Below are 57671 nucleotides of genomic sequence, written 5' to 3' on the forward strand. Positions count from 1 at the left end.
CCAGCACCGACTGCACGGTGCGGAAACCGAGCACCGCGAGGGACACGACGGCGACGACGCGGCCCGTGGTGCCCTCGGTGACGGCGTCGATCAGCAGCCCCAGCAGCAGCGGACCCGCCAGGCCGGCGATCGCCGAACCCACGTAGAGCGCGATCACCACGCCGAGACCGCGCCGGTGGTGCCGGATCAGGCGCGTGGCCTCGGCCCGCACCGCCCGCGGGCTCGCCACGGGGAGGGTACTCGTACTACTCACTGCGGATCACCACGTTCCGGTAGGCGGGATTCTCGGCCATCAGGTCCTGGTGGCTGCCGGAGGCGGTCACGCGCCCGTCCTCCATCAGCACCACCCGGTCCATCACCCGCAGGACCAGGGGGCTGGCGGTGACGACGACGGTGGTGCGCCCCTCGCGACGACGGGCCCCCGCGAGGCGGTCGGCGATGCGCTGCTCGGTGTGCGCGTCCACCGCGCTGGTCGGTTCGATCAGCACCAGGTTCTCGGCGTCGGTGAGGTACGCGCGGGCGAGCACCAGGCGTTGACGCTGACCGCCGGAGAAGCCGCGGCCGCGTTCGGTGACCTCGTGGTCGAGCCCGTCCTCGAGGCCGTCCAGGATGTCCAGGGCGCTCGTGGCCTCGAGCGCCGCGAGGATCGCGGCGTCGTCGTGCCGGGACCGGGGGTCCAGCTGGCGGCGGGGGGAGCCGCCGAACAGCTGCGGGCTCGCCTCGCTGACCACGATGCGCGAGCGGATGGCGGCGAGCGGCGCGTGCCGGAGCTCGGCGGAACCCCCGCGGGCCGCCCCCCCGGCGGGGCGGCGTCCCCGGGCGGCCCGGGCGCGGGGCCGCCCCCGCCGATTCCGCCGGTTCACGCGAGACGACGGCGGTGAGCAGTCCCGGTTCCACGACGAGGCCCGGGCGCGCGTCCATCAGCGCCGATCCGGCGGATGGGGCGGCCACGGGCGTGCTGCTCTCGGTGACCCCGGGCTCCACGGACAGCACGGCGATGATCTTCCGCGCGCCGACGTGGGCGCGGATGAAGCGGGCCACGGAATCGGCGGCCGTGCGGATCGGGGTCATGAGGAAGATGGAGAACCCGAACAGGGCCACGAGGTCGCCGGGACTGATCTCGCCGGAGAGCACGAGGATGGCACCCACCCAGGTGAACACCACGCTGAAGGCTCCGGCGACGAACACCTGGGACGCCTCGAGATCGGCCAGTGACCGGGCCACGCGGATGCCCGAGTCCCGGGTCTCCGCGGACTTGGCACGGTAGCGGTCCACGAAGATGTGCTCACCGCCGATGCCGCGCAGCACACGCAGCCCGGCCACGGTGTCCGCACCCACCGCCGTCATCCGCCCGGACGCCTCGCGCTGCTCGCGCTGGCGCGCCTGCAGGGGACGCACCACGAACAGCAGGAGCGCGCAGCACGCCGGGACGCCGAGGAGCACCACGAGACCCAGCAGGGACGAGGTCCGCCAGATCAGTGCGGTGACCACGAGCCACGCGGCCACGGCGCCCGCGAGCCGGGTGAGCACCTCGTAGACCTCCCCGAGCCGGAACGCGTCCGAGGCGGCCGTGGACACCACCTCGCCCGTGGAGAGCGCGGAGGGCAGGGCGTCACCGGTGCGGCTGATCTTGTGCCCCACGATCCGCACCGAGCGGAAGGCGCCCTGCATCCAGTTGCTGACCCCGGCACGGTGCGCGGCGACGTCGGACACGGCCTGCACCCCCATGAGGCCCAGCAGTGCCGCCGCCCACCAGGCGATGGCGCGGACGTTCCCGGCGATCACGCCGTCGTCGATCGCCCGCCCGAGGACGAAGGGCATCACCGCCTGGGACGCCATCCAGAGGGTGCCGAAGAACATGCCGGCGGCGAGTGTGGCCTTCTGCTGCCGGCCGAGCCAGAGCAGATAGCGGGTGGGGGAGCGCAGATCCGGGGAACCGGTCACGGGATAGGGGAAGGGACGCACGAGCACCAAGCCTAGACGTGATCCCGGCCGAGTCATAGAGGTTTGCCAATCGCTTTTCCACGTCCTGTCCCGGTCCTCCGCCGTCGGCGTAGCCATTCGTTGTTCTACAGAGGCACGAAGTACCGTTGAGGGGTGTTGAAGACCGCCCTGAAGCCTCGCTGGATCCTCATGCTGATCCTCGCCATGGCGATCGCCGCGGTCTTCGTGCTCCTGAGCCAGTGGCAGTTCTCGTCCTCGCGGGATGCGCCCCCTCCCGCCCCCAGCGACACCGAGGCGGTCCGTCCGCTCACGGACGTGCTGGAGCCGCAAACCCCGCTCTTCGCCTCCGTGGCGGACCAGATGGTCTCCTTCGACGCCGAGTTCGTACCCGGCACGCGGGTGCTCGTCCAGGACCGCCTGCTCGACGACCGCGACGGCCTCTGGGTGGTGCAGGCCGCTGACGTCGCGGCATCCGGACCGGACGGCGGCAGCGTGATCCCCGTGGTGCTCGGGTGGGTGCCGGACGCCGGGCAGCTCAGCGCCGTCCCGGAGCAGCAGGGTGCTGCCACGGTGGAGGGGCGGCTCATCCCGCCCGAAGCTCCCCGGGTCCAGCAGCCCGTCGAGGGGGAGATCCCCGCGATGTCCACGGCCGAGCTCACCAATCTGTGGGACCTGCCCTCCTACGCGGCGTTCGTGGTGGCCACGGACATCGCAGCCGACGACGGCGCCGCGATCGCCTTCACCGCCGGCATGGAGCAGGTGGTGGTGGGACCACAGCCGCAGGAGACGCCCGTCAACTGGCTCAACATCTTTTACGCGATCGAATGGGTGGTCTTCGCCGGCTTCGCCTTCTTCCTCTGGTGGCGCCTCGTCGCGGACGATCACCGCCGCACCCTCGAGGACGAGGCGGACGCGGCGGAGGACGACGACGGGACCGGTGCCGCCGATCCCATGACCACCCGTCCGCCGACCACCGAGGCGACCACGACCGTCCCCGTCGGGGCGTCCGCCGCCCCGCGACCAGCCGAGAACGAAAGCCGTACCCACCGTGACTCAGCCGACCGTCGATCCCACCTCCGGCACCCCCCGGACCGCCGCCACCCCCCGGACCGCCGCCACCGCGAACGGTCGCACCCCGACCGCGGGCGGGACCCCACGCAAGGGCAAGCCCAGGCGGCGGTTCGGTGGAACGCACGCGCAGATCCGTTCGGCCCTCTCCTTCTACAAGGTCCTCGCGTACATCACCGGCGTGATGCTGCTGCTCGTGGTGGTGGAGATGGTGGCCAAGTACGGCTACGGCACCGAGATCGTGGCCGGTGGCGGGGCTGCACTGCAGTTCCTCCCCGAGACGGTCGCGGAGACGGCCGGGGGCTTCAACCTCTCCACGGCGGTGCTGATCGCCCACGGCTGGCTCTACGTGGTGTACCTGATCGCCGATTTCCGGCTCTGGCAGATCATGCGCTGGCCCTTCGGGCGCTTCGTCCTGATCGCACTCGGCGGAGTGGTGCCGCTGCTCTCCTTCTTCGTCGAGAAGCGCGTGCACCGCCAGGCCGAGCAGGAGCTCGCGGCGCATCCCGAGGCCGCACCCCGCTACTGACCGGCATCGTGCACGGCACCGTACGCAGTGTGCGGGGCGGGTTCCGTGCAGACTATTGTTGACGCGTGACTACCCCAGAGAACGGCTCCGAACACCGTCCTGTGCTCGTCGTGGACTACGGAGCGCAGTACGCCCAGCTGATCGCCCGCCGCGTACGCGAGGCGGACGTCTACTCGGAGATCGTGCCGCACACGCTCAGTGCGCAGGAGATCCTCGCGAAGAACCCGCAGGCCATCATCCTCTCCGGCGGACCCTCGAGCGTCTACGCCGAGGGAGCACCCACGGTGGAGCCCGCCCTGTTCGACGCCGGTGTGCCCGTGCTCGGCATCTGCTACGGCTTCCAGGCCATGGCCTCCGCGCTCGGCGGCACCGTGGCGAAGACCGGGCTGCGTGAGTACGGCGCCACGGACGTGCGGTCCGACGGCGAGTCACGGTCCATCCTGGACGGCGTCCCCGGCGAGCAGAACGCCTGGATGAGCCACGGCGACAGCGTGCAGGCCGCGCCCGAGGGCTTCGAGGTGCTCGCCAGCACGGCCGGCGCCCCGGTGGCTGCCTTCGCCCATGAGGGCAGGAGCCTCTACGGCGTGCAGTGGCACCCCGAGGTCAAGCACTCCCGGCACGGTCAGCGGGTCATCGAGAACTTCCTGTTCAAGGGGGCGCGAATCGACCCCAACTGGAGCACGCGCGACATCCTCGAGGAACAGGTGGGGAGGATCCGCGAGCAGATCGGCGACGCACGCGTGATCTGCGGACTCTCCGGCGGCGTGGACTCCGCCGTCGCCGCGGCGCTCGTGCAGCGTGCGGTGGGGGACCAGCTCACCTGCGTCTTCGTGGACCACGGGCTCCTCCGCGAGGGCGAGGCCGAGCAGGTGGAACGGGACTTCGTCGCGGCCACCGGCGTGAAGCTGTACGTGGCCAACGAGCAGAAGCGCTTCCTGGACGCGCTCGCGGGTGTGTCCGACCCGGAGACCAAGCGCAAGATCATCGGCCGGGAGTTCATCCGGGCCTTCGAGGAGGCCGAGCGCGCGATCGTCCGCGAGGCGGCCGCGGACGGCGAGCCCATCCGCTTCCTGGTCCAGGGCACGCTCTACCCCGACGTCGTCGAGTCCGGTGGCGGCGAGGGCGCCGCGAACATCAAGAGCCACCACAACGTGGGCGGACTACCGGAGGACCTCCAGTTCGAACTCGTGGAACCGCTGCGCGCCCTGTTCAAGGACGAGGTGCGGGCGGTCGGTGCCCAGCTGGGGCTGCCGGCCGAGATCGTGGGGCGCCAGCCCTTCCCCGGGCCGGGTCTCGGGATCAGGATCGTCGGTGAGGTCACCCACGAGCGTCTCGAACTGCTGCGGAAGGCGGACGCCATCGCGCGCGCCGAGCTCACCGCGGCGGGGCTGGACAACGAGGTGTGGCAGATGCCGGTGGTGCTCCTCGCCGATGTGCGGAGCGTCGGTGTGCAGGGCGACGGTCGCACGTACGGCCACCCCATCGTGTTGCGCCCGGTCTCCAGCGAGGACGCGATGACGGCGGACTGGTCACGTCTGCCGTACGATCTCCTGGCCCGGATCTCGAACCGGATCACCAACGAGGTGGACGGCGTCAACCGTGTGGTGCTCGACGTCACGAGCAAGCCGCCGGGCACCATCGAATGGGAGTAGCCGCATCCGGGAGGGGGACCACCCCACCCGGGTCCGGCCCGGGCCGCGTTGCTATCCGCGGGGCCCGTTCGCTAGTCGGATAGCTTGGAAGACATGCCAATCTGGTCGAGATCAGCACGTGACAATGCAGGGAAGAAGGCTGTGGTGCCGGAGCAGGATCCTCGGGACGAGGCAGAGGCACCGGCGGACCGACCCCAGGACGCCGCGGGCGCGCCGGAGCAGCCGGAACCCGTGATACCCGGACCGTTGCCACAGGAGCCCTCCGACGACGGCGCCTCGCCGGGATCCGTGCAGCAGGAGCCGGGTGAGGAGCAGCCGGTGCAGTCCGAGGGCGATCCGGAGACCGCCGTCCCGCCTGCCGCCGACCCAGGTGCGGGCGACCGGTCTGCCGCGGACCCGGAGGTCACCGACCGGTCCGCCGCCGACCCGGGTGCCGCCGACCCGGGTGCCGCCGACCCGTCGGCGCAGGACCTCGCGTCCTGGCTCGATGCCCTGGGTCCGCAGGTCAGCGGTGACACGCTCCTGCACTTCCGTCCGTCCGCGGGCACCAGCATCGACCTGACGCAGGCCCACCCCTCCGGTCTGGCGCAGATGATGGCGGGACGCCGCACCCGGCTCTCCACGCTGCTGCGCGACCCCGTCCAGTACAGCGCGGCCAAGGCCGCCGCGCGTGCCCTGCGCGCCAAGATCTTCGAACTCGGCACCGAGCGCGGGATCGACGTCGGATACCTCGCCGCGGGTACGGCGAGCTGGCGGGTCCAGGACGCCTCGGGCCGCTCCGAGACGCTGAACGCCCCCGTGCTCCTCACCGCGGTGTCCCTCACGGTGCATGCCTCGCAGGACGACTACGAACTGCAGATCACGGAGCAGGCCCGGATGAACCCGGCCCTGGTCCGCCACCTGCGTGACTGGCAGGGGCTCGACCTCGACCCGCAGGCCGTCGCCCGTCTGGCCTACGGCACGGCGCGCTTTGACCCGCACCCCGTGCTGGAGCGCGTGCGCCTGCTGAGCGAGGGTGTGCGCGGCATGTCCGTGGAGCACCGGATCCTCGTGGCAACCTTCGCCGACCTCGCCGGGGTCAAGGGTGATCCTGCGCTGCAGGCTGACCACCCGGTCCTCGCCGCGCTGCTGGGTGCCGCGAGGGGTGACGACGACGCCGCCTCGGCCCTGGCGTCCGCGGAACAGGGCCTGGGCTTCCCGCACCCGGACGAGCGCGATCCCGCGGAGGAGCTGCTGGTCCTCGATGCCGACCGCGCGCAGCAGGACGTCCTCGACCTCGCCTCGGCCGGGGTGAGCCTGGTGGTGGCCACCCCACCCGGGACGGGGCAGACGCAGACCGCACTCAACGTGGCCGTGCGTGCCGCGGCCGCAGGACGCCGTGTGGTGGTGGCCGCCGAGCGCCGCGGGACCCTCAACGAGTTCGTCCAGGACCTCGACGGCGTGGACCTCGGCTCCCTCGTGCTGCAGCTCGGGAGCCGGTCCGGGCCGGCGCAGCTCCGCGAGGCCGTGATCCGCGCCCTGGTCCGGAACGAGAAGGCGGTGGAACCGCAGCTCGAGAAGCTCCACGACACGCTGACCGGCAACCGGTACCAGCTCCTGGAGCACGTGCGGAGTCTGCACGACGTCCGCAGCCGGTGGGGGTGCTCCCCCTACCAGGCGATGCAGTCCCTCGCGGGACTCACCGCGCTCGACCCCGCGCCGTCCACGACGGTCCGGTTGAAGCGCAGTGTGCTCGACTCGATCGCCGATCGGCGCGAACTCACCGAGCGGCTCCGGCGTACCGCGGACCTGGGGAGTTTCACCGAGGCCTCCACGTGGAGCCCCTGGTACGGGGCCCAGCTGCTCAACCGGAAGGAGACCGAGCACGCGCACACGCTGACGGAGCAGCTCTCCACGGAGATCCCGGCACTCCGGGGCGAGGTGCGGGGCGTCGCCGAGCACGCGGAGATCGCCCTCGGCGGCACCTTCCGGGAATGGGGGGAGCAGCTCGAACTCCTCGTGGCCGTGCGCGGGAGCCTCGACAAGTTCACGGCGGACATCTTCGACCGCCCCGTCACCGATCTCATCTCGGCCACCGCCCCGTCCTCCTGGCGGAAGGAACGGGACATCGAGATGAGTTCCATGACGAGATCCAGGCTGCGGCGCGTGGCCAAGGAGTACATCCGGCCCGGCGTGCACATCGCCGATCTCCACACCTCCCTGCTCGAGGTGCAGCAGCAGCGCACCCGCTGGAGCCAGTACGCACTCACGGAGCGGCACCCGTCCGTCCCCACGGGTCTCGCGGAGATCCGCACCTCCTACCGTGACGTGGAGATCCGGCTGGACGAGCTGACCGGTCTCCTGCGCACCACGCGCAGGCATCCGGATCTCGGCGCGCTGCCCCTCGACGACCTCGAGGCCCTCCTGACGGATCTCGCCGCGGACAGGGAGACCCTGGAGACCCTGCCGGAGCGCACCCTGCTGATGGACGAGATGCGTGAGCAGGGACTCGGCGAGCTCCTGGACGACCTCGCGGCCCGTGAGATCACGGCGGAGCGCGTGGGCGACGAACTGGAACTCGCCTGGTGGCAGTCCGCGCTCGAGGCCATGATCAGCGGCGACGACTACCTCGCGATGTCCGACGGCGACAGTCTCCGCACGCTCGAGTCGGAGTTCCGTGCCGCCGACGACGCGCACATCGCCTCCGGCCCCGCCCGCATCCGGTGGGCCCTGGCCGAGCAGTGGCGCGCCGCGGTGGACAGTCACCCCGAGGACGCGGAACTGCTCCGCGAGGAGTTGAGAGCGGGCTCCCTGACGCTCGGGACCTTCTCCCGGCTGCACCCCGCGCTGACCTCCGCGTTGCTGCCCGTCTGGGCGGTCAGCCCGCTCACCGTCCGCGGGACCGTCCCGGACCACCAGCGGTTCGACACCGCGGTGATCCTCGACGGCGAGTCGATGTCGCTGCAGAGCGCGGTGCCGTGCATCGCCCGGTCCACGCAGGTGATCGTGTTCGGCGACGACCGCCTGGCGGCGCCCACCCGTTTCAGCATCGAGGTGCAGTCGGCCGACCGCGCCTCCACCCTGGAGGCCCCGCCGAGCGCCTTCGACTCGCTGCGCCGGATCCTCCCGGTACGCGGTCTCACGGAGATCTACCGGGCAGTGGACCGCAGCCTCGACACCTACCTGGGCGACTCGTTCTACGACGGCAAGCTCTCCCGCCTCCCGCAGGCCTCCGAGGTGACCGGGGAGGGCCGAGGTCTCGTGGTGGAGTACCTGCCGAACGGCACCGGGATGCCCAGTTCGGAGCACGAGGGTGTGGAGAGCGTGGACGTCGAGGTCAAGCGCGTGGTCGAACTGGTCTTCGAGCACATCCGACGACGCCCCGGGTCTTCCCTCGCGGTGGTCACGGCGAGTGCACGGCATGCAGCGCGGGTGGGTGAGGCCATCCGGGTGCAGCTGGGACAGTTCCCGTGGGCGTCGGAGTTCTTCACCCCGGGGCGTGAGGCGTTCCGTGTGGTGCCGGTGGAGCGGGCCGGTGGGCTGGTGAGGGATCACATCGTGTTCTCCCTCGGGTTCGGGCGGACCCCCCACGGACGCACCCTGCACACGTTCGGGCCGCTGTCCGGTAGCGACGGGCGGCGTGCCTTCGTGATGGCGATGACCCGCGCACGGAGCCGGCTCCACATCGTGACCTGCGTACAGCCCTCGGACCTGGAGCCCGAGCGACTCACCGCCGGGGCCGCGGACTTCTTCGAACTGGTCCGGCGTGAGCTGGAGGAGGGCGCACCGGCCGAGGTACCCGTCCCCTCCGGGAACGAGGACCCGTTGGTGGCGGATCTCGTGGACCGTCTGCGCGAGCTCGGGGCCGAGGTGCAGGACCACTATGCAGGTGTCCTGGACATCGTCGCCGCGAAACCCGTGGGCCGGCGGGCCGACGGTATGCCGGCAACCGGCACGCACCGCCCTGCCCCGCTGGCCGTCGAGTCCGACGGCACCGCGCGCTACGGGGCGATGTCCGTCCGCGAGCGGAGCCGCCTCCGCCCCCAGGTGCTCGAGCGCATGGGCTGGCACTACTCGCCGCTGTGGACCATCGAGGTGTTCACCGATCCCGACGGATGTGCTGAGCGCGCCGCGGCCGTAATCGGACTGCCGGGGCGGGGGGCGCAGGAACAGCGGGGCTGAGCGGGCGGGGTCACGGCGGGGGCGGCCGGGAAGCCTCCGGTGGGGCGGACCCCGGGGGGCGAGCCCCCGGAGGGGACACCCCGCGCCGGACGGGTTCCGGGCGGTCCGGCGGTTCCCGTGCTGGCGGGGGGGGACGAGCCCCGGGCCCGGGGGGGTCGGCCGAACGACCCCGCCGCCGGGCCCCCCGGCAGCGCCCGCCCCACTGGGGCTGACGCTTCGACGCAGCCGGTGCGCTGACGCTCCGACGCAGACTGTGCGACGCAGACTGTGCGGTGCAGACGGTGCGGTGCAGCCGGTGCGCGTGACCGGTCCGCCGGCATCGGCGCGGAGGGAATCGGTCCGGAGGGATCCGCCCGGCACGACCGTCCGTCCGGATCCAGCCCCTGACGTCGCCGTCGGGCCGCGAGCGGTATGGGGGGCGACGGCTGAGCGCGGCGTGGTCCGTCATCGGCCGCTCGTGAGGATGAGGTGGACGTCCCCCGCGCTGGACGCCCCGGCGAGGGCGGCCGCCTCCTCCGGGCCGGCGGCCACCACCACGAGCCCGGCCTCCTCACCGCCACCGCCCCACATCCCGGACGTGGTGCCCGTGCCGCCCGGTGCGGTCCAGAGGACCGGCGCGGCGCGGGCCAGGACCGTGGAGTCCGCCGCGACGTCGTAGCCGTTGCCGGTCCGGAGGATCACGTCCACGAGCTGACCCGGGGCGAGGAGCCCGACGGTGCTCGGATCGGCGGGGCGGAGGGGCACGGCCCCCGTACCCGGGGCGGCCCCGGCCAGCAGCCCCGCTCCCCCCAGGGCGGGGGCCGGGACCGGGAAGCCCCGCGGAAGCGGTACGGCGAGCTGCTGCCCCACCAGCTCGTCCGTCCCCTGGAATCCCTGACCGGCCACGGCGTCCACCGGAAGATCGACGAGGGAGAGATCCGCCGCGGAGAGCACCGTGCCCACGGCGAGGTCGCGGGAGGCACTGATCACGGGCGTGGTGGGCGAACCGTCCCCGACGAGTGCCTCCACCGAGACCCCGGCCGCAGCACTGAGCAGCAGGCAGGTGATCAGGCGTTTGCGGCGGTGCAGCATCCGGCGGAGGCGGTGGCCCAGCGGCGCACCCTGGGAACGGTTTCTCGGGTCCATGCCCACACCCTAGGAAGCGTGCACTGCCCGATGGTCCTGCTGCTCGGTCATGTGGACAACCCGGTGCACCGCGGCTCCGCCGACAGGGATTCCCGCGGGCCGGGAGGCCTCCGTGCCGGAGCTCCCGCGAACCGGGAGGCCGCGGACCGGGATCCGATGACGAGGGGGAGCGGGATCCGATGACGGGCGGAGCGCCAGGTCAGGAGGCGGTGGACCCGCTGCTGGTCGAGGAGGTGGCCGGGGCCGGGGCGGACGATGACGACTCCGCGGGCTTGGCGGAGGCCGCCGGGGAGGACTCCTTGGCCGACTCCGAGGTCGATCCGGACGCAGAACCCGACGTGGATCCTGCTTCGGAGCTCGTCGAGGTCGCGCGGGAGTCGTTGCGGTAGAAACCTGACCCCTTGAACACCACGCCCACGCTGTTGAACTTCTTCCGCAGCGTGCCACCGCACTCGGGGCACACCGTCAGGGAGTCGTCGGAGAACGCCTGCTGGATGTCGAAGGCGTGGCCGCAGTCCTTGCAGGCATAGGCGTACATGGGCATGGAGATCCTCCTGGAAGGGTGTCGTGATTCCGGATGGCCTGCGTGGTTGCCCTCGTTCTGGCACTCTCCGGGGTCGAGTGCCAGTCTACACCGGGTGCGCGATGCTCCGGTGCCGCGAGGGAACCCCTGCTACCCGGGCTGGGCGGAGGGACGCACCTCGAGAAGACCGTCGGGGGTGAACACGCCGTTCATCGGCTGGTCCCACGAGTCCGCGGGAACCTCCCCTGCGGGGAGCAGCTCGGAGCGGTACACCACCGCGTAACGGGGCACGGCGTCGGGAGCATCACGCGGGTGCTGCGCGAGGAAGCGGTCGTAGTACCCGCCGCCCTGTCCCAGGCGGTTGCCCGCAGGGTCCGTGCCCAGTGCCGGCACCAGCACGACGACCACGTGGGCCAGCTCGGAGAAGGCATGGCGGGCGCCGGACGGCTCGTCCACGGGGGCATATGCCGAGCGCTCCAGGGGGACCCCGGGAGTCCAGAAGACCCAGCTGAGCCGATGCTCCGGCTCACACACGGGCAGGACGATCCGGAAGCCGAGTTCATGGAGCTCCCCGAGGAGCGGTTCCGTGGCGGGCCCGGGCGGGGGCCCGAGGAAGGCGGGGACGACCGGGGGGGATCCGGCGCCGCGTCCTCCGTGGCATGGCCCGCCCCGTCCCCGCCCCCGGGCCGGGCCGGGGGGGGACGGAGGTGACCGCTCCCCGGGGGGGGCAGGGCATCCGACTGCTCCGGCCGCCCCGGCGGCGGGGGGGGTGCGGGGCCCCGCCGCAGTGCGGCGCGCAGTCGTGTCCTGGCAGGAGGTGGAGGAGGCGACATCACATCACCATTGTGCGCAACGTCGCGGCCCGGAGGTCCGTCTTATGTAGTGTGGTGCCCATGAATCTGCAATCACGCGTGACCAAGGCCGTCATCCCCGCGGCCGGTCTGGGGACCCGCTTCCTGCCCGCCACCAAGGCCATGCCCAAGGAGATGCTGCCGGTCGTGGACAAGCCGGCCATCCAGTACGTGGTCCAGGAGGCCGTGGATGCAGGACTGTCCGACGTCCTGATGATCACCGGGCGCAACAAGCGGGCGCTCGAGGACCACTTCGACCGCGTGCCGTTCATCGAGCAGACCCTCGAGGCCAAGGGCGATCACGACAAGCTCGCCGCCGTCCGGCGCCCCTCGGAGCTCGGCGACATCCACTACCTCCGTCAGGGCGACCCCAAGGGGCTCGGCCACGCGGTGCTCCGCGCCAAGCTGCACGTGGGCGACGAGCCGTTCGCGGTGCTCCTCGGCGACGACCTGATCGACGAGCGCGATCCGCTGCTGCGCACCATGATCGAGGTGCAGGCCAGGACCGGTGGTTCCGTGATCGGTCTCATCGAGGTGGACCCGGCGCAGATCAGCTCCTACGGCTGCGCCGACATCACCGAGGTCGACGGTGAGGACCACGTCCGCGTGAACTCCCTCGTCGAGAAGCCGTCCGTCGAGGACGCACCCTCGAACCTGGCCCTGATCGGCCGTTACGTGCTCCACCCCCGGGTGTTCGAGGTCCTGGAGACCACGAAGCCGGGCCGCGGCGACGAGATCCAGCTGACCGACGCCCTGCAGACCCTCGCCGCCGCCGAGGGGGAGGGCGCGGGCGTGTACGGCGTCGTGTTCCGCGGCCGCCGCTACGACACCGGTGACAAGCTGAGCTACCTGAAGGCCGTGGTGACGCTGGCCTCGGAGCGCGAGGACCTCGGGCCGGACCTCCGGGCATGGATCAAGGACTTCAGCAAAGATCTCGCGGACTAGCACGTCATGTGGTCGGCGACCAGCTGGCCCGTGACCCTCAGGGCCGGTTCGCTGGCCCTGAGGCCCATCCGGCACAGGGACAAGTCAGAGTGGACGGCGGTACGGCACCGCAACGTCCGCTGGCTCGCGCCCTGGGAGGCGTCGAACCCGGATCCTGAGGGTTTCCTGCCCACCTTCCACCAGATGGTGCGCTCGCTGTCCGGCCAGGCACGCGCCGGCTCCGCGCTGCCCTTCGTCATCGTGGAACGGCAGGCGGGCGGCCGGGAGCGGCTCGTGGGACAGCTGACGGTCTCGAGCATCACCTGGGGGTCGGCGATGACCGCCACGCTCGGCTACTGGGTGGACGCCGAGCGCGCCGGACGCGGGATCGCCCCCACCGCCGTCGCGCTGGCCACCGACCACTGCTTCCGCGAGCTCGGCCTGCACCGGATGGAGATCAACATCCGGCCGGAGAACCGGCCGAGCCTGCGCGTGGTGGAGAAGCTGCATTTCCGCGACGAGGGGCTCCGGCCCCGGTACCTGCACATCGCCGGGGAGTGGGCCGACCACCGCAGTTTCGCGTTGACGGCTGAGGAGGTCCCCCGCGGTCTGCTGGAGCCGTGGTTGGAGGGATCCTCCCGTCGTCGGAGCTGAACCGCCGTACGGATGCCCGCTGGGGCATACTGGTGACCGACACACCGCGGGCAATGCATCCCGAGCGCCTGATGTGCTCCTACGGTGCTGGAGGCGGGTTCCGTGGCAGCAGCCCGGACCCGGCCGGGGCGACGGGCCGGCCGCAGGGTCCCGGTGGTGATCCTGCGGGCGGTACCCGTGGAGCACGACGACCAGCAGCAGGGCCCGGACCCGGGGGGAACAGAATGAGGACGACAGCGTCGGAGGAGAACCCGGCCCGGGTCGCCGCGGAGCCGGTGGAGGCATACGCGACGGGGCGTTCCCTGCCGTGGGGGTGGTCGATGCCGTCCGAGCCACGCCGGGGACGCATCGCCCTCGCACTCCTCGGCGCGGTGGTCCTCTGCGCCGCCGTGGTCACGGCGATCCTCGGGATGCTCGGGATCGTCTCCCCGCTGGTCCCTCTCCTGTGCCTGGTCGTGGTCGGTGCCGCCGTCGGGGGTCTACGGATGCTCGCGATCCGTGACCGGCACGCCCGCGCCGCGCGGGCTTTCGCGGAGGCCATGGCCCCGATGACCCTCCCCGCGCCACGACCCGCCGTCGCGGAGCCGCCGGCCCCCGCCGTGCCACGGCGACCCACGGTGCTGTTCGACGCCGAGAACGCCGCACCGCGGCAGGCCAGTCCCATGGCGCTGCGCACCGCAGCGCTCGCCGGCACCCCCGGCTCCTCCGCGGCGGACGTCAACCGTGCAGAGGACGCGCCGTCCGCGGTTCGGCCGGCGCAGGCCGGGGCCGCCCCCGACGCCGCCCCGGTCCCGCCCGCCTCCTGGGCCCCCGTGGGGGTCCCCCGCCCCCCCTACGTGGGGGCGGCGAAGGCCGAACGCCCGGCGCCTGCCCGCTGGAGCGGCCGGAGGTCCCGCGGGCGTCGCCCAGGCCGCCCAACAAGACCGCCGAGGCCGCGGCCCGCCGCGCGGGGTCGGAGGATCAGCGCGCGGCGATCAGCGACGTCCCGCGGCCCCGGATCGATCTCGACAACGTCCTGCAGCGCCGCCGCGCCTAGGGTTCCACCCGTGCGAGCACGAGCGGGCTGGCCCGCGCAGGGGCCGAGGACCGGGAGCTACGCGGTGGTGACGCGCGTGTCCATGCGGAGGACGGCGGTCCCGTCGGCATCGTCCAGGGTCAGTGAGACCTCGACCCCCACCCCGCGCAGGGACGTCAGGTGCGTGCCACCGCAGGGGATCTCGGCGCGCTGCCCGGGGAGGTCGCAGATCCAGCGGCGGCGGTCGGTGAGCGCCGGTCCGTCCGCCTCGATGCCGATCGCGGCGCCCGTAGCCGTCCACCCGGCCAGGGTCGCGTTGACCGTGGCGGCCACGGCACCGGTGTCCAGCCCGTCCACCGTGAACCCCTTCCGGCGCAGGGACTTCCCCAGCCGGTAGTGGTCCTCCGAGCCGAACTCGCCGATGGTGGTGGTGTCGATCGCGAGGGCGTCGAAGTTCGGGGAGCCGAGTGCGTCGGGGGCCACCTCCTTCTTCCAGCGGTCCGCGAGCGCCCGGTTCAGGGCGAGGGAGGCGAGGTGGCAGCCGGTGTGGCCTGCGGAGACCGCGGCGCGGTGCCGGGCGTCCACGCGCGTGACGACGTCGTCGCCCTCCCGGAGAGCGGTGCCCTCGAGCACGTGCGCGACGACGAACGCCCAGCCCTCCGTACCCTTGCGCACCGGCACATCGGCGCCGAGGTGCAGGACGGCGCCGTCGGTGGCCCCCACCACGCAGTCCACCACCGGTGACGAGGAGGTCCCGGAGACCAGCTCGCCGCGGTCGGCGCCCTGGTCGGGCCAGGCGGAGTCCACGGCGTGGAACGCCGTGGTGTCGAGGAGGACGGCGCTCCGGCCGTCGGCGAGGTGCTCCACGTGGAGCACCGTCCCGGGGGTCTCCACCGTCCCCCGGGGGTAGGTCACGGAGGTGTCGGTGCTCGGCAGTGTCATGGTGCTCCTCGGGGGTCAGGTGTCGGCGGGCCGCTGCGCCAGGCGTTCGAGCAGCGGTTCGGTGCGGTAGGGGATGTGCTCGTGCAGGGCGAGGACGGTCTCGGTGCGGATGACGCCCTTGATCCGCAGGACCGAGCGCAGTGCCGACTGCAGGTGGTGCGTGTCCGTGGCCGCGACCCGGCACCAGACGTCGCCCCGGCCCGAGATCTCGTGGACCTCCAGGACCTGGTGCAGGGTGCGCAGCCCCGCGATCACGCCGTCGAGCTCCCGGTGGGCCACCTCGATGGTGACGAAGGCGACGACGTCGTACCCGAGCGCCTCGAGGTCGAGCTCGCGCCCGTTGCGGCGCAGGGTCCCGGCGCGCAGCAGGCGGCGGATCCGGGTCTGCGCGGTGTTGCGGGCGATGCCGAGGAGTTCGCTGAGCTCGCTCACCTGGGCGCGGGGATCCCGGACGAGTTCCAGGAGGAGGCGGAGGTCCAGGGAGTCCAGACTGCTCACAAAGATCACTCTCCATCAGTCGGTGCAGCTCGTGTTGCGCGCGGTGCTCAAACCGGTGGACGAATGTGTCGCACGGCGGTCAACCGGCTTCATCCTATAGTCAGCCGTCACCGGCGTGCCGGGACACCGAACAGGAGGAGCGCCATGAGTGTGATCGACGAGATCCGCATGAGACCCGCCCCCGTGGCCCCCCGGAGCTGGGACGCCTCCCTGGCGGTCCGGCTCGCCCTCGCGGTGACGGTGATCTCCACGCTCCTGGTCGGGGCCAACCTGGCCACCCCGATCTACCCGCTGATCCAGGTCGATCTCGAGCTGTCCCCGTTCGCGGTGACGGTGGCGTTCGCCTCCTACGTGGTGGCGCTGATCGGGGGGCTCCTGCTCGCCGGGCACTGGTCGGACCACATCGGGCGCCGTGCGGCGCTCGTGCTGGCCGTGCTGGCCGGCTTGGCAGGGACCACCTGCTTCGCCCCGGCACCCTCGCTGCCCGTGCGGGCGGCCGGACGGACGCGCCGGGGCGCCGCGGCGGCCCTCGCCCCCGGGGCGGGCGCCGCCGCGCCCCGCGCCCTCCTGCCCCCCCGCCCCGAGTGGGCCTCCCGGTTCCCCCTCCGCGCCTCCGCCGGGGGAGTGGCCGCCGGTCCGGTGATCGGCGGGCTGCTCTCCCTGCTGCCGAACCCCACACGCACGCCGTTCCTCGTGTACCTCGTGGTGCTCGCGGCTCTGCTGGTGCCGCTCGTCCTGCTGCGGGCGCGGCCGGCCCCCACGCCCGCCCCCCCCCCGAACCCGCCCCCCGTCCCCAGGCCACGGCGGCCCGCGGTCCCGCGGGCTGCGCGCAGCTCCTTCCGCATGGCCGCCACGGTGGGGTTCCTCAGCTTCGCGGTGTTCGGCTTCACGCTCAGCCTCGCCCCCACCTGGTTCGCGGGGATCGCCGGGACCACCTCGCGCCCGCTCGTCGGCGTGCTCGCGGCCCTCGTGCTGGGGTCCTCGGCGGCGAGTCAGCTGCTCTCGCCGCGCGGCAGGTTCGGGGCGCCGGCGGGGCGCGCGGGGGTGGCGCCCGGCGTCGGCCTCCTGCCTCTCGCGGAGGTCACCGCGAGTCTCCCGCTGCTGGTGGTCGCCTGCCTCCTGGCAGGAGCCGGGCAGGGCATGGCCTTCCGCGTGGTGTTCAACGAGGTCTCGCTCAAGGTGGCTCCGGCGCTGCACGCCCAGACGGTGAGCGCCGTGTACGTGATCACCTATCTCGGCAGCGCCGTCCCGGTCCTCGGTCTCGGTGCGGCAGCGGGGATCTGGGGCCTGGACACCTCGGTCACGGTGTTCGCCCTGCTCGTCTCCGCAGCGTGCGCCGCCCTCGCCGTCGGCTCGCTCGTGCAGCGCTCCCGACGTCGCACCCGGTAGCACCTGCAGGCCCGGAGCGTCCTGCGGTCGTGTCCGGCGGCCCTCACGGTTAGACTCGGACATTCCGACAGCTTGAACTGACTGCCGGGCGTCCCGCCCGGCAGGTATCCAGACGGCAAGCCGGTGCCGCACCGCGAGAGCGTGCGCTCCGCGGGTGCAGCCCGGCCGAGAAGCTCCTGCCACGAAAGGCACAGCTGCCATGACCCACCCCGAGCAGGTTTCCAGCCCGTACGCGATCGAGTTCCGCAACGTCTCCAAGAGCTACGACGGCGGCCGCCCGGCGGTCGAGAACCTCACCATGGACGTGGAGCGCGGGAAGATCACGGTCTTCGTGGGACCGTCCGGCTGCGGGAAGACCACGTCGCTGCGGATGATCAACCGCATGGTGGAACCCACCTCCGGGCAGATCCTCCTCGACGGCCGCGACGTGACCGGGCGGAAGGCCAGCGAGCTGCGCCGCTCCATGGGCTACGTGATGCAGTCCTCCGGGCTCCTGCCGCACCGTACCGTCCTGGACAACATCGCCACGGTACCGAGGCTCAACGGGGTGAAGAAGGCCGAGGCCCGGGCACGTGCCCGGCAGCTCCTCGAGGTGGTGGGCCTGGCCCCGGCCCTGGGGAACCGCTACCCCGCGCAGCTCTCCGGCGGGCAGCAGCAGCGCGTCGGTGTGGCGCGGGCGCTCGCCGCGGACCCGCCCGTGCTCCTCATGGACGAGCCGTTCAGTGCGGTGGACCCCGTGGTCCGCGCGGAGCTCCAGGAGGAGCTGCTGCGCCTGCAGCGGGACCTCGCCAAGACCATCGTGTTCGTCACCCACGACATCGACGAGGCGACGGTGCTCGGGGACAAGGTGGCGGTGTTCGCCGTCGGCGGCCGGCTGGCGCAGTTCGCCGCACCCGAGGAACTCCTCCGCGCACCCGTGGACGATTTCGTGGCGGCTTTCGTGGGCCGCGACCGCGGCTTCCGCCACCTGTCCTTCCAGGACGGCAAGGACATCCCGGTCCACCCCGTCGAGACCATCGAGCTCGACCGGCTGGACGATCCCACGGTCTCGGTGCGCTCACCGTGGACCCTCCTGGTGGACGCCGAGGGGCGTCCGCACGGCTGGGTGCCCAGGGCCACCCGCAGCAGCATCACGAGCAAGGCGGAGGCCGTGCCGGGAGGTTCGCTGTACACGCGGGGGGACACGCTGCGGCGGGCCCTGGACGCCGCGCTGTCCTCGCCGTCGGGCCTGGGCGTGACCGTGGACGACGACGGCCGGGTGCTCGGCGTGGTGCAGGCCGCGGAGGTCTTCGAGCTCATCGAGGCCGCCCGGCTGGACCGCGGGCGTGCCGACCACGACACGGCGGTCTGACGTGGACTGGTTCCTCGCCAACCTCGACTTCGTCTGGCTGCACACGCGCCTGCACCTGTTCCAGGCGATCGTGCCGCTTCTCCTCGGAGTGGTCGTCGCGATCCCGCTCGCGCAGCTCGCGCGGCTGAACCGCGTACTGGGCTCGGTGCTGCTCACCGGCTCCTCGATCCTCTACACGATCCCGTCGCTGGCGATGTTCGTGTTCCTCCCGGTGGTGCTCGGCACCTCCGTGATCGATCCCGTCAACGTGATCGTGGCGCTCACCGTCTACGCCGTGTCCCTCCTGGTGAGATCCACGCTGGACGCTCTCACCTCGATCGACGACGGCGTCCGCCAGGCCGCGGTGGCCCTCGGCTACCGGCCCCTGCGGCGCTTCCTCACGGTGGATCTGCCGCTGTCCATCCCCGTGCTCATCGCCGGGCTCCGCGTGGTCTCGGTCACCAACATCTCGCTGGTCAGCGTGGGTGCGCTGATCGGTGTGCCCAGTCTCGGCACCCTGTTCACGGACGGTCTCTTCCGCTCGTTCCCCACCGAGATCGCCGTCGGCATCACCATCATCCTGCTGCTGGCCCTGGTCATGGACCTGCTCCTGGTCCTCGCCGAGCGCCTCCTGACCCCGTGGACCCGGAAGGCACCGGCCCGCGGCAGGCGGACGCGCGGCGCGGTGGCCCTCGACGCGAAGGTGGCGGGCAGCTGATGAACTACTCCAGCAACAACCTCTTCGTCCAGATGTTCGAGTGGCTCACGGCCCCGCAGAACTGGGAAGGCTCCCGCGGCATCCCCACCCGGGTGCTCGAGCACCTCGGGTACACGGGCCTCACGCTGCTGATCGCGCTGGTCATCGCCGTGCCGATCGGCCTGTACGTGGGGCATACCGGACGCGGGCGCGTGGTGGTGGTCTCCGGCATCGGGATCCTCCGGGCGCTGCCCACGCTCGGCATGGTGTTCCTCTTCGTGCTGCTCTCGGGCCTCGGTCTGATGCCGCCCATCTGGGCATTGGTGCTGCTCGCCGTCCCCCCGCTGCTGAGCGGGGTCTACGCCGGGATCTCCTCGGTCAATCGCACGGTGGTGGACGCAGCGCGGAGCATGGGCATGAGCGAGCTCCAGATCGTCTTCCGGGTCGAGATCCCCAACGGCCTGCCGGTGATCCTGGGCGGGGTCCGGGCCGCTACGCTGCAGGTCATCGCGACCGCCGCCGTCGTCGCCTTCATCAACCTCGGCGGGCTCGGGGTGTTCCTCGTCGAAGGGACCCAGCTCGCCGACTACGGGCGGCTCTTCGGCGGCGCCGTGGTGATCACCGTCCTCGCGATCGTGGTCGACCTGCTCATGGGGCTCCTGCAGCGGGTCGCCGTCTCCCCGGGGCTGGGCACACCCCGCCGCGGGGCCAAAGGATCTGGCCGGCAGAAGGCCGTCGCCAGTGCACAAGGAGGAACAACATGAAGAACCTGTCAGCACCACGCGCCCGTCGGCGCGCCTTGATGGGACTGGCTGGCGGCCTGACGGCCGCGCTGGCGTTGACTGCCTGCGGTGCCAACAGCGACCCCACGGACACCTCGGGATCGAACGACGACGCGGCCGGATCGAGCGGATCCCTCACCATCGGATCGGCCGATTTCCCCGAGAGCCAGATCATCGCCGAGATCTACGCCGGTGCCCTGAACGCCGCGGGTGTGGAGGCCACCACCCGGCCGAACATCGGCTCCCGCGAGATCTACTACGGGGCCATGGAGGACGGCTCGATCGACCTCATCCCCGACTACAGCGGCAACCTGCTGCTGTTCGTGGACAGCAGCGCTCCCGAGGCGTCCGCCGAGGACATCATCGGGGCACTGCCGGAGGCGCTGACCGAGCGCTCCCCGGACGTGAACCTGGGGATCCTCGAACCGGCGTCGGCGGAGAGCAAGGACGCCCTCGTGGTCACGGCCGCGACCGCGGAGCGGTACGACCTCACCTCCATCGCGGACCTCGCCGAGGTCTGCGACGAGATCACCATCGGTGCGCCGAGCACGTTCCAGGAGCGCGCCTACGGCCTGCCCGGGCTCGAGGACAAGTACGGGTGCGTACCCGGCGGCTTCGAGGCCCTCAACGACGGCGGTGGGGACATCACCCTGCAGGCGCTGCTGAACGACGACGTGCAGGCCGCGGACATCTACACCACCACGCCCTCCATCGACGACAACGATCTGCTGGTGCTGGAGGACCCGGAGAACAACTTCATCGCCCAGCAGGTGGTGCCGCTGATCAACCTGGACACCGTCGGCGAGGATGCTCGGGAGGTCCTCGACCGGGTGTCCGCCGAGCTGACCACCGACGACCTCCTGGCACTGAACCGCGAGGTGAGCGGCGAGGAGAAGCGGAACCCCTCCGACGCCGCCGCGGACTGGCTGGCGGACAAGGGGCTCGTGGGCTGACACGGCCGCCTGAGCGCAGTACCCGGTGAGGGCCCGGGAGGAGGCAGTTCATGCCGCCCTCCGGGCCCTCACCTGTGACATCCTGATCCAATGGCCACGTACAAGCAGTCGGAGAAGCTCCGCAACGTCCTCTACGACATCCGGGGACCGCTCCTGGAGCACGCCATGACCATGGAGGCCCAGGGCCACCGGATCCTGAAGCTCAACATCGGCAACCCGGCACCCTTCGGCTTCGAGGCGCCGGACGCCATCCTCGTGGACATGATCCGCAACCTGCCGAAGGCCCAGGGCTACAGCGACTCCCGCGGGATCTACTCGGCGCGGACGGCCGTGGTGCAGTACTACCAGGGCCGCGGCATCACCTCGATCGACGTGGACGACGTCTACCTCGGCAACGGGGTGAGCGAGCTGATCACCCTGTCCATGCAGGCCCTGCTCGACACCGGCGACGAGATCCTGATCCCCACCCCCGACTACCCGCTGTGGACGGCGTCCGTGGCGCTCGCAGGCGGGACGCCGGTGCACTACCTCTGCGACGAGGAGAACCACTGGTGGCCGGACCTCGAGGACCTGGCCGCCAAGATCACCCCGCGCACCAAGGGGATCGTGCTCATCAACCCCAACAACCCCACCGGTGCCGTGTACCCGCGCGCCGTCCTCGAGGGCATGGTGCGCCTGGCGCAGGAGAACGGGCTGATCATCTTCGCCGACGAGATCTACGAGAAGATCCTGTACGACGACGCCGTGCACGTCAACGCGGCAGCCGTGGCCGGCGACGACGTCCTGTGCCTGACCTTCAGCGGTCTGTCCAAGGCCTACCGGATCGCCGGGTTCCGAAGCGGCTGGATGGCCATCTCGGGCCCGAAGCGGGATGCCGCCAACTACATCGAGGGCATCAACCTCCTGGCCAACATGCGCCTGTGCGCCAACGTGCCGGCCCAGCACGCCATCCAGACGGCCCTCGGCGGCTACCAGAGCATCAACGACCTGATCCTGCCCGGCGGACGCCTGAAGCAGCAGCGCGACAGGGCGGCCGAGCTGCTCAACGCGATCGACGGGGTGAGCTGCGAGGTGGCGCAGGGGGCGCTCTACCTCTTCCCGAAGCTGGATCCCGAGGTGTACCCGATCGAGGACGACGAGAAGTTCGCCCTCGATCTGCTCAAGCAGCAGAAGATCCTGATCTCCCACGGCAGCGCCTTCAACTGGGTGAACACCGACCACTTCCGGATGGTTACCCTGCCGAGCGTGGAGGTCATCGAGGACGCCATGGAACGTCTCGCCGACTTCCTCTCCACCTACCAGCCCTGACCGGCAGCCACGAAAGGCATCATGGCCAAGAAGAAGAAGCCCACCGATCTCCGCGATCTCCTGAGGTCCACGCCGGAGCTCTCCCTGGCAGGCATCGACCCGCGGTCCACCCCGGGGTTCGACGGCGGCAAGAAGAAGGGTGCTGCGGCCCTGGCGGACGGGGCCGGCAGGCTCGAGACACTCCAGGAGCAGCTCTTCGCCGAGAGCCGGTTCGGAGGCGAATCGGCCGTGCTCCTCGTCCTGCAGGGCATGGACACCTCCGGCAAGGGCGGGATCGTCCGGCACGTGATCGGGGTGGTGGATCCCCAGGGCATCCACCACCACGCGTTCAAGTCGCCCACCCCGGAGGAGCTCAGGCACTCCTTCCTCTGGCGGGTGCGGCGCCAGCTGCCGGGCCACGGGATGATCGGCGTGTTCGACCGCTCCCACTACGAGGACGTCCTCATCCACCGTGTGCGTGGACTCTCCCCCGCCGAGGAGATCGAGAAGCGGTACGCGGCCATCCGGAAGTTCGAGGACGGCATCGCGGCCTCCGGCACCCGGGTGCTGAAGGTGATGCTGCACATCAGCAAGCAGGAACAGGAGAGCCGGCTCGCCAAGCGGCTGCGGCGCGAGGACAAGTACTGGAAGTACAGCCCCGTGGACGTCGACGAGCGCGCCTACTGGGACCAGTACCAGGAGGCCTACGGTCTGGCGATCGGGCGCACGGACACCGACGACGCCCCATGGTACGTGGTACCGGCGGATCGCAAGTGGTACGCACGGCTCGCCGTGCAGCGCCTGCTCACCGCTACCCTCGAGGACATGGACCTCGCGTGGCCGGCGCCGGCGTTCGATGTCAAGGCCGAGAAGAAGCGGCTCGCGGCCTCCTGACCAGCACCGTCCGGATCGCTGGTGCCGGTGATCTGCGATCCGAAGGGTAGCAACCGTGAGCGAGCAGCGCAGACGGGATCTGGGGGAGACCGACGCCCCTGTCGAGGACGAGCTGAAGGAATCCTTCGACGCGACGATCACGGAGGGTGCCGAGCGGCTGCAGCGGACCTTCCGGAACATCCTCGTCACCGGGGTGTTCGGCGGGTTCGAGATCGGCCTCGGGGTGATGGCCTACCTGGCCGTGCTGCACGAGACCGACAACCACCTGCTCGCCGGGATCGCCTTCAGCGTGGGTCTGGTGGCCCTGCTCCTGGCCCACAGCGAGCTGTTCACGGAGAACTTCCTCATGCCGGTCGCAGCCCTGGTGGCCCGGGAGGGCACCGGATGGCAGCTGGTGAAGCTGTGGGGCGGCACCCTCGTGGCGAATCTCGTAGCCGGGTGGATGTTCGTGTGGATCGTGATGCAGGCGTTCCCGCAGTGGACCGGGATCGTGGACGAGGGTGCCCGCCACTTCGTCGACGCACCGTTCTCCCTCCAGACCGTGGCGCTCGCGGTCCTCGGTGGCAGCACCATCACGCTCATGAGCCGCATGCAGCAGGGCACCACGAACGAGGTGGCCAAGATCGTCGCCACGGTGATCGGCGGTTTCCTGCTGGCGGGTCTGCAGCTCTTCCCCTCGGTCCTCGACTCGCTGCTGATCTTCGCCGCGATCCACTCCGGGTCCGACGTCACCTACGGGCAGTGGCTCGGCTGGTTCGGGTACACCCTGCTGTTCAACGTGCTCGGCGGGCTCGTGCTCGTCACTCTCCTGCGGCTCGTCCGGACCAAGGAGCTCCTCGAGGAGCGCCGTGCGGCCGGGACCATCGCGTCGGACCCGGACCCGGACCCGGAGGACTGAGGCGAAGCCGGTGGACTCGCGGCCCGCGCGGACCGGACTCGATCATTCCCGTACGCTGCCGGAGCGTTCGACCCTGCCACCGCCTCCCGGCTACGGTGGGAGCGGCGACCGGGCCGGCCGGTCACCTCGACGAGGGGGATGATGAACGGTGGGAACACCTTGATGAGTGTCGGAACCTGGACGAGTGTGTTCCTGCTGATCGGGCTCCTGGGACTGGTGCTGTTCGTCGCGGCACTCGTGAGCATCGCGCGGACCCCGCAGTCCTCGTCCCTGGGTCAACCGCTGTGGATCCTCATCGTGCTCGCCTTCCCCGTGATCGGACCCGTCCTGTGGTTCCTCGTGGGCAAAGGCACCGCCTCCGGCGGGACCCTGCAGCGGCCGGAGAGCTGAGGCCTCGACCGCGCGCCGGGCCGCCGTCGGCTGCTCCCGGTGGGTCGACCCCTCCGGGTCAGGAACTCTCGGCCTTGTCCCGGGCAGCCGTCAGGCGGGCCTTCGCGCCCTCGAGCCACACCTCGCAGCGGTCCGCGAGCGCCTCACCTCGTTCCCAGAGGGCGAGCGAGGTCTCGAGGCTGACGCCGCCCGCCTCGAGCCGGCCCACCACGGAGACGAGTTCCTCCCGCGCCTGCTCGTAGGACAGCGTGTCCACCTCGGCCTGCGAGGGAGTGCTCTCGGTGTTGTCGGTCATGGGTCGATCCTTTCCGAAGATGTCGTGGTGATCAGGGGGCACTGTGCCGTGGGGGTGGTGGGCGCCGTCATGCCGGTGCACCGCCGTCGTGGTCCCCGTCCGCCACGGCCCCGAACTGCCCGCCCGCGACCCGGATCCGTAGGGCCGCGCCGCCGTGTGCTTCTCCCGGCTCCCTGACCACCGTGCCGTCGATCAGCTGGACCACGGCGTACCCACGGTCCAGGGTCCGCTGCGGGGAGAGGGACCGGACCCGCTCGCGCAGGTGGTGGACCACGTCCGCGTCGCGCTCCACCACCGCCGTCGTGCTCCTCAGGGACCGGCTCCGCAACCGCTCGAGATCGGCCTCGCGGACCTCGATCATGCCCTCCGGTCTCGCGAGCGACGGCCGGGAGCGCAGATTGGTGAGGCTCTCGCTCTCCCGGTGCACCAGGACCCTGATGGAGCGTTCGAGCGAGCCGCGGGCGTACCGGATCCGTTCCAGTTCCTCGGAGACATCGGGCACCACCCGCTTCGCGGCGTCGGTGGGGGTGGAGGCCCGGAGGTCGGCCACCTCGTCCAGGAGCGGGCGGTCCGCCTCGTGGCCGATCGCGCTGACCACGGGGGTACCGGCGGCGGCGACGGCGCGCACCAGGGTCTCGTCGCTGAAGGGGAGGAGGTCCTCGAGCGCGCCACCACCGCGCGCGATGACGATGACGTCGATCTCGGGATCGCGGTCCAGCTCGGCGAGTGCCGCGGTGACCTGTGCCACGCTGTTCACGCCCTGGACCGCCACCTCGCGTACCTCGAACTCCACCGCGGGCCAGCGGAGCGCGGCGTTGCGCATCACGTCCTTCATGGCGTCCGAGTCCCGCCCGGTGATGAGCCCGATCCGGTGGGGGAGGAGCGGGAGGCGCTTCTTGCGGGCGGGGGAGAACAGTCCTTCGCCGGCCAGGACCTGGCGGAGGCGTTCGATCCGCGCCAGCAGGTCACCGATGCCCACCGGGCGGATGTCGCTGGTCTGCATGGACAGGCGACCGGTCTTCAACCAGAAGTCGGGCTTGAGCCGTGCCACCACACGGGACCCGCGTTCCAGGGGGGACGAGGCGCGATCCAGCACACTGCTGAACACGGACAGGGACAGCGACACCTCGGAGTCGACGTCGCGCAAGGTGATGAAGCACATGCCGGCGCGGCGGTTGAGCTCGATCACCTGACCCTCCACCCATGCCGCCGGCGCGCGGTCGATGTGCGCCTTGAGCTTCTGGGACAGCAGGTGCAGCGGCCAGGGGGAGTCCGGTGAGGTCTCGGCCGCGGTCTCCGGGACGGTGGAACCGGATCGCTCGACGGCAGCGGGTACTCCGTGCTCCGCCTCGCTGGTCATGGTTCTCCTGTTCCGCCGGGAGGTGGCCCTCCCGCTGATCCGATCGTGCCGAATGGTCGATGACTCCCATCTCTACCACCTACGGACCTGCAACCGCTGCCGGAGGCGCCCCTGTGTGCATCCTGCGAGGACAGCGGGTCCTGCGCGCCGGGGATGGGTTCCACGGCATAATCGGGTGCTACCTCACAGTAAAGGACTCCATGCGGACCCTCGTCTCAGCCCTCCTGGCCCTCCTGTCGCTCGTCGCCGTGGCCGTCGGTCTCGCGTCCCTGTGGGTCGAGCAGAACCTGGTGGACGAGTCCGGGTTCGTGGCCCTCGCCGCCCCACTGGGCGACGACCCGGCGTTCCAGGGGGCCCTGGTGGACTCGCTGGTGCAGGACGTCACCTCCGACACGGGTCTGCCCGAGCAGTTCACGGCGTTCGTGGAACCGCTCGTCCGGGACGCCGCCACCGCGGTCACCGGTTCGGCAGGCTACCCCGGCGCCTGGGACCGGACCCTCCGGCTGTCCCACGACCTCACCTTCGCGCAGGCACCCGATCCGTCGGAGCCGGCACCGGCCGTGCTGTCCCTCGACCTCGCGCCGGTGATCGACCTGGTGACCGAGAACATCTCCTCCGGGCTGGGCCTCGAGGTCCCCGTCCCCGGGAGTACCACGATCGAGGTGGGGTCCGTCCCGCGCGGGGGTACGTTCAGCGCCGTCGCCGAGGCGGTGCAGGGATGGCCGCTCCACCTCGCCGGCGCCGGGATCCTGGCCGTCCTGGCGCTGCTCGTCGCCCGACGTCGTGGTATCACGCTCGCGCTGCTGGGCCTCGGTGTGGTGCTGATCGGAGTTGCGGGATCCCTGCTGGCGGGCATTCTCCCGGGGATCGCCGTCGCCGCCCCCGGCGTCGACGGCGTCGCCGAGGTGTTCGTCCGTGGGCTGGCCGAGCAGGCCGGCACGGACCTCGCCGCGTCCAGCATCCCCGTGGTGGTCGGAGGGCTCCTCGCGACCGTGCTCGGCATCGTGGTGCAGCTCGTCCTGGGGCGACGGCGTCGGGGATAGCCCACAGCGGAACGGGCGCCGATGCACGGAGCCGTGCCGGGCCGACCGGATAGGATCGGGGCATGACCAGTACCACCGTCCAGGTCCCCATGCCCACGATCCCGCGCAGGCGCCGTTCACCGGAGGACGTCCTCGCGGCCGCCCCCGTCCTCGGGGAGAAGAAGGTGCTGCTGGCCGCCCCGCGGGGGTACTGCGCCGGTGTGGACCGTGCCGTGATCGCCGTCGAGAAGGCGCTCGAGCACTACGGTCCGCCCGTGTACGTGCGCAAGCAGATCGTGCACAACCTGCACGTGGTGTCCACGCTCGAGGAGAAGGGTGCCGTCTTCGTCGACGAGACGGACGAGGTGCCCGAGGGGGCGCTCGTGGTGTTCTCCGCCCACGGGGTCTCACCCGCCGTCGTGCAGTCCGCCGAGGACCGCGGCCTGCGGACCATCGACGCCACCTGCCCCCTGGTCACCAAGGTGCACAAGGAGGCCCAGCGCTTCGCCCGCGACGACTTCGACATCCTCCTCATTGGGCACGAGGGCCATGAGGAGGTCGAGGGCACCGCCGGCGAGGCGCCCGAGCACATCCAGATCGTCAACGGCCCCGAGGACGTGGACAAGGTGCAGGTCCGCGACCCCGAGCGGTTGATCTGGCTCTCGCAGACCACCCTGAGCGTGGACGAGACCATGCTGACCGTGAACCTGCTCAAGGAACGGTTCCCCACGCTGCAGGACCCGCCGAGCGACGACATCTGCTATGCCACCTCCAACCGGCAGGCGGCGATCAAGAAGATCTCGCCCGAGACGGAACTCGTGATCGTGGTGGGCTCCGCCAACTCCTCGAACTCCGTGCGGCTGGTGGAGGTGGCCCTGGAGTACGGGGCGAAGAAGGCCTACCGCGTGGACTTCGCCAACGAGGTGGACGAGTCCTGGTTCGAGGGCGTCTCGACCATCGGCATCTCCTCCGGCGCCTCCGTGCCCGAGAACCTGGTGCAGGACGTCCTGCGGTTGCTGGCCGAGTACGGCTACGGGCAGGTCGAGGAAGTGGTGACCGCTCAGGAGGACATCATCTTCTCGCTGCCCAAGGAGATCCGTTCCGCGCTCAAGGCCATGGACGATCCCGCCAAGGGCCGTGGCGGGCGTGGCCCCCGTCCCGATCGTTCCTCGCTGAACTGAGTCCGGTCCCCGGAGGGACACCCCTGTGCCCGGGTGGTCGACGGCCCGGTAGACTCGTCTCCCGTGGCTCTTACTATCGGCATCGTCGGACTGCCCAACGTCGGCAAATCAACACTCTTCAACGCACTGACGCGGAATAACGTCCTGGCGGCGAACTACCCGTTCGCGACCATCGAGCCGAACGTGGGCGTGGTCAACCTGCCGGACCCGCGCCTGGCACGCCTCGCCGAGGTCTTCGGCTCCGCGCGGCTCCTTCCCGCCACGGTGTCCTTCGTGGACATCGCGGGCATCGTGAAGGGTGCGTCCGAGGGGGAGGGGCTCGGCAACCAGTTCCTCGCTAACATCCGTGAGGCCGAGGCGATCGCCCAGGTGATCCGCGTGTTCGACGACCCCGACGTGATCCACGTGGACGGCAAGGTGGACCCGCGCTCCGACATGGAGACCATCAACACGGAGCTGATCCTCGCCGACCTGCAGACGCTGGAGAAGGCGATCCCGCGTGTCGAGAAGGAAGTGAAGATCAAGAAGCGCGAGGCCGCGCAGCTCGCCGCGATGCAGGCGGCGCAGACCGTCCTGGAGCGCGGCGACACCGTCTTCTCGTCCATCGCGAAGGACAAGCTGGAGATGGAGCACCTCCGCGAGCTCAGCCTGCTCACCGCCAAGCCGTTCATCTACGTGTTCAACGTGGACGACGCCGTGCTCGGCAGCCCGGACCGCCAGCAGGAGCTCCGCGACCTCGTGGCTCCCGCCGACGCCATCTTCCTCGACGCGAAGCTCGAGGCCGACCTCGTGGAGCTCGACGAGGCCGAGGCCCGCGAGATGCTCGAGATGAGCGGCCAGGAGGAGTCCGGGCTGGACCAGCTGGCGCGCGTCGGCTTCCACACCCTCGGCCTGCAGACCTACCTGACGGCGGGTCCGAAGGAGAGCCGGGCCTGGACCATCAAGAAGGGGGCGACGGCGCCCGAGGCGGCCGGCGTCATCCACTCCGACTTCCAGCGCGGCTTCATCAAGGCCGAGGTGGTCTCCTTCGAGGACATCGTGGACGCCGGCTCCATGAGCGAGGCCAAGTCCCGCGGCAAGGTCCGCATCGAGGGCAAGGAGTACGTCATGTCCGACGGCGACGTGGTGGAGTTCCGCTTCAACGTCTAGTCCGACATGCCTGACATGCGTCGTCCGGACAACCGGGAAATCGGTAGCACTCCGGCTCCGGGGGATCTCTGAGCAGCCGGCTCGATAGGGCACCGACATGAGACTCGGGGTGCCCCGCCCGGGTGGATCCTCCTGGGTTGGGCACCTCGTGTGCCGGCAAAGAGAATCGTCATGGTTCGGTTTCGGGCTTTCACCGAGAGGGCGTGTGATTCCGGCTCGTCTGCCTCGACGAAGAGCACCGTTGACTGTCACGACGACTCACTGGCCGGTCTGTTGTGTTCATGGATGCAGGTCGAGCCCCTGGACCGAGTGACGTGGAGAACCCGGATCGAACTGGTGAACGCGATGTTCGACCACCCAGGGATCTGGCACACGGTGAACGCTGTCATAGCCAGCTCGGTTGGCTCAGTCCTGTGGGGCGCGATCGCCACCGCATCATCACCGTTGTATGTGCATCCGAGACATACGAACCATGTAAAGCCCAGGTCGCATCACAGACCTGGTAGGACTCGGGACACACCGTCTCCAAGAACAACATCAGGGCAGCTCGCTCCGACGTCCGGGAGGACACCGGAGGTCGACAATGACAGGTCAGGGCGGGGCCGCCCTGACCTGTCACTGTCAGTTCCTCGTGCTACGGGCGTGAGCGAGGATCACGCGCGGGCATCCGTGCGGCGGCGGTGCGCTTCGATCGCGATCTTCTCATCCTTGTTGATGATGACGAAGAACACGACTGTGATCACGACGAAGACGAGCAGCATGACGAAGGTGACGTCCCAGCCGAAGTTCTGGACCACCAGACCGATTCCGGAGGACGCGAGTGTTGCCCCGAGGACGTAGCCGAACAAACCGGTGAACCCGGCTGCGGTGCCGGCGACCCGACGCGGGGAGAGGTCGAGTGCCTGGAGGCCGATGAGCATCACGGGACCGTAGATCAGCCCGCCGATGAAGGTCACCGCCACGAGCGAGACCCACAGGGGTGCCGACGCCGGCGTGAGCCAGTAGACGGCCACGGCGATGCCGACGGCCACCATGAAGGTGATACCCGTGAGCGACCGGTTGCCCCGGAAGATCTTGTCCGATGCCCACCCGCACAGCAGTGTTCCGACGATCCCTGCGAGCTCGAACAGGGAGAAGCCGGCGATGCCGCCGGCCAGTGATGCCCCACGGACCTGGGAGAGGTAGATCGGTGTCCAGGTCAGCACGCCGTACCGCAGGGCGTAGACGAAGACGTTGGCCAGTGCGAGCAGGACCATCGTCCGGTTCCGGATCACGTGCTTGCGGACCACGGCCCACATGCCCAGCTCGGCGTCACCGGCGGCATCCTCGACCTTGGCGGGATCGTCGCGGTACTCCTCGATCGTCGGCAATCCCTGGGACTCGGGTGTGTCGCGGACGAGGAAGAAGGCGACGACCGCCACCACGATCGCCACGAGCGCGGGCAGCCAGAAGGCCGCCGTCCAGTCGTTGCCCGTGAGGGAGAGGCCGATGGCCGCGAGTACTCCGACGGCGAATCCGCCGACATTGTGGGCGACGTTCCAGATGGAGGTCTTGATGCCGCGTTCGTTGGTCGAGAACCAGTGGACGAGGACCCGGCCGCAGGGCGGCCAGCCCATGCCCTGGACCCAGCCGTTAATGAACATGACGATCGCGAACAGTGCGAGGGATGCCGAGACTGCGGGGACGAAGGCGACCACGAGGTTGGCAACAGCTGAGAGGAGCAGCCCGATCGGCAGGAAGTACCGTGCATTGGATCGGTCGGACACCGTTGCGGAGAGGAACTTGGAGAACCCGTAGGCGATCAGCGCGGCATTGGCGATGATCCCGATGCCCAGCTCGTCCAGCCGGCCTTCGTCGATGAGCAGCGATCCCACGAGCGGGATGTTGTTGCGGATCAGGTAGTACCCGGCGTACCCGATGAAGATGCCGAGGAACACCTGGAGGCGGAGCCTCGGGTAGCGTTTCGCGACGGTCGTGTCGTCCAGGCGTTCGGTGGGCGGGGGTGCGGCGAGGAACCTCATGAGTCCCTTGTCGGCCCGGGTGCCGCTGGTGGTGGAGTGAGGCATGATTCCTGTCTTTCGGTGATGCTGCGCGGGTGGTGCAGGTGCAGGTGCAGGTGCGGGAAGGTGCGGGGTGGTCAATCCTCGGCCGGGAGCAGCCAGGCCCTGTCCTGTTCGAAGGACACCCGGACGAACGTGCCGGACTCCAGAATGTCCCCTGGGACCGGGTCGTAGATCACGGCCGTGACATTGCCTCCCACGGTCTCGATCTCGTACTCGACCCAGGCTCCGTAGAACACGGACTTGAGGACACGCCCGTTGTTACCGGACACCTCGCGGGCATCCGGGAGCGGCGACAGGGCGACGGACTCGGGCCGGACCATCAGACAGACCTGGCTGTCGGCGCCGATCCCCTCATGGGCGGGGACGGTGTAGGTGGCGCCGAGGGCGCGGACCGTGGCGCGGGCGCCGTCGGTGTCCCGGGTCAACTGCTCGATCGAGGTGTCGAGGAAGTTCGCGCGGCCGATGAAGTCGGCCACGAACACCGACGCCGGCTTCCGGTACACGGTCTCCGGTGTGGCCACCTGCTCGATGCGGCCCTGGCGCATCACGACGATCCGGTCCGAGAGGCTCATCGCCTCGTCCTGGTCGTGCGTGACGTAGACGCTGGTGATCCCGAGCTTGTGCTGGAGGGCACGGATCTCCGTGCGCATCTGCACTCGGAGCTTGGCATCGAGGTTGGACAGCGGTTCGTCGAAGAGCAGGACCTTGGGCTTCATCACCATGGCGCGGGCCAGTGCCACCCGCTGCTGCTGACCGCCGGAGAGCTGGTTGGGGGCACGGTCCGCGAGTTTCGTCAGGCTCATGGAGGCCAGGGCGAACGCCACCTCCTCCTGGACCCGCTTCTTCGGCAGCTTCTGCAGGCGCAAGCCGTAGGCGACGTTGTCGAAGACGCTCATGTGCGGGAACAGGGCGTAGGACTGGAACACCATCGCCATGGGCCGTTTGTCCGGGGTGAGTGCCACCATGTCCTCGCCGTCGAGGGTCAGGGATCCGTGGGAGGGCGTCTCGAAGCCCGCGATCATGCGCAGGGTGGTGGTTTTCCCGCATCCTGACGGGCCCAGGAGGGTGAGGAACTCCCCCGGACGGATGTCGAGGTCGATGCCGGCGACCGCCGGTTCGGCGCTGATGCCGCCGGGGTACTGCTTGACGAGGTTGTCGAGGTGCAGGCTGCCCGAGGGGTTCGTGCCGGGGGCGGTCTCGCTCGGAGTGCTGAGGATCGTTGCCATGATTTTTCTCCGGGTTCTGCGGGAGGTGGAGGAGTCAGTTGACGCGCGTGGGAGCTCGGCGGTCCCGGATCAGGAGGTTCATCAGTCCGATCACCCCGAGCACGATCGCGATGAGGATGGTGCAGTAGGCGAAGGCGTTGCCGAACCGGCCGGAATCGACCTCGGACAGGATCTGCGAGGTCATGATCTTCGTCTGCGGCGTGGTGATGAAGATGATCGGGGAGAGGGTGGTCATGGCCCGGGCGAAGGCGTAGGTCAGACCCGAGAGCAGGGCGGGGCGGATCAGCGGGAGGGTGATGCTGCGGAAGGTGCGCAGCCCGGACGCCCCCAGCGAGGTGGACGCCTCGTCGATCGCGGGGTCGATCTGCTGGAGCGCGGCGATGCCCGAGCGCTGCCCGGACGGCATGGAGCGGATGACGTAGACCATGACGATGGCCAGGGCGCCGCCGAAGATGGCACCGCCCCCGGCCAGGGCCGGAAGCAGCTGGATGTTGCCGATGATGAAGGGCTTGTTGAAGGCCAGTGCGTACCCGATGCCGAGCACGGTACCCGGCACGGCGAGACCCAGCATGCCCAGGAAGTCCAGGGCGCCGCGGCCCCGGCGTACCTTCCGGACCACCAGCCACGCCAGGATCATTCCGAGGACGCCGGCCACCGGGGTGGCGATCAGCGCGAGGATGGTGGTGGTGAACATGGCGTCCGATCCGATGCCCGAGAGCACGTACCGGTAGTTCGCGAGCGTGAACGTGTTGTTCACGCCGAGGATGGCGGTGAAGGCTCCCACGAAGACGGTGACGTAGATGGCCACGATCAAGGTCGCGATCGCGAGGACCACCGTGAGCAGGGGGATCCGGGCCAGGGGCGAGCGCAGCAGCGTGACGTTGCCTGACGGCTTTCCGGTCACCGACACCACACTGCGCCGTTCGGCCCAGTACCGCTGCACGAGGAAGACGAGGAGCCCGGGAAGCAGGAGCACCAGGGAGTATGCCGCACCGCTCGCGACGTCGTACTCGCCCGTGATGGCGATGTAGGCGCGGGAGGAGAGCACGGTGAAGTCGCCGCCGATCACGAGGGGGTTCGCGAGGTCCGCGATCGCTTCGACGAAGAGCAGCAGGAAGCAGCTCGCGAATCCCGGGACGAGCATGGGGACGGTGACACTGCGGAAGATCTTCCAGCGGTCGGCGCCGAGGCTGGACGCCGCCTCGTCCGTGGCGGGGTCCAGGCTGCGGAGCATGCCGAGGAGGTTCATGTACGCCACGGGGAAGAAGGACAGGGACAGCACCAGCGTCAGCCCGGTGAGCCCGTAGATGTTGTAGTCCAGGCCCAGCATCTTGTTGGTGACGAGCCCGCTCCGCCCGAAGAGGGTGATGACGGCCGTGGCCACCGCGAAGGGCGGCGAGACGATGGGCAGGAGCGCGATCAGGTGGAGCAGCTTCTTGCCCCGGAAGTCGAGTCTCGCCTGCGCGTAGGCGAAGGCGAAACCGATCGCCGTGCCGACTGCGCCTACGAGCACACCCAGCACCACGGTGTTCAGCAGCACAGCCCGGTTGGCCGGCGACGTCGCGATGTTCCGCAGCGTCTCGAGGCCCTCCGCGCCGAACGCCTGGGTCAGGATGCGCACCAGCGGGTAGCCGATGAGGATCGCGAGGATGAGGACGACGGCGGTGATCACCAGCTTGGTCACGGCGTCCATCCTCGCCCCGCCCTGGCGGGATCCCTTGCGGGGGGGTGCGGCGGCCGGCAGGGCGGCGGCGGGGGGCGTGTCGAGGCTCACGGGGAACTCCTTCGGCCGGGGAGGGCGGCGGCCGGCGGGGGGGGATGCCGGCTACTCGCGCGGCTGGGCCGCGATCTCCTCGTCGAAGCGCGTGGTGAGCTCCTTCTTGGCGGCGGCCGCGGCCTCGAAGTCGTAGTCCACGAGGTTGGTCGTATCGAGGTCGATCATGCGGTCGTCCTGTACCGAGTCGGGATTGGTCAGCACCTGGTAGGAACCCACCGTCGGGCCGATGTCCTGGGCCTCGGGGGTGAGCGACCAGTCGACGTAGGCCTGGGCCGCCGCGAGGTTGTCGGTGCCCTTGACGATCCCCACGCCGCCCACCTCGTAGCCGGTGCCCTCCTCGGGCAGGGAGACCTCGAGGTCGTTCATGCCCGCTTCCTTGTACTTGACGCAGTCGTGCGTGAACACCAGGCCCACCGCCACCTCGCCCCGCCCCGCGGCCTGGCCCGGCGCGGTACCGCTCTTGGAGTACTGCAGCACGTTGTTGTGGAGCTTGCGCATGTAGTCGAACGCGGCGTCCTCGTCGCCCCCGGCCAGGGTCACCTGCGTCCACAAGGTGGTGAATGCGGTACCCGAGGTCGAGGGGTGCGCCGTCGACACCTGGCCCTTGAGCTCGGGGACCAGCAGGTCCGACCACGCCGTCGGTACGTCGACGCCGAGACCGTCGAGCTTCGCCTGATTGGAGCAGAAGCCGAGGGCCCCGACGTAGACACCCGTCCAGTAGTCGTCCTCGTCCCGGTACTTCTCGGGGATCTGCGCCGCGTTCGGGGACTCGTACCGCTCCAGCAGGCCTGCATCGGCGGCGGTACCGTAGCCGTCGGCGGGACCGCCGTGCCACACGTCGAACTCGGGTGAGTCCTTGGCCGCCTCGAGGCGGGCGACCGTCTCGCCGGAGGACAGGCGGACGAAATCGGTCCGGACGCCGGTCTTCTCGGTGAAGGCGGTGGTCATGGCCTGGCACCAGTCCTCCATGGCTCCACAGGCCACGGTGAGGGTGCCGCCGAGTTCACCGTCCGTCGATGTCTGCTGGGTGTCGTCGACCACGCAGCCGGAGAGGCCGAGCGTGATGGTGCCGAGGAGGGCCGCGGTGAGCGCTGCGGTGCGCTTCATGGGCTTGCCTTTCGTGGGGGGAAGCGTCGTCGCTGCCCGTCGGCCACCCGGATACCGGGTAGAGGATTCATCCCACCGTATCGATCGGTCGTGGGCCTGAACGGTGACGACGGTCACGCTCGGTCACAGCCCTGTGACCTTCACGTCCCGGACGCACCCCGGTCCCGCCCGGGACGAGGCAGCTCGTAGCCCACCCCCCGGACGGCCCGGACGGCCCGCGGCATCCCCTCGCCGTGCAGGGCCTTCCGCACGCGGTACAGCGCTGTCTTCAGCATCTCGCGGCCACCTGGGCCCTCGTCGATCTGCCATCCGGACAGGAGGAGGTCGCGGAAGGTGACGGGTTGGCCCTGCGCGCTCGCGAGGCGTCGCAGGAGCCTCAGTTCCAGGGCGGAGAGATGCAGGTAGCGGCCGTGGACGGTCGCGGTGTCCTGACCGATGCGCAGCGGTCCGTGCACCAGTTCCACGTGCGAGGGTGTGACGGCGGTACGGCGGACGATCGCCTCGGCTCGCAGGGCGAGCTCGCGCGGGTGGAAGGGTTTGGTCACGTAGTCGTCCGCCCCCGCCTCGAGTCCGGCAATCCTGTCCTGCACGCCGCTCTTGGCCGTGAGCAGGAGGACGGGGACTGCACCCGTCTCCCGGATGCGCCGGCACAGGGAGAGACCCGAGGACTGTGGGAGCATCACGTCCAGTACCACGAGGTCGAACCGGCGGTCCCGGAAGAGGGTCCACGCCGACTCGGCGTCCCTGGCGGAGACACTCGCGAACCCCTGGGTCTCGAGGGCGAAGGTCACGATGTCCAGCATCTGCGGTTCGTCGTCCACCACCAGGGCGAGATGCGGATACTCCATCAGGCGCCTACCGCCGTCGACCGGGGGAGCACCATGCCCGGTGTGCGCTCCGGCAGGCTGAACAGCATGGTGGTCCCGCGTCCGGGCGTACTGTCGACGAACACGTCACCTCCGTGCATCTGGACGATCTGCCGGGTGATCACCAGCCCGAGTCCCGTGCCGTCCTGCAGTGGCCTGCCGCTGGAGAACCGGGTGAACAGTTCCCTGCGCTGGGTCTCCGGCATGCCGTCGCCGTCGTCGTTCACGGAGATGAGCACCTGGTCGTCGGCGTTGACGATCCGTACGGTGATGAGGCTGGCATTGGCCGCGTGGGCCACCGCGTTGTTGATGAGGTTGGTCATGGCCTGCCGGATCAGGGCGCTGTCGGCCCAGGCCCTCGGCGGTGCTCCGGGGCAGTCGAGGGCGAACTGGACGGGGTGCAGCTGGCGTAGCTCACTGATCACCGTGGAGGCCAGTACGCGCAGGTTGACCCGGTGGAGGTGGAGTTCGAACATCCCGGCGTCGATCCGCGCCTGGGTCAGCAGATCCTCCGCGAGGGCGATCACCGCGTGGCAGTTGCCGCTGATGGTCGTGACGAAGCGGGCCTGGCTGTCGGTCAGCGGTCCGGGGGAACGCTCTCCGAGGAGGTCGGCTGCGCCTCGGATCAGGGCGAGGGGGGTGCGGATCTCGTGGCTCACCACGGAGATCTGGTCCGCATTGCGCTGCGCGATGCTGCGCAGGCGGCTGATCTCGGCGCGGTCCGAGAGCCAGGACCGCACGATCAGGAACAGCGCGATGATGGAGCCGATGGCCAGGGTGTCGAACGTGAGGGCGGCGAGGGTGTCACCGGCCGGGACGATGCTGCTGAGGAGGAACAATCCAGCCAGAAGGGCGAAGAAGAGGGCCGCGCCGATCCGGACCACGCGCGGCAGGGGCATGCGGCTGGCCAGGAACAGGCCGAGCATCGCTCCCGCGGCCGAGCAGTAGTAGAGCCAGTTCACCTAAGCAGTGTAGATGTCACGGAACCCATCGATTCTGGCGCATGGGTCTGTTGTCAGGATGGGACACGCTGCAGGCTGACCTGCCTTCACGAAGCAGGATCGAGACAGCACTGTCGATCGTGGCCGGTTCCGGCCTTGCTGCGGTCGACTCCTCTTGGGGGATACGGATCACGAAGCAGGGCGAACAGCTCCGGCGGTCCGTGGAAGGTTCCGAGTGGATACGGCTGATGCCGAGTGCGATCAGCGACCTGCCAGCAGGACATGAGTCGAAGTGCACGCCGCTGAGTCTGCCCGAGTCGGTCTATGCCCCGGCGCGTGAGGACTACGTGAACCTGGGTAGTCGCAGGGCTGAAGCAAGATCGCGACATCGCTGGTGGTAGCCCACCCCTTGTCGGCGCTCCCGTCGGTGACGCGGCCGGGCGAGGGTCGCCGGACGCTGAGGCCGAGGACGGTGTCGGGGTCGTGGATCGTCTGTGATGTTGTCCGATGACGGAATGCGGTGGAGTTCCGCTTTAACGTCTAGCGTTATTGACGCTTGTCGTTATACATTGATTTGGTGATCAGGTCGTTCGGCAGCAAGGACACCGAACGAATCTGGCATGAGCAGTACGTCAAGCGTGTAGACCGGACGGTGCAACGGGCGACCCTGCGGAAGCTCGAGTTGATCCATGCGGCGAAGGATGTCGAGGACCTGCGGATTCCCCCGGGGAATCGGCTGGAGCGACTCGCCGGCGATCGTCGTGGTCAGCACAGCATCAGGGTGAACGCCCAGTGGCGTCTCTGCTTCGTCTGGAGAGATGGAGGTGTGGAAGATGTCGAACTCGTCGACTACCACTGAGAACGACCTGATCGAGCCGATCCATCCTGGGGAGATCCTCATGGAGGACTTCATCGAGGCCTTCGGGATAACACAGAACAAGCTCGCAGTTTCGATCGGAGTGCCGCCGCGGCGCATCAACGAGATCGTGCACGGCAAGCGCGGCATCACGGCCGATACAGCGATCCGCCTCGCCCGGTACTTCGGCACGTCCGAGGAGCTGTGGATGAATCTGCAGTCCAACTACGAGCTTCGACTTGAGCGCCGAGTGCTGAGTAAGAAGGTTGCCGCGATCACGCCCCTGGAGGTGGCGTGAACGTCAGAGCATCTGTGGTCGTCCATCGCGGCGAGGCCGGCGGATGATTCAGTAAGGGTCCGGAGCGTCGAGGTTTCCAGGTGTGTTCTGTGTCATGAGTCCGTGTGCTTGGTAACCATCAACCCTACTAGCTGTAGTTCCCCCCTGTCCGCCGGGCGGGTTCGATCCGGACAAGGGCATGGTGTCGTTACCTGCCTTGTCGAGGTGGACGATCGGGTGCGCAACGAAGGTCCCGGAGCTCGATTGTCCCGACCGTGGACGGGAATGTCAGGATGGCCATATGGATCTGAGCTACTTCTGGAACGGGTGGTCCCCGCTCTGGCACACCTTGCTCATCGGCTCTGTCGGCTACCTGACCTTGGTCTTCCTGCTGCGTGGGACGGGGCCGCGCACGATGGCGAAGATGACCCCGTTGGACTTCGTCATCGCGGTGAGCCTCGGCTCGGTGTTCGGCCGCGTCGTCACTGCGGTGGAAGTGAGTCTCGCCCAGGCGGTCCTGGCATTGATCCTGCTGGTGGCGGTCCAATGGGCGCTGGCCACCGCTCGCTCCCGGTGGAACTCCGCCCGCCGGATCCTCGACTCGCCCCCGGTTCGGCTCTACTACGACGGTGAGGTCCGGCTGAAGGCGTTGCGTCGGCACCGGCTCACCGAAGTCGACATCCACACCGCCGCCCGCCAGTCCGGGCACGGCTCGCTGGCTGACGTCCAGGCGGTGATCCTGCACCAGGACGGCTCGGTCGGTGTCATCGGACAGGGTTCGATGGGAGACGGCTCCAGTGTGCTGCCGTTCGTCGAGCGCGCCATCGTTGAGCTCCAGCGCATAGTCACACACCCGCTCCTGGCGCAGTCGCTGCTCGACACGCGGGGCGCGGGCCACTGTCGCCTTGGACGTCACCGACTCCGCGGGAAAAGCGCGGCTGTCCCGGTCCAGAGGTGACCCTGATTGGTTTCTTCTCCGTGTAGTGCGTAAGGTCGATGATGCGCCGCGGGGTGGAGCAGTTCGGTAGCTCGCTGGGCTCATAACCCAGAGGTCACAGGTTCAAATCCTGTCCCCGCAACAAGAGGGCACCTACTCACGATCATGCTGAGTAGGTGCCCGAACTGCATCAGGCCGTGTTCACGGTGCCACACGGTGATGGGTCTGCTGCACCGACAGGTTGCAGTTCGGCCTGTCCCGTGGTTCCCGCTCTGGGGCAGGGAACGTGGAACCTGGGCGATTCTCCTTCCAGCCGGAATGCTGAGATCGAAGCGCTGCGTACGGGTATCGATCTTGGTCTGACTGTGATCGATACCGCCGAGATGTACGGTGATGGACACAGTGAGGTCCTTGTCGGAGAAGCCATCAGGGGCAGGCGCGATGAGGTTTTCCTGGTGAGCAAGGTCCTACCCTCGAACGCGTCCGCGGCAGGCACGATCAAGGCCTGTCATGCAAGCCTGGACTGTCTGGGCACTGACTGCTTGGACCTGTATCTCCTGCACTGGCGGGGGAGATTCCCGTTCGAGGAGACCGTCGCAGCGTTCGATTCCCTCGTCGAAGAGGGCTCGATCCGTGCGCGGGTATGAGCAACCTCGACACCGACGAGCTGCAGAGTCTACCTGAGGGGTGCCAGACCGATCAGGTGCTGTACAACCTGACCCGTCGCGGTCCGGAGTTCGACCTGATGCCATGGTCCGCGTCAACGAAGATGCCCGTGATGGCCTCTTCGCCCGTCGAGCAGGGACGACTACTCGGCAACCCGGATCTGACACAGATCGCACGTGAGCTCGGCGCGACGCCCGCGCAGGTCGCTCTGGCGTGGACGATGCGCACCGGCAGCGTGCTCGCGATCCCGAAGGCCTCGACCGCCGAGCATGTGCTCGAGAATGCCGCCGCCCGCGACCTCCACCTCCGCGACACCGATCTCGAACGCCTCGATCGGGCGTTCCCGCCGCCGACGCACCCGGAGCCCCTCGAAATGCTGTGATACACCTCAGCGTCGGGATCACCGCCGGCCCGCCTGCCCGCCTGCCCGTTGTTGTTGCGTCCGATGTTCTCAGCTCGGGACGCTGGGTGCGGCTGTTCGAATTACCCGGTGATTCCGGACCCGGCGACGGCGAGCCCGACCAAGCAGTCGGCGGCTGTTCGAGCAGATGAGAATTCCGTGGCTGGATCGTGTCAGCTCATCTCGCCTGTCACCACAGCACGCGTGACAGCACGAGAAGAGGCCGCCTGGTAGCCTGCAGCATGAGAACCACGAGCCGGAGGATGTACGACGCCGTGGTGCTGGCTGCTGCGGTCACGGGGATCGCCTTCTTCTGGCTCCTGGCCCAGGGGTCCGTCAGTCAGAGCCTCGTCGCCGTGGTCATACCACTTTGCTTCGGCGTCATCGTCGTCACCATCCTGACCGCGGTCCTTCACCACCAGCGTCGGCAGCCCTGACGACGTCGGGCTCCGACCTTTCACCACGTAGCGGTTCCGAGGGCAGGGCGTGTGCGTAGTAGTTCCCCGACCTGGCCGACGTGGAGACCGGCTGCACTGCGGCAGTCTGATCACACTATCGAGAAGGGCGAGCTCGGATGCTCAGCAACGAGTTGTCCCCCGGACCACCAGAGTGCTCGGGCTGGTGAGTTGCTGCGGCGCGACGTCGCGGTCCTCGATGCGTTGGTCGATCAGCCGTACGGCGTGCTCGACCATCCAGTCGTGACCCGGATCGATGGTCGTCAGTCCAGGGGGGACGTGCTCGCCGAAGGACAGGTTGTCGAAGCCGACGAGTTGCAGGTCTTCCGGGATCCGACGTCCAGCATCGCGTGCGCCGGCCATCGCGCCGAAGGCGACCTGGTCGGTGACGGCGAAGATGCCGTCCACGTCCGGGCTCCTCAGCAGGCGTTCCCGTACCAGTTCCCGGGCACAGGCGACCTCGAGCTCGGGCAGACGTAGTACGCCGTCCGGACTGGGCGTCAGGCCGGCATCGGTGTGCGCTCTCTCCCAGCCCTTCGTCCGGATGGCCTGCATCGACTGTTGGTCCTCGTGGCTCCCGCCGACGATCAGGACATTCCGGGCTCCGCATCCGAGAAGATGAACCGTCGCCAGGCGAGCACCGGCTTCGTTGTCGAGGCGGACGTGGTCGAAACGTACGGGCATGCCCTGTTCCCCGAGCAACACGACGGGCACGGAGGTCCGGAGGTTGTCCACGTCCTCGTACCGAAGGCCCACGACGTTCAGGAGTACGGCGTCGTAGGTCGCGAGCCGTGCGTGGGACAGAGCAGCCAGTTCCCCTTCCGCACTGGCGCCACTCTGCTCGACACTCAGGTGGCGTCCTGTCTCGGCGAGGGCGGTGGCGAGTCGTGCGGCCAGTTCACCGAAGTAGGGATGATCGAAACGGGGCACGATCAGGCCGATGTTCCCCGTCAGGCCCTTCCGTAGCCGTCGGGCAGTGAGGTTGACCTCGTATCCCAGGCGCTCCACCGCCTCCATGACACGCACCCGCGTCTGTGCTCCCGCTCCCGGCTGGCCGTTGATGACGTTGGACACCGTCATCAGTGAGACGCCGGACGCTTGTGCGACATCGCGCATGGTGATGGTCATGAATCTCCTCGTGGACGCCTGAGATCATCTTGGAGCACAGAGTTCGCGACGATCAAGGGGTCTGCGTCCGGATCGTTATCCTTCTTCGTTTCTCGGGTCTTGACCACATCTGTTTCCTGCAGTTAGCCTCGTCCACACACGAACTGTAACGATATAGTCCGAACGTGCGAGATGCAGTCGGATCCATCGCCAGCGCCGTATTTCATGCGAATAAAGGAGTTCACCATGAAGTCTCGTGCCCTACGCGTCCTCGCCCTCGCGGCCGGCGCCTCGCTCACCTTCGCCGTCGCAGGATGTGGATCCGGAGGCGCGGATGACGGAACCACCACCGTCTCGTTCCTCTCCTGGACCGGGCAGGAACAGATGGAACCCATGATCGAGGCCTTCCAGGAGGCCAACCCGGATGTGAGGATCGAGGCCTCGTACGCGCCGCCGGTGGCCGAGTACATCCAGACCCTGCAGACCCGAGTGCTCTCGGGGACGGCGCCCGACGTCTTCGTCGTCGCCGCCGAGAACAAGACCAACCTGATCCAGTCCGGGGCGGTCGTCGACCTCACGGGTGAACCGTTCATGGAGGGTGTGCAGTCGTTCAACCTGGACACCTACGGCAGTGACGGGGCGCAGTACGGACTGTCGCTGTCCTCCTGGGCAGCGGGGTACGCATACAACGAGGACATGCTCGCCGAGGTCGGTTACGACGGCATCCCCGAGACGTGGGACGAGTTCCTGACGATGCTGCAGAAGCTCAAGGACGCCGGTCACACGCCGTTCCTCGAGAGCGTGGACCAGATGCCGACGACGGTCTCGGCGATGCTCGGAGCGCAGACCGCCCAGATGGACCCGGCCATGGACGAGCTCATCTTCTCCGGCGAGTCCACCTTCGCCGAGCAGTGGACGCCGATCCTCGAGGACTACAACCAGCTCTACACCGAGGACCTCGTGTCCTCCGACGTCGTCGCCCTCGACGGTGACCAGGTGCGCGACGAGTTCGCCAATGAGCGCGTGGCCGTCATCAACGCAGGACCGTGGATCATCAACGCGGTGGAGGAGGCCAACCCGGACCTCAACTGGTCCTTCGCCCAGGTACCCGGTCGTGACGGCGGCATGCCGTTCCAGGCCGGAGCCGCTGCCCCCGGGTACGCGATCAGCGCCAACGCGGACGAGGAGACGCAGGCGGCAGCCAAGACGTTCCTCACCTGGCTCGCATCGGAGGACGGTGTCCAGATGTTCCACGAGGCCACGAACGACGTGACGGTCACCGACAACTTCCAGCCCGAGGTCAACCCGGTCTTCGAGCCGCTGGTCGAGCCGATCCGTGAGGGAGAGCTCTACCTCCCCATGATCTCCTGGCAGCGGGACGAGGATCGACTGAACATCGAGGTGGTTGCGCAGATCCAACGGATGATCCAGGGTGCGGTCTCGCCCGAACAGGTCGCCTCCGCCCTCGATTCGCAGCTCTCCGGCTCCTGAACTCCGGCCCGGGTGTGGTGGGACTGCCCTGGCCCACCACACCCGCAACGAGGTAAATCATGCTGACACTTGTCTCGCGCAACTCTCCCGCAGCCCCCTCCGGCAACCGACGCCGTCGTTCGATCGAAGGAGGCTGGAAGCAGATCACCATCAACCGGGCCTTCCTGTTGCCTGCGGTGGTCGTCTTCGTCTTCCTGTTCATCATCCCGCTGGCCCAGGGCTTCTACTGGAGCCTCACCGATTTCACGGGCTACAACCCGGAGGCCAATTTCATCGGCATGGCCAACTATGCCGAGATCCTCCGTGATCCCTCGATGCTCTCGGCCCTGGCCTTCACGGTGCTCTTCGCCGTCGGGACGACCGTGATCGTCACCTGCCTGGCGATCCCGCTCGCCGTGCAGTTGAACAAGGTGTTCCTGGGCCGCAACTTCGTCCGCTCGCTCTGGTTCTTCCCCGCCGTGCCCAGTATGGCGATCCTCGGACTGGTGTGGAGCTACATCCTCTCGCCGTTGCCGTCGGGGGTCCTCAACACCACGCTGAACAACTGGTTCGGGATCGACGCCGTGTCCTGGCTCTCCGACAACTCGCTGGCGCGGATGTCGGTCATCCTCGTCGGTGTCTGGGCGCAGGTGGGCTGGCATGCCGTGCTCTACGTCGCCTACCTCCAGGCGATCCCCACCGAGTACTACGAAGTGGCGAAGATCGACGGCGCCAGCGCCCGTCAGCAGTTCTTCAGCATCACCCTGCCCCTGCTGACCCCGGCGATGGTCATCAGCTCCTTCCTGCTGCTCACCGGCGGCCTCAAGGTGTTCGAGCTCCCCTACACCCTCACCAACGGGGGCCCGGGCTTCGCGACGAACACGATCACGCAGGCGCTCATCACCTCCGGCGTCAGCCAGGGCCGCTACGGACTGGCATCGGCGCTCGCCGTGATGTTCACGATCGTCGTCGCGATCGTGGGATTCAGCCAGCTGAAGGTGACCACCATGATCAGTAGGAGGTTCTCGTGAAGGCTCCACTGTGGCGACGCGGCACGCTCAGCGTCGGGATGCTCGCGCTCGCCCTCATCATCGGCGTCCCGCTCTACTACATCGTCATCAACACCTTCAAGACCCAGGCGGACATGGTCGCGTCTCCGCTCGGGTTCCCCACCGAGTGGTCCTTCGAGAACTGGACGCAGGTCCTCACCAACCCGACCATCTACCAGGCCTTCGGCAACACCCTCTATGTCACCGTGCTGGGAGTGCTGCTGCAGGTGTTCATCGGGGCGATGGCCGCCTACGCCATGCTCATCGCCCACGGCCGGCTCACCAAGATCCTCGCCGCCGTCCTCCTGCTCGGATTCATGATCCCCGGGCAGTCGACCCTCATCCCGCTCTACCGCACGCTCGTGGGACTCAGCCTGGTCAACAACCTCAACGGACTCGTGCTCATGTATCTCGGGGGCTCCATCTTCTGCTTCTTCCTCATCCAGGGCTACATGCGAACGATCCCCTACGAGATCATCGAGGCCGCCCGGGTGGACGGCGCCGGTACCTTCCAGGTGTTCTGGGGCATCATCCTGCCGCTGATCAAGCCCATCCTCATCACGGTCAGCGTCTTCCAGACCATGTGGGTCTGGAACGATTTCCTCCTGCCGACGGTCTTCATCTCCTCGCCGCAGAAACAGACGATCGTGCTGCAGGTCTACCGCGCGGTATCGGAGTTCTCGACCGACTGGCCTGCCTTCATGACCGTCACCGTCGTCGCCCTGGTACCCATGGTGATCTTCTTCATCTTCACCCAACGCCACATCGTCAACGGACTGCTGGCAGGAAGTGTCAAGGGATGACCACCACCACCGAGAAGGACCCCACCATGACTCCCCGCACCGATCTCCTCACCGCCGTGATCAACCTGGACCTCCCGGGGCCACGCATCTCCCGCCACATCTACGGCCACTTCGCCGAGCACCTCGGACGGTGCATCTACGGAGGGTTCTACGTCGGCGAGGACTCGAGCATCCCGAACGAGGGAGGGATCCGGCTCGACGTCGTCGAGGCGCTGCGTGCCCTCAAGATCCCCAACCTCCGGTGGCCCGGCGGATGCTTCGCCGACGAGTACCACTGGCGCGACGGCATCGGGCCGCGCGACGAACGCCCCCGCATGGTCAACTCGCACTGGGGCGACATCGTCGAGGACAACTCGTTCGGTACGCACGAGTTCATGCAGCTGTGCGAACTGCTCGGAGCCGACCCCTACGTCAGCGGAAACGTGGGGTCGGGCACGGTGCAGGAGATGAGCGAGTGGGTGGAGTACCTCACACGGGCCGACGAATCGCCGATGGCCACCCTGAGGCGCTCGAACGGCCGCGACGAACCCTGGGACCTGCCGTTCTTCGGCCTCGGCAACGAAGCCTGGGGCTGCGGCGGCAACATGACCGCGCCCGGGTACGCGCACCTCGCCCGGCAGTACGCCACCTACGTGCGCAACCACGGTGACCGTCCCGTCTACAAGATCGCGGCCGGGGCCAATGTGGAGGACTACCGCTGGACCGAGACGCTGATGAAGGCGCTCGCCGACCTGGGGGGAGCCGGTGCCACACAGCACCAGCACTTCCAGGCCCTGTCGCTGCACTACTACACCTACAACCAGTCGTGGGAGGACAAGGGCGATGCGACCAGCTTCGACACCGAGGCGTACTACACCACGATGAAACGGGCCCGGCGGATGGAAGAGCTCATCCGCAACCACGCCGCGGTGATGGACAGCTACGATCCGGAGCGCACGATCGGCCTCGTCGTGGACGAGTGGGGTACCTGGTGGAACGTGGAGGAGGGCACCAACCCGGGCTTCCTGTACCAACAGAACACCCTGCGCGATGCCCTGGTGGCCTCCGTGCACTTCGACATCTTCCATCGTTTCGCCGACCGCGTGGTTATGGCGAACATCGCCCAGACCGTCAACGTGCTGCAGGCCATGATCCTCACGGATCCGGACTCCGGAGCGCTCGTGCTCACCCCGAGCTACCACGTCTTCGAGATGAACTCCGGACACCACGACGCCGACTCGTTGTCGGTGGGCATCAAGGGGACCGTGCCGACCCGCGACGTCGAGGGCAGCGCACTGCCGCTGTTCTCCGCATCGGCGTCCGTCACCGGCGACACCGCCCTGGTGTCGCTCTCCAACCTGGACGAGAGCACGGCACGCACGGTGGTGCTCGATCTGCGCGGCCGCACCGTGACGGGAAGCTCTGCACGGGTCCTGAATGCCCCGACGCTGCAGACGCACAACACTCCGGAGAATCCGGACGCGGTTGCACCAGTGGCGCACACCGGGATCCGGGACCATGCGCACGGCCTCGAGGTGGACCTTCCCGCGCACTCCTACGTGACGGTCCAGCTGCACCTCGGCTCGGCTGGATGAAGGTTCCAGACACTCCGACCTGAGACGGGCTCACGCGCGATCAAGCCGTGCCGCCTCGCATGGAAGTTCTGGGGGCCTGGACCTCCTACCGCTCCGCTCCCCACCGGGTCGGTGCGGTAGGAGTCCGGCGGCGGTCCTGGTTCTACTCCTCCATGGGGAGGGATCGGTTCACGCCGGCGCCCAGCCCAGCGCCGGCCCCAGATGCGTGGCGATGTCCGTGAGGATCTGCACGTAGTCCTCGTGCTCGAAGCTGAAGGGAAGGGCGAACGCCACCTCGTCCACCTCCCGGAACCCTGCGTGCGCGTACAGCTGCTCCGCGATCTCCTCGCTGGTGCCGATGAGATCCGGGGCGAACAGCATGCCCCGCGGTCCCTGCCGTGATGTCGTCCGCGGTGTGCGCTCGTCGACGTACCGTCGGTACTTCTCCCGCTGCTCCGTCGTCGCAGAATCGGTGGGGATCACCACCAGCCCCTGCGAGACCCGGGCCTGGTCGGGGGTCCTCCCGTTCGCCGCGGCAGCGGCGCGGTAGGCGCGGATCTGAGCCTGCTGCACCCGGTCGAACACCGGCTCCTCCTCCGCCTCGGGGAAGATCACGCTGCTGGAGAGCAGATTGAAGCCGTGCTCACCGGCCCAGAGAGCCGACTTCATGCTCCCCGCCCCGTACCAGAGGCGCTGCCGCAACCCGGGGGAGTGCGGCTCCACCCGGTTCGAGAACTCCTCCACCACGCCCTGCTTCCCGGACAGCTCGCGGACCGGATCCCCGGCCACCAGACGGGCGAACCGCTCCAGCCGTGCGTAACCGAAGTCCTCGACGTCGGCCGAGTCCGGGTACAGCTCGCCCTGCACCGTCCCGTAGTGCATCGGTTCGCCGACGCTCAGGCCGGGATTGACGCGTCCGCCCGCGAGGAGATCCACGGTGGCGAGATCCTCGGCCAGGCGCAGGGGGTTCTCCCATCCGAGGGGCGTCACGGCGGTGCCGATGGCGATGCGCGAGGTGCGTTGGCTCGCGGCGGCCATCATCGCGACCGGGGAGGAGATCCCGAACTGCAGGTGGCGGTGACGCAGCCAGGCGCTGTCGAACCCGAGGCGTTCACCGAGCTCGATGATCCGCAGGGTCGATTCGTGTCCGGCGGCCGGGTCCGCCGGATCGAACACGCCGATGGTGAGGAAGCCGAGCATGGCGAGAGGCTGCGTCGAATCGGGCATCGGGATCCTTGGTGGGAAGGGGCTACGGATGGTCGCCAGGACAGGGCCGGAACACGGAGGTGAACAGCCGGATCACCACATCCGGCTGTTGGTCTCCGCCACGAAACCGCGGCCGTCGGAGAACCAGTGGATCGTGGGGCTCCTGCGTGCCGTCGGTGTGGTGAGTTCCGCGAAGAGGTCGGCGTTGAACCTGTTGTACAGCTCGGGGGAACTGAGCACGGTGTCCTCGGTGATCACGAAGACCGGCCCCTTGAGGCCCTTGCTCTGGATGGAGAGGTGCACTTCCGCATGCTGGTCGAGCCGGGCTCGTAGGGCGCCGATCGCGGCCTGGACATTCGCGTCGTCGTCCCAGACCGCGGCATGGCGGTCCACGAAAAGCCAGGCCATGGTGCTCCTCGTCGTCAGGATGGAATACGTACTCGTACGCCCAGCAAAGCACCGCGCACCGACACCCATCAAGCGTTCCCGCCCGGCTCGCCTACACGTTGCGGTGCACGAGCGCCGGAGGGTATCCATGAACACAAGGTTGCAGCTGGATAACAACCCCTTTATCGGTCGCGGATGGATACCTGTTGGTAACAAATTGCACCTAGGCTCGTGGCTACGTGAGCGACGTCACCGCTCCGGTCCCGTGCCGGCCGTCACGCACCACCGTGTGGAGCCGGAACACCATCAAGGAAAAGGAGACGGAATGCGTTTCGGACGTACTTCCAAGGCTGTGGGAGTGGCTGCAGCCGCAGCTCTCGCACTGAGCGCCTGTGCTGCCAACACCGGCACCGAGACACCCAGCGAGACTCCTGAGGGGGAGGCCTCGGGTGGCAGCATCCGCGTCGTGGAGGTCAACGCCTTCAGCTCGTTCAACTCGAACAGCTCCACGGGCAACGTGGACATCAACGGCAAGATCGCCTACGCCACGCACTCCGGTTTCGTGTACCTCAACAATGACCTCGAGATCGTGGAGAACGAGGACTTCGGCACCATGGAGGTGCTCTCCGAGGACCCGCTCAGCGTGCGCTACACGGTCAACGAGGGGGTCAACTGGTCCGACGGCGAACCAGTCGACGGCGGAGACCTACTGCTCACCTGGGCCTACTCCTCCGGTTTCTTCGACGACTCCAACAACGAGGAAGGCGACGCCGCGACCGGTACCACCTACTTCGACTACGCAGGTGACACCAGCGGTCTCGGTCTGACCGAGCGCCCCGAGATCGGCGAGGACGGGCGTTCCATCACGCTCAACTACTCGGAGCCTTACGCGGACTACCAGATCGCCTTCGGTCTCCTGAGCGACGGCGGTATCGCCACCCCCGCGCACGTCCTCGCGGAGAAGGCGGGGATCGGCGACGAGGACGCGCTGATCGAAGCCATCCAGAGTGCTCCGGAAGGCGACCTGGAGAACCCTACCGAGCGACCTGACATCCAGGCCCTCGCGGACTTCTGGAACACCGGCTTCGACACGAAGTCACTGCCGTCCGATCAGTCGCTGTACCTGTCCAACGGCCCGTTCATCGCCTCGGCGGTCACCCCCGAACAGTCCATGACACTGGTGCGCAACGAGGACTACACCTGGGGACCCACTCCGCAGGCGGACGAGGTCATCGTCCGCTACATCGGTGAGGCGCCGGGGCAGATCCAGGCCCTGCAGAACGGCGAGGTGGACATCATCGCGCCGCAGGCCTCCGCCGACACCGTGGAGCAGCTCGAGGGCCTCGAGGGCATCACCGTGCAGCGCGGCAACCAGCTCTCCTACGACCACCTCGACCTCAACTACAGCGGCGTCTTCGAGGACGAGAACGTCCGGGAGGCCTTCATGAAGGTGATCCCCCGCGAGCAGCTCGTGGACACCATCATCCGCAAGCTGAACCCCGAGGCGGAGCCGCTCGACTCGCAGCTGTTCCTCCAGGACGCGGCCGCGTACGAGGAAAGCGCCTCGAACAACGGGTCCGACGCCTACGCGGAGGTGGACATCGAGGGAGCACGCGAGCTGCTCGACGGTGCCACCCCGGAGGTCCGCATCATGTACAACCGGGACAACCCCAACCGGTTGAACAGTTACACGCTGATCGCCGAATCCGCCCGCGAGGCCGGTTTCAACGTCGTCGACGGCGGCCTCGGTGCCTCCGACTGGGGAGCTGCACTCGGAGGCGGAACCTACGACGCGGCGATCTACGGATGGATCCAGACGGGCGCGGGTGTGTCGGGCGTCCCGCAGATCTTCAAGACCGGCAGCGGATCCAACTTCAACGGGTTCTCGAGCCCGGAGGCCGACGAGCTGATGGACGAGTTGATCGTGACCACGGATCCTGACGAGCAGAATGCCCTGCAGGTGCAGATCGACAAGTTGATCTGGGACTCCAAGTACGGTCTGCCCCTCTTCCAGGTCCCCGGCATCGAGGCGTACAGCGATGCGGTGACCGGCATCGAGTACATGCCGAACCAGACGGGTGTCTGGTGGAACGTCTGGGACTGGGAAGTGGTCCAGTAGTACACCCAGGCGTACACACCGCACGGCTGCCGCCTCGGCGGTAGGAAAGGCGCCGGGATCGGGGGACTGACCCGTCCCGGCGCCTTTTCTCGTGCCCTGCGTCTCCTGCCCCGACGAGCACCCTCCTCCCTCCCGGAGCTCAGGGAGTCATTGGGAAAGGCCACATTCCGCTGTGCAAAGCCCTGCACTACACTTTCGCGATAGCACGGGAACGCCTTCCCGACACCACTAGCGAGGCTCGAGATCCAATGCTGACCTACATCGTCCGACGTCTCGTGACGGCCGTCCTCATCCTCTTCGGAGCATCCTTCGTCGTCTACCAGCTGACGGCCCTCTCCGGGGATCCGCTTGAGGACCTCCGCGGCAGCAACGCCCCCAACCGCGACCAGCTCATCCAGCAGAGGATCGATCTGCTGGACCTGGACACCCCGGCGCCGCTGCGCTACTTCGGGTGGCTGGCGGGCGCGGCGAAGTGCCTCGTCCCGTTCGCGGCCACCTGCGACCTCGGACAGAGCATCCAGGGCGAGCCCGTGGCGACCGCCCTGGTCCGTGCGATGGGCAACACCATCACGCTCGTGACGGCGGCCACCTTCCTCGCGATCGTCATCGGGGTGTCCCTGGGCATCATCACCGCCCTGCGCCAGTACAGCGGCCTGGACTACGGCGTGACCTTCATGTCCTTCCTCTTCTTCTCCCTGCCGATCTTCTGGCTCGCCGTGCTGCTCAAGGAGTTCGGGGCGATCGGGTTCAACAACTTCCTGGCCGATCCGCAGATATCGGGCTCCACCATCCTCGTGGTCGCCATCGCGAGCGGACTGATCTGGTCGCTGTTCGCCAGCCGGCCCTGGGCTCGGAAGGGGATCGCCTTCGTCCTGGGCGCCGTGGTGGCCGCGGCCCTCCTGTTCGTGCTCGGTGCGGTGGACTGGTTCTCGACCCCCGGTCTCGGCCCTGTGGTGCTCCTCGTCACCGGGGTCGGCGCGGCCTTCGGGATCGTGCTGCTCACGGCAGGGCTGCGGAACCGTAAGGCCCTGCTCTCCGCGCTGATCATGGTGGCACTCGGCCTGGTGGCCTACTACGTGGTCAACCCGTTCCTCAACGGCGCGACCGTCTGGCTGATCGTGGGGCTCGCGATCGCCACCGTGCTGGTGGGCCTCGCCGTCGGTTACGTCATGGGCGGGTACGACCGCGGTCAGAGCATGCGTGCTGCGGCGTCGACCGGTCTGCTCATGGGGCTGCTGATCGTCGTGGACCGCTTCATGGTCACCTGGCCGTCCTACGTGGACAACCCCCGCATCCGTGGAAGGCCCATTGCCACGGTCGGCGCGGAGACCCCCGGCCTCGACGGCGGTTTCTGGATCAACGGCCTCGACACCTTCACGCACCTCCTGCTCCCCACGCTGGCCCTCCTCCTCGCCTCCCTCGCCGGCTACAGCCGCTACTCCCGGGCGTCGATGCTGGAGATCATGAACATGGACTACATCCGCACCGCCCGGGCCAAGGGCCTCAGCGAGCGCACGGTGATCATGCGGCACGCGTTCCGCAACGCGCTCATCCCGCTCGCCACCCTCGTGGCCTTCGACATCGGCGCGCTGATCGGCGGAGCGATCATCACCGAGCAGGTCTTCGCCTTCGCGGGGATGGGCCAGCTGTTCGTCCAGGCGCTGCAGCGGGTGGACCCGGATCCCATCATGGGCTTCTTCCTGGTGGCCGGCATCCTCGCGCTGGTGTTCAACCTCCTGGCCGACATCGTGTACTCCTTCCTCGATCCTCGCGTAAGGGTGAAAGCATGAGCACTCAGACCCCCTCCGACCTCCCGCGCGGCGAAGCCGCGACGGTCACCGGGCCCACGCACCCGACTCCCGAGGCGGAGGCGAAGGGGCTCTCCCAGGGGCAGATCGTCCGGAAGAAGTTCCTCGGGAACACCGCGGCCATCGTCAGCCTGATCGTCTTCGCCGCCGTCGTGGTCCTCTCCTTCACCTCCGTGGGGTTCGCGGGAATCCCCGGCTGGTGGAAGTACAACCACACGCAGTTCGTGGCCCTGCTCGACGGCGGCGCGCCCACGGTCACCGGTCCGTTCAGCTGGGGGGAGCACCCGTTCGGGCAGGACTCGATCGGCCGTGACTACTTCGCGATGACCATGCGCGGTACGCAGAACTCGATCATCATCATGGTGATCATCGGCACGCTCGCCGGGCTGGTCGGCGTGGTAGTCGGAGCCTGCTCGGGGTACTTCCGCGGCTGGACCGAAGCCGTGCTGATGCGTTTCACCGACGTCATCATCATCATCCCCGTGGTCCTCGCAGCAGCGACCCTCGGCCAGGCGGTCAACCGCTTCGTCGGATCCGGTGCCCAGATCTGGCTGCTCGGCATCTTCCTCGGCTTGGTGCTGTGGACGGGGCTCGCGCGGCTGGTGCGTGGCGAGTTCCTCACCCTGCGGGAGCGCGAGTTCGTCGACGCGGCGAAGATCGCCGGTGCCTCGAACGCGCGAATCATCTTCAAGCACATCCTGCCCAACGCGGTGGGGGTGATCATCGTCAACACCACGCTGCTGATGTCCTCCGCGATCCTGCTCGAGACGGCACTCAGCTACATCGGCTTCGGGGTCAAGGCACCGGACGTCTCGCTCGGCCTCATCATCAGCCAGAACCAGGAGGCCTTCCAGACCAGGCCCTGGCTGTTCTGGTTCCCGGGCCTGTTCATCGTGCTGATCTGCCTCTGCATCAACTTCATCGGCGACGGCCTCCGTGATGCCTTCGACCCGCGGCAGAAGAAGTTCAATGCGGCACGCGCCAGGAACGCGGCGAAGCCGGTCTCCGCGTGAGCTGCACCCTAGGCGCTGCCCGCCAGGGTGACGATGCTCGCCGCCACCAGGACCACCGCTGCGACCAGCGGTGCCACGTTGGGGCGTCGTCGTACACGGCCGGGGGCATCGACGTCCACCGCGCCGCGCTCCACGAGCTCCTGCCAGCGGCTGCGCACCAGGTACGCCGCGGAGCCCGAATCGGTGTTGCGGAGGTCTCCCGGCCGGACCGATCCGCCGACGCCGTAACTGGTGGACGGCAGGTCGGTAAGGTGCTCGGGTCTGCCGGCATGTGTTCCCCAGACACCGGGTGCCGGTGCGGCCCACGCGGTGTAGGAGCCTCCGGGCGTCACCAGCTTCAGCGCGTACCTGGTGTCGATGTCGATCAGCGACGCCCAGGGCACGTGGACGGTGGAGACCGGGTTGCGCAGGATCACCGACTCCGGGGTGAGCAGCACCGCCGGGTACCAGAAGAGCCACCAGCCCAGGTAGGCCACACCCACCAGCGGCCATCCGGTGAGGAGCCCGGACGGACCCTCGGACAGCACCACGGACATCAGCCCGCCGCCGGTGACCAGCACCGCGACGGCCGTGAACCAGATGCTGGTGCGTGGTTTGAACACCGTGGGACCGGGCGCTCCCTGCGAACTCTCCATGGCTCCATGGTTCCAGCAGCACACCCCGATGCAGCAATCCAGGAGCGTCGCCGGCCCCGCGGCCGCTCCGTCCGTAAGGAGATCACCCCATGAGTACCCAGGTCATCGGCAGTACCGGCAACGGTGGGTCGAACCGCTCCGCCTCCGGGCCCGTGCTCGAGGTCCGGAACCTCAACGTCGACTTCGGTGTGGACAAGCAGTGGGTGCCGGCGGCGATCGACCTCACCTACGAGGTGAACGCCGGGGAGGTGCTCGCGATCGTGGGGGAGTCCGGGTCCGGTAAGAGCGCCAGCTCCATGTCGCTCCTCGGCCTGCTGCCCTCCAACAGCCGGGTCACGGGGGAGGTGCTGCTCAACGGCACCTCGATCCTCTCCGCGTCCCCGGCGAAGCTCCGGCAGATCCGCGGGAACGACGTCGCGGTGATCTTCCAGGAGCCCATGACCGCGCTCAACCCCGTGTACACCGTGGGTTTCCAGATCGTGGAGACCCTGCGCCTGCACAACGAGATCTCACCGGCGGAGGCCGAGCAGCGGGCCCTGCGGCTCCTGCAGATGGTCGAGCTGCCCGATCCGCAGAAGGCGTTCAGGTCCTACCCGCACCAGCTCTCCGGCGGTCAGCGCCAGCGCGCCATGATCGCGCAGTCGCTCTCCTGCGATCCCAAGCTCCTGATCGCGGACGAGCCGACCACCGCGCTGGACGTCACCGTCCAGGCCGAGATCCTCGACCTGATGCGGAACCTCCGGAACCAGCTCAACAGCGCGATCGTGCTCATCACGCACGACATGGGCGTGGTGGCGGACCTCGCGGACCGGATCGCCGTGATGCGCAAGGGCCGCATCGTGGAGACCGGCACGGCGGACCAGATCTTCAATAACCCCCAGCACGAGTACACGAAGGCGCTGCTCGCCGCCGTCCCGCACCTGGGGCAGGGGGACGGGGAGCACGACGTCGACATCACCGCAGCGCTGGCCGCCGCCACCCACACCGAGCTGGAGACGGTGGGCCACGACGAGCTCGAGCGTCGCGAGCAGCACCTGCTCGCCCAGGACCGGGAGGCGGAGGTCCCCACGCCGACCACCGATCCCGTCCTGGAGCTGGTGGACGTGGCGATCGAGTACCCGAAGCAGGGCCGCGTGCCCGCCTTCCGTGCGGTGGAGGGCGCCAACCTCACCGTGCACCCCGGTCAGGTAATCGGTCTCGTGGGTGAGTCCGGTTCCGGCAAGACGACGATCGGCCGGGCCGCGGTGGGGCTCCTGCCGGTGGCGGCCGGTTCGCTGAAGGTGGTGGGCACGGACATCTCTGGGTTCAGGCCCACGTCCAAGGAACTCGGCAAGGTACGGCGCCACGTGGGCATGGTGTTCCAGGACCCGTCGTCGTCGCTGAACCCCCGGCTGCCGATCGGCGAGAGCATCGGGGAGCCGATGTTCCTGGCCGGCGAGGCCAAGGGCGGTGAACTGCAGAAACGCATCGAGGCCCTCCTGGACCAGGTGGAGCTTCCCCGCGCATACCGCAACCGGTATCCGCACGAGCTCTCCGGCGGCCAGAAGCAGCGCGTGGGCATCGCACGTGCCCTGTCCCTCAGGCCGAAGCTGATGGTGGCGGACGAGCCGACGTCGGCCCTGGACGTGTCCGTCCAGGCGAAGGTGCTGGAGCTGTTCCAGAACCTGCAGAAGGAACTCGGCTTCGCATGCCTGTTCGTCACCCACGACCTCGCCGTGGTGGACGTCCTCGCCGACTACATCTGCGTGATGCAGCGGGGGAAGATCGTGGAACAGGGCACGCGCGACCAGATCCTGCGCCGCCCCCAGGACCCCTACACGCAGCGTCTGCTCGCGGCCGTGCCGCTCCCCGACCCGGAGAAGCAGCGGGAGCGCCGCGAGCTGCGGGCTGCGCTCCAGGCCTCCACCGACTGACCGGGCATCCACCGATGGAGGGTTCCCGGTGGGCCGTTACCAGATCGTGATCCGACCGTCGGGCGGGGGATGAGCCGCGTCGTCATGCGTTCGACCATCGAACCTGGGTGTCAGCTGACAACCGGGCCTCCCCGGATGTTCCGAGAAGCAACCAAACAGGCATATGATTTCCCGATGTGAGTTCGATCTCGCTGTCCGCGGGGCGACGACCACCGGCCATCCCAGGGCCGGACCCACCCAACAAAGAGGAGGCGGAATGCGTTTCACGCGCACTTCCAAGATGCTGAGCGTGGCTGCTGTCGCAGCCCTGTCGCTCAGTGCATGCGGCGGCGGCAGCAACGAGGAGGCGGGTACCGCGAGCGGCGACAACGACGCCGTGATCGTGGTGGACGGTTCCGAGCCCCAGAACCCGCTGATCCCCACCAGCACCAACGAGGTGGGTGGCGGGGCGATCCTCGACCTGCTCTTCGTGGGCCTGGTCAGCTACGACGCCGACGGCGCCACGCAGAACGAGGTCGCCGAGTCCATCGAGACCGACGACGCCCAGAACTACACGATCACGCTCAAGGAGGGCCAGACCTTCACCAACGGTGACCCCGTCACCGCGAGCTCCTTCGTGGACGCGTGGAACTACGGTGCCGCGGCGAAGAACGCCCAGCTGGCCAGCTACTTCTTCGAGAGCATCGAGGGCTACGACGAGGTCAGCGCCGAGGGCGCCACCGTGGACACCATGAGCGGACTCACCGTCGTGGACGACACCACCTTCACCGTCGCGCTCGCGCAGCCGGAGTCCGACTGGCCGCTGCGCCTGGGCTACAGTGCCTTCTTCCCGATGCCCGCCGCGGCACTGGAGGACCCGGCGACCTACGGCGAGAACCCCGTGGGCAACGGACCCTACAAGTTCGCCTCCGAGGGCGCCTGGCAGCACAACCAGCAGATCGAACTGGTCCCCAACGAGGACTACGAGGGTCCGCAGGCCGCGCAGAACGCCGGCATCACCTTCAAGATCTACCAGAGCGACACGACGGCCTACCAGGACCTGATCTCGGACAACCTCGACGTCCTCAAGATCATCCCCACCAGTGACGTCAAGAACTTCAAGAACGACCTCGGCGAGAACTCGATCGAGTCGCCGTACGCGGGCAACCAGACCATCGCGATCCCGTACTACCTCCCGAACTGGGACGGCGAGGCCGGCAAGCTGCGCCGCCAGGCCCTCTCGATGGCCATCGACCGCGAGGAGATCACCACGGTGATCTTCAACAACGGCCGCACCCCGGCCAAGGACTTCACCGCTCCCGTCCTGGACGGCTACCAGTCGGACCTGCCGGGCAGCGAGAACCTCGAGTTCAACCCGGACCGCGCCAAGGAGCTGTGGGAAGAGGCCGAGGCCATCGAGCCCTACGACGAGTCCGAGCCCCTGACCATCGGCTACAACGCCGACAAGGGCGACCACAAGACGTGGGTCGAGGCCGTGGTCAACAGCGTCAAGAACAACCTCGGCATCGAGCTCTCCGGCAAGCC

At 68.8% G+C, this 57671-nt stretch carries 48 protein-coding genes, 1 tRNA gene and 5 pseudogenes (1 of these 54 running past the window's edge); 34 read left to right on the top strand and 20 right to left on the bottom strand.

Annotated features, from left to right (window positions below; translation table 11 throughout):
* The 3 genes and pseudogenes from AC792_RS11210 to AC792_RS17785 form a co-directional block, all read right to left on the bottom strand.
* A pseudogene (locus AC792_RS11210) lies at positions 1-253 on the bottom strand (ABC transporter ATP-binding protein); the annotation flags it as partial.
* Positions 246-863 (bottom strand): ATP-binding cassette domain-containing protein, encoded by a 618-nt coding sequence (locus AC792_RS17780; RefSeq protein ID WP_049830605.1) that lies wholly within the window; start codon positions 861-863, stop codon positions 246-248. The pseudogene AC792_RS11210 and the gene AC792_RS17780, both read right to left, overlap by 8 nt.
* Positions 864-1122: 259 nt before the next feature.
* A pseudogene (locus AC792_RS17785) lies at positions 1123-2061 on the bottom strand (ABC transporter transmembrane domain-containing protein); the annotation flags it as partial.
* Between the two features lie 87 nt (positions 2062-2148).
* Here AC792_RS17785 and AC792_RS16505 point away from each other — a divergent pair.
* The 4 genes and pseudogenes from AC792_RS16505 to AC792_RS11250 all read left to right on the top strand — a co-directional run.
* A pseudogene (locus AC792_RS16505) lies at positions 2149-2724 on the top strand (SURF1 family cytochrome oxidase biogenesis protein); the annotation flags it as partial.
* Between the two features lie 268 nt (positions 2725-2992).
* Positions 2993-3541: a DUF3817 domain-containing protein gene (locus tag AC792_RS11240; protein ID WP_082177677.1), complete on the top strand. Its 549-nt coding sequence runs from the start codon at positions 2993-2995 to the stop codon at positions 3539-3541.
* 101 nt (positions 3542-3642) lie between these two features.
* Positions 3643-5193 carry a glutamine-hydrolyzing GMP synthase gene (gene guaA / locus AC792_RS11245; protein ID WP_442853617.1) on the top strand — a complete coding sequence of 517 codons (1551 nt, stop codon included), beginning with the start codon at positions 3643-3645 and terminating at the stop codon, positions 5191-5193.
* A gap of 93 nt (positions 5194-5286) precedes the next feature.
* Positions 5287-9354 carry a DUF4011 domain-containing protein gene (locus AC792_RS11250; protein ID WP_235436672.1) on the top strand — a complete coding sequence of 1356 codons (4068 nt, stop codon included), beginning with the start codon at positions 5287-5289 and terminating at the stop codon, positions 9352-9354.
* A gap of 444 nt (positions 9355-9798) precedes the next feature.
* Here the strand turns inward: AC792_RS11250 and AC792_RS11255 are convergent, their stop codons facing one another.
* The 3 genes and pseudogenes from AC792_RS11255 to AC792_RS11265 form a co-directional block, all read right to left on the bottom strand.
* Positions 9799-10479 (bottom strand): RcpC/CpaB family pilus assembly protein, encoded by a 681-nt coding sequence (locus AC792_RS11255; protein ID WP_049830611.1) that lies wholly within the window; start codon positions 10477-10479, stop codon positions 9799-9801.
* Between the two features lie 199 nt (positions 10480-10678).
* On the bottom strand, positions 10679-11023 hold the full coding sequence (locus AC792_RS11260) for an FmdB family zinc ribbon protein (protein ID WP_049830612.1): 345 nt from the start codon (positions 11021-11023) through the stop codon (positions 10679-10681).
* Positions 11024-11152: 129 nt separating this feature from the next.
* Positions 11153-11587: pseudogene (locus tag AC792_RS11265) on the bottom strand (5-formyltetrahydrofolate cyclo-ligase); the annotation flags it as partial.
* A 308-nt stretch (positions 11588-11895) separates the two neighbouring features.
* Here AC792_RS11265 and galU point away from each other — a divergent pair.
* From galU to AC792_RS17935, 3 genes are all read left to right on the top strand, one after another.
* Positions 11896-12798: a UTP--glucose-1-phosphate uridylyltransferase GalU gene (gene galU, locus AC792_RS11275; protein WP_049830615.1), complete on the top strand. Its 903-nt coding sequence runs from the start codon at positions 11896-11898 to the stop codon at positions 12796-12798.
* A gap of 6 nt (positions 12799-12804) precedes the next feature.
* On the top strand, positions 12805-13431 hold the full coding sequence (locus AC792_RS11280) for a GNAT family N-acetyltransferase (protein WP_049830616.1): 627 nt from the start codon (positions 12805-12807) through the stop codon (positions 13429-13431).
* Between the two features lie 102 nt (positions 13432-13533).
* A complete protein-coding gene (locus AC792_RS17935) occupies positions 13534-13659 on the top strand; it encodes a hypothetical protein (RefSeq protein ID WP_268753377.1) in 126 nt (41 codons plus the stop codon).
* 865 nt (positions 13660-14524) lie between these two features.
* Here the strand turns inward: AC792_RS17935 and AC792_RS11285 are convergent.
* Both AC792_RS11285 and AC792_RS11290 read right to left on the bottom strand, forming a co-directional pair.
* On the bottom strand, positions 14525-15388 hold the full coding sequence (locus AC792_RS11285; protein ID WP_049830617.1) for a metal-dependent hydrolase: 864 nt from the start codon (positions 15386-15388) through the stop codon (positions 14525-14527).
* A gap of 15 nt (positions 15389-15403) precedes the next feature.
* Positions 15404-15886 (bottom strand): Lrp/AsnC family transcriptional regulator, encoded by a 483-nt coding sequence (locus AC792_RS11290; protein ID WP_049830618.1) that lies wholly within the window; start codon positions 15884-15886, stop codon positions 15404-15406.
* A 144-nt stretch (positions 15887-16030) separates the two neighbouring features.
* Between AC792_RS11290 and AC792_RS11295 the strand changes: the two genes are divergently transcribed.
* From AC792_RS11295 to AC792_RS11335, 9 genes are all read left to right on the top strand, one after another.
* Entirely contained in the window at positions 16031-17275 is a 1245-nt protein-coding gene (locus tag AC792_RS11295) for an MFS transporter (RefSeq protein WP_049830619.1), read from the top strand.
* A gap of 199 nt (positions 17276-17474) precedes the next feature.
* Positions 17475-18626 (top strand): ABC transporter ATP-binding protein, encoded by a 1152-nt coding sequence (locus tag AC792_RS11300; RefSeq protein ID WP_049830620.1) that lies wholly within the window; start codon positions 17475-17477, stop codon positions 18624-18626.
* 1 nt (position 18627) lies between these two features.
* Positions 18628-19323, top strand: coding sequence for an ABC transporter permease (locus AC792_RS11305; RefSeq protein ID WP_049830621.1), 696 nt, complete (start codon positions 18628-18630; stop codon positions 19321-19323).
* Positions 19323-20066 carry an ABC transporter permease gene (locus AC792_RS11310; protein WP_049830622.1) on the top strand — a complete coding sequence of 248 codons (744 nt, stop codon included), beginning with the start codon at positions 19323-19325 and terminating at the stop codon, positions 20064-20066. The genes AC792_RS11305 and AC792_RS11310 overlap by 1 nt, the downstream gene beginning before the upstream one ends.
* Entirely contained in the window at positions 20063-21037 is a 975-nt protein-coding gene (locus AC792_RS11315) for an ABC transporter substrate-binding protein (protein WP_049830623.1), read from the top strand. Before AC792_RS11310 ends, AC792_RS11315 begins: the two co-directional genes overlap by 4 nt.
* A gap of 90 nt (positions 21038-21127) precedes the next feature.
* Positions 21128-22345, top strand: a complete 1218-nt coding sequence (locus AC792_RS11320; protein WP_049830624.1) for a pyridoxal phosphate-dependent aminotransferase — start codon at positions 21128-21130, stop codon at positions 22343-22345.
* A 21-nt stretch (positions 22346-22366) separates the two neighbouring features.
* Entirely contained in the window at positions 22367-23218 is an 852-nt protein-coding gene (locus AC792_RS11325; RefSeq protein ID WP_152916164.1) for a PPK2 family polyphosphate kinase, read from the top strand.
* Positions 23219-23273: 55 nt separating this feature from the next.
* A complete protein-coding gene (locus AC792_RS11330) occupies positions 23274-24116 on the top strand; it encodes a formate/nitrite transporter family protein (RefSeq protein WP_049830626.1) in 843 nt (280 codons plus the stop codon).
* Positions 24117-24278: 162 nt separating this feature from the next.
* On the top strand, positions 24279-24506 hold the full coding sequence (locus AC792_RS11335) for a PLD nuclease N-terminal domain-containing protein (protein WP_160317639.1): 228 nt from the start codon (positions 24279-24281) through the stop codon (positions 24504-24506).
* A 58-nt stretch (positions 24507-24564) separates the two neighbouring features.
* Here AC792_RS11335 and AC792_RS11340 read toward each other — a convergent pair whose 3' ends face one another.
* Both AC792_RS11340 and xseA read right to left on the bottom strand, forming a co-directional pair.
* Positions 24565-24801 carry an exodeoxyribonuclease VII small subunit gene (locus AC792_RS11340; RefSeq protein ID WP_049830628.1) on the bottom strand — a complete coding sequence of 79 codons (237 nt, stop codon included), beginning with the start codon at positions 24799-24801 and terminating at the stop codon, positions 24565-24567.
* A gap of 67 nt (positions 24802-24868) precedes the next feature.
* Entirely contained in the window at positions 24869-26161 is a 1293-nt protein-coding gene (xseA, locus tag AC792_RS11345) for an exodeoxyribonuclease VII large subunit (RefSeq protein ID WP_049830629.1), read from the bottom strand.
* 200 nt (positions 26162-26361) lie between these two features.
* Here xseA and AC792_RS11350 point away from each other — a divergent pair, with 200 nt between their 5' ends.
* From AC792_RS11350 to ychF, 3 genes are all read left to right on the top strand, one after another.
* Positions 26362-27204 carry a hypothetical protein gene (locus AC792_RS11350; RefSeq protein WP_049830630.1) on the top strand — a complete coding sequence of 281 codons (843 nt, stop codon included), beginning with the start codon at positions 26362-26364 and terminating at the stop codon, positions 27202-27204.
* Positions 27205-27266: 62 nt separating this feature from the next.
* A complete protein-coding gene (locus AC792_RS11355; protein ID WP_049830631.1) occupies positions 27267-28364 on the top strand; it encodes a 4-hydroxy-3-methylbut-2-enyl diphosphate reductase in 1098 nt (365 codons plus the stop codon).
* Positions 28365-28427: 63 nt separating this feature from the next.
* The gene (gene ychF / locus AC792_RS11360; protein ID WP_049830632.1) at positions 28428-29513 is read left to right on the top strand and encodes a redox-regulated ATPase YchF; all 1086 of its coding nucleotides are present in this window, start codon (positions 28428-28430) and stop codon (positions 29511-29513) included.
* 653 nt (positions 29514-30166) lie between these two features.
* Here the strand turns inward: ychF and AC792_RS11365 are convergent.
* The 6 genes from AC792_RS11365 to AC792_RS11390 all read right to left on the bottom strand — a co-directional run bounded on the left by AC792_RS11365 (position 30167) and on the right by AC792_RS11390 (position 37514).
* On the bottom strand, positions 30167-31579 hold the full coding sequence (locus AC792_RS11365) for an MFS transporter (RefSeq protein ID WP_049830633.1): 1413 nt from the start codon (positions 31577-31579) through the stop codon (positions 30167-30169).
* Positions 31580-31650: 71 nt separating this feature from the next.
* The gene (locus AC792_RS11370; RefSeq protein WP_049830634.1) at positions 31651-32802 is read right to left on the bottom strand and encodes an ABC transporter ATP-binding protein; all 1152 of its coding nucleotides are present in this window, start codon (positions 32800-32802) and stop codon (positions 31651-31653) included.
* Between the two features lie 34 nt (positions 32803-32836).
* Entirely contained in the window at positions 32837-34576 is a 1740-nt protein-coding gene (locus AC792_RS11375; protein WP_049830635.1) for an ABC transporter permease, read from the bottom strand.
* 51 nt (positions 34577-34627) lie between these two features.
* Complete coding sequence (locus tag AC792_RS11380; RefSeq protein WP_049830636.1) at positions 34628-35686, bottom strand: ABC transporter substrate-binding protein; 1059 nt, start codon at positions 35684-35686, stop codon at positions 34628-34630.
* A gap of 140 nt (positions 35687-35826) precedes the next feature.
* Entirely contained in the window at positions 35827-36534 is a 708-nt protein-coding gene (locus tag AC792_RS11385) for a response regulator transcription factor (RefSeq protein ID WP_049830637.1), read from the bottom strand.
* Positions 36534-37514, bottom strand: coding sequence for a sensor histidine kinase (locus AC792_RS11390; protein ID WP_049830638.1), 981 nt, complete (start codon positions 37512-37514; stop codon positions 36534-36536). Before AC792_RS11390 ends, AC792_RS11385 begins: the two co-directional genes overlap by 1 nt.
* Before the next feature lie 556 nt (positions 37515-38070).
* Between AC792_RS11390 and AC792_RS11395 the strand changes: the two genes are divergently transcribed.
* From AC792_RS11395 to AC792_RS11420, 6 genes and pseudogenes are all read left to right on the top strand, one after another.
* Complete coding sequence (locus AC792_RS11395; protein ID WP_049830658.1) at positions 38071-38352, top strand: type II toxin-antitoxin system RelE/ParE family toxin; 282 nt, start codon at positions 38071-38073, stop codon at positions 38350-38352.
* Complete coding sequence (locus AC792_RS11400) at positions 38327-38647, top strand: HigA family addiction module antitoxin (protein ID WP_049830639.1); 321 nt, start codon at positions 38327-38329, stop codon at positions 38645-38647. Before AC792_RS11395 ends, AC792_RS11400 begins: the two co-directional genes overlap by 26 nt.
* 280 nt (positions 38648-38927) lie before the next feature.
* Complete coding sequence (locus AC792_RS11405) at positions 38928-39584, top strand: DUF421 domain-containing protein (protein ID WP_082177680.1); 657 nt, start codon at positions 38928-38930, stop codon at positions 39582-39584.
* Positions 39585-39631: 47 nt separating this feature from the next.
* Positions 39632-39705, top strand: a tRNA-Met gene (locus AC792_RS11410).
* Positions 39706-39823: 118 nt separating this feature from the next.
* A pseudogene (locus tag AC792_RS11415) lies at positions 39824-40611 on the top strand (aldo/keto reductase).
* A 260-nt stretch (positions 40612-40871) separates the two neighbouring features.
* On the top strand, positions 40872-41066 hold the full coding sequence (locus AC792_RS11420) for a hypothetical protein (protein WP_049830640.1): 195 nt from the start codon (positions 40872-40874) through the stop codon (positions 41064-41066).
* A gap of 141 nt (positions 41067-41207) precedes the next feature.
* Here the strand turns inward: AC792_RS11420 and AC792_RS11425 are convergent, their stop codons facing one another.
* Positions 41208-42212 (bottom strand): LacI family DNA-binding transcriptional regulator, encoded by a 1005-nt coding sequence (locus AC792_RS11425; RefSeq protein ID WP_049830641.1) that lies wholly within the window; start codon positions 42210-42212, stop codon positions 41208-41210.
* A gap of 225 nt (positions 42213-42437) precedes the next feature.
* Between AC792_RS11425 and AC792_RS11430 the strand changes: the two genes are divergently transcribed.
* Genes AC792_RS11430 through AC792_RS11445 form a run of 4 tightly spaced genes read left to right on the top strand, consistent with a single transcriptional unit; the run spans position 42438 to position 47087 of the window.
* A complete protein-coding gene (locus AC792_RS11430; protein WP_049830642.1) occupies positions 42438-43682 on the top strand; it encodes an ABC transporter substrate-binding protein in 1245 nt (414 codons plus the stop codon).
* 59 nt (positions 43683-43741) lie between these two features.
* Positions 43742-44692: a carbohydrate ABC transporter permease gene (locus AC792_RS11435; RefSeq protein WP_082177682.1), complete on the top strand. Its 951-nt coding sequence runs from the start codon at positions 43742-43744 to the stop codon at positions 44690-44692.
* Positions 44689-45513: a carbohydrate ABC transporter permease gene (locus AC792_RS11440; RefSeq protein WP_235436674.1), complete on the top strand. Its 825-nt coding sequence runs from the start codon at positions 44689-44691 to the stop codon at positions 45511-45513. Before AC792_RS11435 ends, AC792_RS11440 begins: the two co-directional genes overlap by 4 nt.
* Entirely contained in the window at positions 45510-47087 is a 1578-nt protein-coding gene (locus AC792_RS11445) for an alpha-N-arabinofuranosidase (protein ID WP_049830643.1), read from the top strand. Before AC792_RS11440 ends, AC792_RS11445 begins: the two co-directional genes overlap by 4 nt.
* 168 nt (positions 47088-47255) lie before the next feature.
* On the opposite strand, the gene AC792_RS11450 is transcribed toward AC792_RS11445, so the two are convergent.
* Together AC792_RS11450 and AC792_RS11455 are read right to left on the bottom strand one after the other, a co-directional pair.
* Entirely contained in the window at positions 47256-48293 is a 1038-nt protein-coding gene (locus tag AC792_RS11450) for an LLM class flavin-dependent oxidoreductase (protein ID WP_049830644.1), read from the bottom strand.
* A gap of 72 nt (positions 48294-48365) precedes the next feature.
* Positions 48366-48680 (bottom strand): hypothetical protein, encoded by a 315-nt coding sequence (locus AC792_RS11455; protein WP_049830645.1) that lies wholly within the window; start codon positions 48678-48680, stop codon positions 48366-48368.
* 337 nt (positions 48681-49017) lie between these two features.
* On the opposite strand from AC792_RS11455, the gene AC792_RS11460 reads away from it, so the two are divergent.
* From AC792_RS11460 to AC792_RS11470, 3 genes are all read left to right on the top strand, one after another.
* On the top strand, positions 49018-50778 hold the full coding sequence (locus tag AC792_RS11460; RefSeq protein WP_326948107.1) for an ABC transporter family substrate-binding protein: 1761 nt from the start codon (positions 49018-49020) through the stop codon (positions 50776-50778).
* 248 nt (positions 50779-51026) lie between these two features.
* Entirely contained in the window at positions 51027-52568 is a 1542-nt protein-coding gene (locus AC792_RS11465; RefSeq protein WP_049830647.1) for an ABC transporter permease, read from the top strand.
* Positions 52565-53599, top strand: coding sequence for an ABC transporter permease (locus tag AC792_RS11470; RefSeq protein WP_049830648.1), 1035 nt, complete (start codon positions 52565-52567; stop codon positions 53597-53599). The genes AC792_RS11465 and AC792_RS11470 overlap by 4 nt, the downstream gene beginning before the upstream one ends.
* An 8-nt stretch (positions 53600-53607) precedes the next feature.
* Here the strand turns inward: AC792_RS11470 and AC792_RS11475 are convergent, their stop codons facing one another.
* A complete protein-coding gene (locus AC792_RS11475; protein WP_049830649.1) occupies positions 53608-54234 on the bottom strand; it encodes a PH domain-containing protein in 627 nt (208 codons plus the stop codon).
* An 89-nt stretch (positions 54235-54323) separates the two neighbouring features.
* Here AC792_RS11475 and AC792_RS11480 point away from each other — a divergent pair, with 89 nt between their 5' ends.
* Positions 54324-56147 carry an ABC transporter ATP-binding protein gene (locus AC792_RS11480; protein WP_049830650.1) on the top strand — a complete coding sequence of 608 codons (1824 nt, stop codon included), beginning with the start codon at positions 54324-54326 and terminating at the stop codon, positions 56145-56147.
* 256 nt (positions 56148-56403) lie between these two features.
* On the top strand, positions 56404-57671 hold the 5' portion of the coding sequence (locus AC792_RS11485; RefSeq protein ID WP_049830651.1) for a peptide ABC transporter substrate-binding protein. The gene runs 373 nt beyond the window's last position; the window shows 1268 of its 1641 coding nt (coding positions 1-1268); it begins with the start codon at positions 56404-56406; its stop codon lies beyond the right edge, outside the window.

Source organism: Arthrobacter sp. RIT-PI-e (genome assembly GCF_001187915.1).
In the GTDB taxonomy this organism is placed as follows: Bacteria; Actinomycetota; Actinomycetes; order Actinomycetales; family Micrococcaceae; genus Arthrobacter_D.

Excerpts from the sequence above, each read along its gene's own strand:
- AC792_RS11370 (WP_049830634.1), bottom strand. The coding sequence starts at position 32,802 with ATGGCAACGATCCTCAGCACTCCGAGCGAGACCGCCCCCGGCACGAAC.
- AC792_RS11365 (WP_049830633.1), bottom strand. The coding sequence starts at position 31,579 with ATGCCTCACTCCACCACCAGCGGCACCCGGGCCGACAAGGGACTCATG.
- xseA (WP_049830629.1), bottom strand. The coding sequence starts at position 26,161 with ATGACCAGCGAGGCGGAGCACGGAGTACCCGCTGCCGTCGAGCGATCC.
- AC792_RS11445 (WP_049830643.1), top strand. The coding sequence starts at position 45,510 with ATGACCACCACCACCGAGAAGGACCCCACCATGACTCCCCGCACCGAT.
- AC792_RS11340 (WP_049830628.1), bottom strand. The coding sequence starts at position 24,801 with ATGACCGACAACACCGAGAGCACTCCCTCGCAGGCCGAGGTGGACACG.
- AC792_RS11335 (WP_160317639.1), top strand. The coding sequence starts at position 24,279 with ATGAGTGTCGGAACCTGGACGAGTGTGTTCCTGCTGATCGGGCTCCTG.
- AC792_RS11420 (WP_049830640.1), top strand. The coding sequence starts at position 40,872 with ATGAGAACCACGAGCCGGAGGATGTACGACGCCGTGGTGCTGGCTGCT.
- AC792_RS11470 (WP_049830648.1), top strand. The coding sequence starts at position 52,565 with ATGAGCACTCAGACCCCCTCCGACCTCCCGCGCGGCGAAGCCGCGACG.
- AC792_RS11300 (WP_049830620.1), top strand. The coding sequence starts at position 17,475 with ATGACCCACCCCGAGCAGGTTTCCAGCCCGTACGCGATCGAGTTCCGC.
- AC792_RS11355 (WP_049830631.1), top strand. The coding sequence starts at position 27,267 with ATGACCAGTACCACCGTCCAGGTCCCCATGCCCACGATCCCGCGCAGG.
- AC792_RS11250 (WP_235436672.1), top strand. The coding sequence starts at position 5,287 with ATGCCAATCTGGTCGAGATCAGCACGTGACAATGCAGGGAAGAAGGCT.
- AC792_RS11385 (WP_049830637.1), bottom strand. The coding sequence starts at position 36,534 with ATGGAGTATCCGCATCTCGCCCTGGTGGTGGACGACGAACCGCAGATG.
- AC792_RS11280 (WP_049830616.1), top strand. The coding sequence starts at position 12,805 with ATGTGGTCGGCGACCAGCTGGCCCGTGACCCTCAGGGCCGGTTCGCTG.
- AC792_RS11260 (WP_049830612.1), bottom strand. The coding sequence starts at position 11,023 with ATGCCCATGTACGCCTATGCCTGCAAGGACTGCGGCCACGCCTTCGAC.
- AC792_RS11480 (WP_049830650.1), top strand. The coding sequence starts at position 54,324 with ATGAGTACCCAGGTCATCGGCAGTACCGGCAACGGTGGGTCGAACCGC.
- AC792_RS11450 (WP_049830644.1), bottom strand. The coding sequence starts at position 48,293 with ATGCCCGATTCGACGCAGCCTCTCGCCATGCTCGGCTTCCTCACCATC.
- AC792_RS11285 (WP_049830617.1), bottom strand. The coding sequence starts at position 15,388 with ATGACACTGCCGAGCACCGACACCTCCGTGACCTACCCCCGGGGGACG.
- AC792_RS11400 (WP_049830639.1), top strand. The coding sequence starts at position 38,327 with ATGTCGAACTCGTCGACTACCACTGAGAACGACCTGATCGAGCCGATC.
- AC792_RS11350 (WP_049830630.1), top strand. The coding sequence starts at position 26,362 with ATGCGGACCCTCGTCTCAGCCCTCCTGGCCCTCCTGTCGCTCGTCGCC.
- AC792_RS11325 (WP_152916164.1), top strand. The coding sequence starts at position 22,367 with ATGGCCAAGAAGAAGAAGCCCACCGATCTCCGCGATCTCCTGAGGTCC.
- AC792_RS11310 (WP_049830622.1), top strand. The coding sequence starts at position 19,323 with ATGAACTACTCCAGCAACAACCTCTTCGTCCAGATGTTCGAGTGGCTC.
- AC792_RS11430 (WP_049830642.1), top strand. The coding sequence starts at position 42,438 with ATGAAGTCTCGTGCCCTACGCGTCCTCGCCCTCGCGGCCGGCGCCTCG.
- AC792_RS11455 (WP_049830645.1), bottom strand. The coding sequence starts at position 48,680 with ATGGCCTGGCTTTTCGTGGACCGCCATGCCGCGGTCTGGGACGACGAC.
- AC792_RS11405 (WP_082177680.1), top strand. The coding sequence starts at position 38,928 with ATGGATCTGAGCTACTTCTGGAACGGGTGGTCCCCGCTCTGGCACACC.
- AC792_RS11435 (WP_082177682.1), top strand. The coding sequence starts at position 43,742 with ATGCTGACACTTGTCTCGCGCAACTCTCCCGCAGCCCCCTCCGGCAAC.
- AC792_RS11380 (WP_049830636.1), bottom strand. The coding sequence starts at position 35,686 with ATGAAGCGCACCGCAGCGCTCACCGCGGCCCTCCTCGGCACCATCACG.
- AC792_RS11475 (WP_049830649.1), bottom strand. The coding sequence starts at position 54,234 with ATGGAGAGTTCGCAGGGAGCGCCCGGTCCCACGGTGTTCAAACCACGC.
- AC792_RS11320 (WP_049830624.1), top strand. The coding sequence starts at position 21,128 with ATGGCCACGTACAAGCAGTCGGAGAAGCTCCGCAACGTCCTCTACGAC.
- galU (WP_049830615.1), top strand. The coding sequence starts at position 11,896 with ATGAATCTGCAATCACGCGTGACCAAGGCCGTCATCCCCGCGGCCGGT.
- AC792_RS11315 (WP_049830623.1), top strand. The coding sequence starts at position 20,063 with ATGAAGAACCTGTCAGCACCACGCGCCCGTCGGCGCGCCTTGATGGGA.
- AC792_RS11425 (WP_049830641.1), bottom strand. The coding sequence starts at position 42,212 with ATGACCATCACCATGCGCGATGTCGCACAAGCGTCCGGCGTCTCACTG.
- AC792_RS11465 (WP_049830647.1), top strand. The coding sequence starts at position 51,027 with ATGCTGACCTACATCGTCCGACGTCTCGTGACGGCCGTCCTCATCCTC.
- AC792_RS11255 (WP_049830611.1), bottom strand. The coding sequence starts at position 10,479 with ATGGACCCGAGAAACCGTTCCCAGGGTGCGCCGCTGGGCCACCGCCTC.
- AC792_RS11295 (WP_049830619.1), top strand. The coding sequence starts at position 16,031 with ATGAGTGTGATCGACGAGATCCGCATGAGACCCGCCCCCGTGGCCCCC.